Below are 46,122 nucleotides of genomic sequence, written 5' to 3' on the forward strand. Positions count from 1 at the left end.
TCCACCGACTGTGACGCGCTGGTGAGCCTGCGGCCCGGCACGATGCCCACTCCCCGGAAGATGCCTGCCCGCAGCACGATGGCCGATATCTTCGCGCGGGGCCGGCTCATCGTGGGCCTCGACATCGGCAGCAACCTGTTCAGCTTCCGCGACACCATCACCGGCGACATCAAGGGATTCGACGTCGACGTCGCCCAAGCCATCGCCCGCGCGATCTTCAACGATCCCGACCAGATCGAATTCCGGGTCCTCACCTCCGGTGAGCGGATCGCGGCCCTGCAGGCCGGATATGTCGACGTCGTCGTCAAGACCATGTCCATCACCTGCGACCGCCGCCAGGATGTCGCCTTCTCCGCGCCGTATTACGTTGCCAACCAACGCATTCTGGCGCAGCGCAACGCGGGGATCAGCGATACCGACGACCTCGCGGGCAAACGGGTCTGCGCGGCGCGCGGAGTGACGTCGATCGGCAGGCTCCAGTCGATCGTGCCCACCGCGAAGATCACCACCACCAGCACCTGGGCCGATTGTCTGGTGATGTTGCAGCAGGGGCAGGTCGACGCGGTCAGTACCGACGACGCGATCCTCGCCGGGCTGGCGGAACAGGATCCGTGGGTCAGCGTCATCGGGCCGAGCCTCGGTGAGGAGAACTATGCGGTGGGCATCGCGAAAGGACACGATGATCTGGTCCGGTTCGTCAACGGTGTACTCGAGAACCTGCGCGACTCGGGGCAATGGCAACAGATGTACAACCGCTGGCTGTCGATTCTCGGCCCCGGCTACCCGCCCGTCCCCCGGTACGAGGACTGAGCGACCATGACCGGTTCACCCACCCCAGCGCACCCCGGCGGCACCTCCCCGCCCGACGGGGACCACACGACAGAACCCAACAGCACCGAACCGAACAGCAGCGAATCCAACAGCAGCGACCCCACTTCGGCGACCACCGACAGGGTGCGGTCCGCCGACGTCGACGATGGTACCCAATCGGTCTCCCGGGACGAGCTCGGGCTCGGGACCGATGCCGACACCGACGAGGACGACGGAGACAGCACGCAGGCGGCGGCGTTCGACCCATTCGCCGACGACGAGGACGACGAGGACGACGACGAAGAGGACGGGGACAAAGACGACGGGGAGCGGGATGACGGGGAGGACGACGACCACACCCAGGCCGCGGCGTTCGACCCCTTCGCCGACGACGAGGACGAAGACGACGGGACCCAGGCCGCCCCGTTCGACCCGTTCGCCGACGACGACGAGGGAGACGGCACCCAGGCCGCGGTCTTCGACCCGTTCGCCGGCGACACCGGCACCGGCACACAGGGGTCGGTGTACAACCCGTTCGCCGGTGACACCGACAAGGTGCCCCGGCGCCCACCGCCTCCCGAACCGGTCACCGGATATTCCACCGGCAGCACCGGACCCGTGTCGTCAGAGGCCATCACCACCGGCTCCACGCTGCGCCTGATCCCGCAGAATCACCTCGGCGTCCACGACCGGCGGCTGGGCAGCGGACTGGTGGACCTGCCCAAGATCCACGACATCGACCCCGCCGACGCCGTTCTCACCGGCGCGGTCATTCCCGAGGGCAAACGCCGCTGCTGGCGGTGCGGCCGGCCGGTCGGGCGCACCCAGGGCAAACACGCCGGACCACTGACCGGCGACTGCCCGAAATGCGGGGCACACTACTCGTTCGTGCCCGGTCTCGACCCCGGGACGCTGGTGGCCGACCAGTACGAGATCGCCGGCGCCATCGCCCACGGCGGCATGGGCTGGCTGTACCTGGCCACCGACCGCAACGTGTCCGACCGGCCCGTCGTCCTCAAAGGCCTGCTCAATTCGTCGGATTCGGAGGCGCAGCAGGTGGCGCTCGCCGAACGGCAGTTCCTCGCGTCGGTGAATCATCCCGGCATCGTCAAGATCTACAACTTCGTCGAGCACCCCGACCAATTCGGCCAGCACATCGGCTACATCGTGATGGAGTACATCGGCGGTCAGACGCTGAAACAGCTGATGGCGGCGCAGAAGTCGGCCGCCGACAGCGATCGGGGGCTTCTGTCCATCGAGCAAGCGATGGCGTACGTGCTGGAAGTGCTTCCCGCCGTGGGTTATCTGCATTCGGTGGGCCTGGTGTACAACGATGTCAAACCCGAGAACATCATGGTCGCCAGCGACGATGTGAAGCTGATCGACCTCGGCGCGGTGTCGGCGATCAACGGCTACGGACACCTGTACGGCACACCGGGATTCCAGGCGCCGGAGATCGTGCGCACCGGACCGCAGGTGGCCACCGACATCTACAGCATCGGCCGCACCCTCGCGGTGCTCACGCTGCCGATGCCGCGCAAGAACGGCCGTTACCTCGACGGCCTGCCCAGCCCGGAAGACTCAGCTGTCCTCACCGACAATCCGTCGTATCATCTTCTGCTGCAACGCGCCACGGCACCCGATCCGGCCGACAGGTTTGTCTCCGCGGAGGAGATGACCACACAGGTGCTCAACGTGCTGCGCGAGGTGGTGGCCGTGCACACCGGTGTGCCGCGGCCATCGTTGTCGACGGTGTTCAGCCCGCCGCGCACCACCTTCGGCACCGAACTGCTGCTCGGACCGGTCGACGGCTTCTTCGACCCGGACAAGGCGGCATTCTACGACCCGCTGGACATCGCGCACGCGCTGCCTGTGCCGCTGGTCAGTCCCGCCGACCCGGCGGCGGGCATGCTCACCTCCGCCGCCCTGTCCTCGCCCCGGCAGACCCTCGACTCGATCAAAGTGGCACGCGCCGATGGGTTCTCGTCGATCTTCGGTACCCCGTCCACCGATCCGCATCCGTCGCTGGAGATCGATCTGGTGGAGGCGCGCGCGCACCTGGAACTCGACCAGGTGGACACCGCGATGGAGCTGCTGCGCAAGATCACTGTGCACCACGGTGATTCGTGGCGGGTACGTTGGTATATGGGTGTGTGCGCGTTGCGCAACGGTGAGCCGGAGATCGCGTACGAACGTTTCGACGATGTACTGCAGGCGATGCCGGGCGAGATCGCCCCGAAGATCGCCGTTGCCGGCACCGCCGAGCTCATCGGCCGCTGGCTGGCCGACGAACGCCTGGCCAGTCCCCGGCGGATCACCGAGTGGACCACCATCGCCGCCCACCACTATCACGACCTGTGGTGGACCAACCACACCATCATCACCGCGGCGTTCGGGCTGGCCCGGCTGAACACGGCCGCCGGCCGGATCGCCGAAGCGCTCGAACCTCTCGACGAAGTACCCTCCACCAGTAGGCATTACAACACCGCCCGGGCCACCGCCGTGCTCATCCTGGTCCATGGGCGCAAGTCCGAGGACATCACCCGCGAGGAAATCACCGCGGCCGCGGCCCGGCTCGAGCAGATCCCCGACAGCGAGCCACGTAAGGCCCGCCTGACCCTCATCGTCCTCGGCACCGCGCTGGGCTGGATTGCGGTACAAGATGATCCGCCCACCGACTCGAAGGTGAAGATCCTCGGCTATCCGTTCACCGAGCTCGGTCTGCGGCGCGGCACCGAGAGTTCCCTGCGGTCACTGGCCCGGCAGACCCGCTCCAACCGCGACCACCGGTTCATGCTCGTCGACCTCGCCAACTACGTCCGCCCCGAAACCCTCTTCTGAGTTCGCTGGGCCAGGACCCGAAACCCGGTGAGACGACGCCGGATCAGGCCTCGGCGACGACCGCGGCGGACTGCCGGGCGATGGCGAGTTCCTCGTTGGTAGGAACGACCAGCACGTCCACCGTGCCACCGTCCGCCGAGATGCGTCGGGGGTCCTTGGAACGCACCGCATTCCGGTCGGGGTCGATGACAATGCCGAAGTTCTCCAGGCCGGCGAGGGCGTCGGCGCGCAGACCGGCGGCGTTCTCCCCGACACCGGCGGTGAACACGATCGCATCGAGGCGGCCGAGGTCGAGCATGTAGGCGCCGATGTACTGGCGCAGGCGGTGCACGTACACGTCGTAGGCAAGCTTCGCCGATGCGTCGCCCTGCTCGATCAACTGGGTGACGGACCGGAAATCGCTTTCGCCACAGAGACCTTTGAGACCCGACTGCTTGTTGAGGAGGGTGTCGATCTGCTCCGCCGACAGTTTGGCCACCCGGTGCAGATGGATGACGACGGCGGGGTCGATGTCGCCGCTGCGGGTACCCATCACCAGGCCTTGCAGCGGAGTCATACCCATCGAGGTGTCGATCGGCTGCCCACCGCGGATCGCCGACGCCGACGCGCCGTTACCGAGGTGCAGCACGATCTGATTCAGCTCGGTCGGCGGCCTGCCGAGGAACTCCGCCGCCTTGGCCGAGACGTACTCGTGGCTGGTGCCGTGAAAACCGTAGCGCCGGATGGCATGCAGGGTGGCCACACCGCGGTCGATGGCGTAGGTCGACGCCGCGTCGGGCAGGCCGTGGAAGAATGCCGTGTCGAACACGACCACGGCGGGAACGTCGGGCAGCAGTTCGCCCGCGGCGCGCATCCCGATCAGGTTGGCCGGATTGTGCAGAGGTGCGAGGGTGGAGATGCGGTCGATCTCGCTCATCACGTGCTCGGTGACCAGCGTGGGCATGAAGAAGGTGCGCCCACCGTGCACCACCCGGTGCCCCACCGCCCGCAAACCCGCTGTGGCCAGGTCGATCCCGCCCTCGGCGAACAGCGCGACGACCCGTTCGAAGGCGGTCTTGTGGTCGGGCAGCTCGATCTGTTCGGTGACCTCTGTGCCGTTCTGCTCGTGGGTGATCGACGACCCCAGGTCACCGATCCGCTCGCACAGTCCCTCGGCACTGACCACCTCGGTATCGGGGTGTACCAGTTGGTATTTCAGCGACGACGAACCCGCGTTGAGAACCAGCACCGCACCCCTGATTCCCGTGTGACCGACACTCATGTCGCTCCCTTCCCGGCAGACTGGGCCTGAATGGCGGTGATCGCCACCGTGTTCACGATGTCGGACACGAGCGCACCGCGGGACAGGTCGTTGATGGGCTTGTTGAGGCCCTGCAGCACCGGCCCGATGGCCACCGCGCCCGCGCTGCGCTGCACCGCCTTGTAGGTGTTGTTGCCGGTGTTGAGGTCGGGGAAGATCAGCACCGTCGCCTTACCGGCGACCGGCGAGTCGGGCATCTTGGTGGCCGCGACCGACGGCTCGACAGCAGCGTCGTACTGAATCGGCCCTTCCACCAACAGATCCGGGCGACGCTCACGCACCAGCCCGGTGGCCACCCGCACCTTGTCGACGTCGGCGCCCGAGCCGGACTGTCCCGTCGAGTACGACAGCATCGCCACGCGTGGTTCGATCCCGAACGCCGCCGCCGTCTCCGACGACGAGATGGCGATGTCGGCGAGCTGCTCGTCGGTGGGATCGGGTACCACCGCGCAGTCGCCGAAGGCCAGCACCTGATCGGCCAGGCACATGAAGAACACGCTCGACACCGTCGACACACCGGGCTTGGTCTTGATGATCTCGAACGACGGCCGGATGGTGTGCGCCGTGGTGTGCGCGGCCCCGGACACCATGCCGTCGGCCTTACCGGTATGCACCATCATTGTGCCGAAATACGAGACGTCGCGCACGATGTCACGGGCGGCTTCCTCGCCGATCCCCTTGTGCTTGCGGAGCTGGTAGTAGACCTCGGTGAACTCGTCGACCAGCTCCGAGTCGAGCGGATTGATGACGTCGACACCGTCGAAGTCGATGCCGAGCTCGTCGGCGCGGCCCCGCACCACCACCGGGTCGCCGAGGATCGTCAGTCGGGCCACCTTGCGGCGCACCAGGATTCCCGCGGCGCGCAGGATGCGGTCGTCGTTGCCCTCGGGCAGGACGATGTGGCGCAGGTCCGCCCGCGCCCGGGCGAGCAGCTCGTACTCGAACATCTGCGGCGTGACCACCTGCGCGAGCGGCACGTCGAGCGGTTTCATCAGTTCGGCGACGTCGACGTGCTTTTCCATCATCGCGATGGCCGCCTCGATCTTGCGGGCGGAGAACCTGCTCACCTGACCGCGGGTGTGGGCGGCGGTGCGCGCCGTTTCGTAGGTGCCCTGCTCGCAGGCGATGATCGGCAGCGTGGCGCGCAGCCCCTTGACGAGGCTGTCGATCATCAGATGCGGCCGCAGGCCACCGTTGAGGATGATTCCGGTGAGTCTCGGGAATCCCTGCGCCACATTGGCATTGACCAGTGACAGCAGTACGTCGGAACGGTCGGCCGGGGTGATGACGACGGTGCCGTCAGTGATGCGTTCGAGGATGTGCTCGACGGTCATGCCGCCGACCATCACCCGCAGCGCCTCCCGGTCGAGCAGTTCCGGGTCGCCGCTGTACAGTTCGGCGCCGAGCGCCTCCTTCAGCTCACCCATGGTGGGCGCCACCAGGATCGGGTCCTCGGGCAGCGCCCACGACTGCACCCCGGTCCCGGCCAGCGCGGCGGTGATCTGCTTGAGTTGCGCCGGATCGCACCGGTTGGCGATCAGCACCGCGGTGGTGGCGTGCGCGGCCGCGATCTCGCCGATCAGCAGGTCGGCGTGGGCGCGCAGGGTCTGCGGGGTCTGGTCGACGGCCCGCAACGCCAGCACCACCGGCGCCGATAAGTTGGCCGCGACCCGCGCGTTGAACGACAGCTCCGACGGGTTGCCGATGTCGGTGTAGTCCGAGCCGAGGATCAGCACCGCGTCGCAGCGTTCCTCGACGGCGTGGAACCGGGCCACGATCTCGGCGACGGCGGCGTCAGGGTCGACGTGCACGTCGTCGTAGGTCACGCCGAGGCAGTCGTCGTAGTCGAGGTCGGCCGACGCGTACTCCATCAGCAGTTCGAGGATACGGTCGCGATCGCCGTTGGCCTCGGCGCGGAAGATGGGCCGGAACACCCCGACCCGGCCGCTGGTGGCGATCAGCAGTGCGAGCAGGCCGAGCGCGATCGCCGATTTTCCGGTGTCGCCTTCGGCGGATGCCACGTAGATGCTTTTGCAGGAAGGCGCTGATTCAGGCGTCGCCGACTGTCCCATGGGGTAAACCCTAACGCCCCGGGCCACATCGCGTGATCCGAGTCGGCAAGGCAGCCCCACCGGTTCCCCACCACCTCCGGTTCCCCACCGCCACGGGTTACCCACTGCCGGTTGAGGTGCGACGAGCCGCCAGGCGAGAAGCCTCGAAACCCGGTGAGCCGACATTGTCATCGTGCGAGGTTTCGAGGCTCGGTCGCTGGGCGACCTCACACCTCAACCGGCAACGGGCCTTCCCCGGTTGAGATGCGACCACGAGGTTTCGAGGCTCGGTCGCAGGGCGACCTCACACCTCAACCGGCGACGGGCCTTCGCCGGTTGAGGTGTGACGAGCCGCCAGGCGAGGAGCCTCGAAACCCGGTGAGACGACGATGTCCGTTCCCACCGGGTGTCGAACTCAGCCGGCGGAAGGGGTGAGGTTGCGCAGTCGCGGTTCGAGGTCACGGGCGAAGTTGTCGAGGAAGCGGCGCTGGTCGTGGCCGGGTGCGTGGAACACCAGGTGGTTGAGTCCGGCGTCGGTGTAGAACTTGACCTTCTCGACGGCCTCGTCGGGGTCGGAGGCGACGATCCAGCGCTTGGCGACCTGCTCGATGGGCAGTTCGTCGGCGAGGCGTTCCATCTCGGTGGAGCTGTTGACGCTGTGCTTCTGTTCGGGGGTAAGCGACAGCGGCGCCCAGAAGCGCGTGTTCTCCAGTGCCAGTTCGGGATCGGGGTCGTAGGAGATCTTGATCTCGATCATCCGGTCGATCTCGGCGGTATCGCGGCCCACCTTCTCCGCGCCCTCCTTGACGGCCGGGATGAGCTTCTCGGTGTAGAGCTCGGCGCCCTTGCCGGAGGTGCAGATGAAGCCGTCGCCGGCACGGCCCGCGTAGCGCGCCACCACCGGTCCGCCGGCGGCGATGTAGACGGGGACGGGCTTGTCGGGAATGTCGTACATGTAGGCGCCCTGCGTCTTGTAGTACTCGCCGTCGAAGTTGACCTCCTCGCCGGTCCACAGCTCACGCATCAGCGCGATCGACTCGCGCAGCCGGGCGAAGCGTTCCTTGAACTCTGGCCACTCCCCCTGGAAACCGGTGGCGTACTCGTTGAGCGCCTCACCGCTGCCCACTCCGAGCATGATGCGGCCGGGGTACAGGCAGGCCATCGTCGCGAAGGCCTGCGCGATGACGGCCGGGTTGTAGCGGAAGGTGGGGGTCATCACCGAGGTGCCGATCTGCACGCGCTCGGTGCGCTCGCCCACCGCCGCCATCCAGGCCAGCGAGAACGGGGCGTGGCCGCCGTTGTGCCGCCACGGCTGGAAGTGGTCGCTGACGGCCACCGAGTCCATGCCCGCCTGCTCGGCCGCGACCGCGATCTCCACCAGTTCACGCGGGTCGAATTGCTCGGCCGACGCCTTGAATCCGAGTTTGAGTTGTTGCGCCACCTGCTTCTCCTTCACTGCGGTCCCGACCTCGGCAGTACCTGCCGTCTTGTCAGATTTCGCCCGAAACGAGCTCCCGAGCGAGCACTCGCTCACCAACGTACCCGGCGGACTTTTCACGGTGTCACCCGGATCACACCGGCCGTCACACCGGGCCGCCACACCACGCGACCGCCGGCCTGTGGGCAAGGTCGTTGCGCGAATCCGGCACACCCCCTACCGTCGAACGGGCATTCGATCATGTGTCTTTCCATCGAGCCAGGGAGTGCCGCCGTGACCACCTTGCCTTCCGACGACGGCGTGTTGCGCTGTTCGTGGGCGAGCCGCGAACCCGAGACCGCCTACCACGACACCGAGTGGGGTTTCCCCGTCGGCGACGACACCCGGCTGTTCGAGAAGATCTGTCTCGAAGGGTTCCAGTCCGGGTTGTCGTGGCGCACCATCTTGCTCAAACGCGACAACTTCCGGGAGGCGTTCGCCGGTTTCGACATTCCGACCGTCGCCGGATTCGGCGAGCGTGAGGTGGAGCGGCTCCTCGGCAACGCGGGGATCATCCGGCACCGCGGCAAGATCAACGCCACCATCAACAACGCCGCCCGCGCTCTCGAACTCATCGACGAAGCCGGCTCGCTGGCCGCCTTTGTGTGGCAGTTCGAGCCGGACGTACCGGCCGCATCACCCGAACCCGTTACCACGACACCGGAATCGGGGGCGCTGTCCAGGGCACTCAAGAAGCGCGGCTGGAAGTTCGTCGGCCCCACGACGATGTACGCGTTCATGCAGTCGATGGGTGTGGTCAACGATCACGCGCCCGGCTGCGTGACGTACGAGCCGGTGGTCCGCGCCCGCGAGCGGTTCACCCGGCCCACGCCGGCCGGCGCGGTACCGTTGAGCTCACCATGACTTCCCGATCGACCGAGTGGCTGACCGAATTCACGGCAGCGCAACATGATCCGAAGACAATTGCGCTTTTCGTGCGGCGTACGGCGGATGTGATCGCCGAGCGGACCGGGCCGCTGCCCGATGACGTGCAGGCCACGATCGGCAAGGCGATCGAGGAGCATTGGCGGGCGTTCCTGGGCGAGGTGACCGCCAACGACCGGGGTATCACCGAATTGGTGCCCGCCGCACACAAACTCGCTGTGCAACTGGCCGCGCACCATCTTGATCTGCCGGTGCTGCTGATGATCTACCAGGCCGCGCAGGCAGCCTCGTGGGAGTTCGCGGTGGGCGTGGTGGCCGACGCCCCCGACGACCTGGACCACACCACGCTGCTGATCTGGTTCTGGACCAAGGCATCTCGCTGGTTCACCGCGTCAATTGAGTTGTCGGTGGCGGTGTACCAGGAGGAGTTCAACCGGATCCGGCAGCGCGGCGACACCCGGCGGCACGAACTGGTTGCCGACGTCCTGGCGGGCACGGAGATCGGGGCAGCCGAACTGTCGGCGGAACTCAGCGGCTACCGGGTCAGCGGGGTGCCGCATGTCGCGGTCATCGCGCACGCCCTGACCGCCGACGCCATCGAAGGGCTCGAACCCGCGGTGACCGCGCTGTCGGCGGTCCTGCGGGGCGCCGCGCTGACCCTGGTGCGGCCCGGTGGCCGTGAACTGTGGGGCTGGATCGCGGCCCCGACGCTGCGCGGCGCCGACCTGAGCCCGCAAACGCTCGGCATCGACGCGTCGGCGGTCCGGCTCACCGTCGGCGGACCGGCCACGGGACTGGCCGGGTTCATCGCCGCACACCAGGACGCGCGCACCGCGCAGCGGGTGGCGCTGGCCCCGGCCCGGGAGGTCGCCGTCACCCGGTACGACGAGGTGACGGCCCTGACCCTGCTTGCCCTCGACCACGCCTCGGCCGCCCGCTTCGCCCGCCACACCCTGGGCCCGCTCGCCGACCCGGACCAACAGCAGCTACGGGACACCGTGCGTGTCGTGCTGACCTCACCGGATCCCGCCGACGTCGTCGCCGCCCGGCTCGGGGTGCACAAGAATACGGTGCGCTACCGGGTTCAGCAGGTCGAGCGAATGCTCGATCGCCCGCTCCAAACCGGAGCGGGCGATCTGCTGCTTGCCATCGACTATCTGGAGGCGTTTCCCAACGATTAGCGGCGGGCCGGCGGCGGGTTCGGTTGACCCGTCCCCGTCTGGACGACCGAGTGAGCCGGGCGACGAAGGAGCCCGCGTGAACGAGGGAGGAAGACGGGGACTTCCGGGTCAGCCGAGGCCCGCCGCCGAAGGCAGAGGTATGAAGTCGACCTTGTCGCGCACACCGCAGTCGGGGCAGACCCAGTCGTCGGGGATGTCCTTCCAGGCGGTGCCGGCCGCGAAGCCCTCGGCCTCGTTACCGGAGGCGACCTCGTAGGTGTACTCGCAGCCGGGGCAGCGGGCGGCCAGCACCTCGGTGGCGTACACCTGCCGGGTCACGTCGTCCTTCTCCAGCTCGAGGTCGGTTCCGGGCGGCGGGAACTTGGCGACCAGCTTGTCGAGCTTGCCGGGCTGCACGTTGGCCAGCCGGACATCGCCGTCGAAGTGGGCGACGACGCGCGGGTCCATCACCTTGCGCCACAGCGGCGGGATCACGGCCAGGACGATCATGCCCGCGTAGCCGGTGGGCAGCGTCGGAGATTCCTTGTAGTCGCGCAGCGTCTGGTAGCGGCGGGTGGGGTTGGCGTGGTGGTCGCTGTGCCGCTGCAGGTGGTACAGCAGGATGTTGGTGCCGATGTTGTTGGAGTTCCACGAGTGCGACGGCAGGACCCGCTCGTAGCGGCCGGTCCGCGTCTTCTGCCGCAGCATGCCGTAGTGCTCCATGTAGTTGACCACTTCGAGCAGCGAGAAACCGACGACGGCCTGCAGGATCAGGTACGGGATGACGTCGAAGCCGGCGATCGCGATGATCACACCGAACAGCACAATGGTCATCGCCCAGGCGTTGAGGACGTCGTTGCTCCAGTGGAACGGGTGGGTTTCCTTGCGTTCGAAGCGCTTCTTCTCACTGCCCCAGGCGCTGCGCAGCGAACCGGAGACGGTGCGCGGCCAGAAGCGGTAGAAGCTCTCGCCGATGCGCGACGATGCCGGATCCTCGGGGGTGGAGACGCGGGTGTGGTGGCCGCGGTTGTGCTCGATGAAGAAGTGGCCGTACGCGGTCTGGGCGAGCGCGATCTTGCCGAGCCAACGCTCTTCCTTCTCCCGCTTGTGGCCCAGTTCGTGGGCCGTGTTGATAGCGATACCACCGACGCAGCCGATGGAGATCGCCAGGCCGATCTTGTCGATGACCGGCCAGTCGGTGGTGCCGACCAGGTACATCGCCAGGATGAACCCGGCGTACTGCAGCGGCAGGAACGCGAAAGTGACGTACCGGTAGTACTTGTCGTTCTCCAACTCCTCGATCATCTCGTCGGGCGGGTTGGAGGTGTCGATGCCGATGATCAGGTCGGCCAGCGGCACGATCACGAAGATCACCACCGGCCCGGTCCACAGGAACACTCCCCAGCCCGTGAGCAGGTACAGGCCGAGCGCGACGAACGCCAAGGACGGCACCACCAACCCCATCAACCAGAGGTAGCGCTTGCGGTCGCGCCATTGTTCGGTGGTGCCGTCCGGGACGACTCCCGAGGCCTTCAAACTCATAGCTGTGTTCTCCCTGAGATCTTTACAACGACTGATGTCATAAGATTGGCAGGGAGATAGATCACAATCAAGAAGGAAAATGCACAGACTTCGGACCCGAGACTGTGTTTTTTCACAATCATTACAACGCTCGTGTGAAGATGCGACCCGCACGTGGCCTCGGAGACGACTGCGCCCCGTGCAGCGAACGCCTATGGCGCTCACCACACGGGGCAGCATGCTCCGCGGTGTCAGGGACGGGTCAGTCGTCCTCGTCGTCGTCACCCCGGCCACGGACGGGTGTGCGGGCCGGCGGCGCGGGCGCCAGCCTGCGCTTGCGGAACTGCAGGTACACCATCGCGAGGTTGACCAGGATCATCGCGACACCGACGATCCCCCAGCCCCACCGGCCGTCGGCGAACCAGCCGATCGACAGGTAGCCCACGCAGCCGATGAGGATGATCGAACCGACCACCGTCATCGCCATCGACACGCCCGCAGCGGTGCGCTGCATCTCAGAGAGGGTCACCGGAACGCGTCCCATCCGGTCAGCGCCTTGCCGATCATCAGCTGGTGCATTTCACTCGTCCCCTCGTAGGTGAGCACGGACTCGAGGTTGTTGGCGTGCCGGATCACCGGGTACTCCAGGGTGATGCCATTGGCGCCCAACAGGGTTCGGCATTCACGGGCGATGGCGATGGCCTCGCGCACGTTGTTGAGTTTACCCAGGCTGACCTGCTCGGGTGCGATCTTGCCCGCGTCCTTCTGCCGGCCCAGATGCATGGCGAGCAGGAAGCCCTTGCCCACCTCCAGCGCCATGTCGGCGACCTTGGTCTGGGTGATCTGGTAGCCGGCCAGCGGCTTGTCGAACACCTCGCGGGTGCCGGCGTAGTCGATCGCGGTCTGCAGGCAGTCGCGGGCGGCGCCGATCGCGCCGAACACGATCCCGAACCTGGCCTCGTTCAGGCAGCTCAGCGGGCCACGCAGCCCCTCGACGCCGGGCAGCATCGCCGACGCCGGCAGCCGCACGTCCTCGAGCACGATCTCGCCGGTGATCGACGCCCGCAGCGACATCTTGTGCTTGATTTCCGGGGCGCTGAATCCGGGGGTGTCGGTGGGGACGACGAACCCGCGCACCCCGCGCGCACCTTCGGCGAGATCGGTCTTGGCCCACACGACGGCGACGTCGGCGACGGGCGCGTTGGTGATCCACATCTTGGCGCCGTTGAGGATCCAGTCGTCGCCGTCACGCTTGGCAGCCGTGCGCATACCGGCCGGGTTGGACCCGAAATCGGGTTCGGTGAGACCGAAGCAGCCGATGGCCTCGCCCTTGGCCATCCGCGGCAGCCATTCCTCGCGCTGCTCGTCGGAACCGAAGGCGCGGATCGCGAACATCGCCAGCGACCCCTGCACCGACACGAAGCTGCGCAGACCGGAGTCGACGGCCTCGAGTTCGAGGCAGGCCAGGCCGTAGCTGACCGCGGACGTGCCGGCGCAGCCGTACCCCTGCAGGTGCATGCCGAACACGCCGAGCTCGCCGAGCTCGAGCGCCAGGTCGCGGGCGGGCAGGGTGCCGTCCTCGAACCACTGCGATACGTGCGGACGCAGGCGTTTGGCGCCGAAGTCGGCGACGGTCGAGGCGATCGCACGCTCCTCGTCGTCGATCAGTGCGTCGAATGCGAACAGGTCGGCGATGCTACGTGTGGATGCGCTCATCGGATCCTCCTCAATTGGCCATGGCTACGGCTTGAACTCTGCGTCAAGTCTGAGTGACCAGGATCGCCGTCGCAACGAAAACAGACACAACAACTATCGCAGCGACCACCAACAACACCGCCGACGGCCCCGGCATGTCACCCCCGTCACGCAGCACCGTCATGGTGCGCCGCCACCGGTAGCCGCCGGTCACGGCAATCGCCGCACCCACCACCACCATCAGCACCCCGATGGTCGCGTCGAGCCATTCGGAGCTCTCGCTGGGCGCGACGTAGACGATCGCGACACCACCGGCGATGAAACCGAGCGCGGTGCGCACCCAGGCGAGGACCGTACGTTCGGCGGCGAGGGTGAAGCGCGCGTCGACGCTGCCCGGCGGGTTCGCGGGCGCGGCGCCGGGCCGGTCAGCCGACCTGTTCGTCTCGGGCATCGGCGCCGCGCGTGTCGGTGTTCCGGGCGGCCCGGACGGCCGCGGTGGCGAAGTCCGCGGTCAGCCGCAGCGCCTCGCGGGACTCGGGCAGGTCCTCGATGAGCATCGGGAAGGCATGCACCTGCCAGGCGTAGCTGTGCAGCTGCACCTCGACGGCTGCTGCCATGAGCCGTTCGGCGAGGACGATCGCATCGGGTTCGAGCATCTCGTTCTCGGCGGTGATCAGGATGGTCGGCGGGAACCGCCGCGGGTCGACGTCGACGAGGTTGCGGATGCCGGCCAGCGCCACCGGACCCCGGTCGAGCAGCGGCACCAGCGTACGCATCTTGCCTATCGACAGATACGAATCCGACCGGCTCGACCGATCCGGGTTGGCGTCGGCGTCGAGGTCCAGCCACGGTGAATACCCGATCCACGCCGTGGGGGCGGGCAGCCCGGCGCCCTCGGCCAGCTCGATGACCTTGCCGCACAGGTAGCCGCCCGCCGAATCACCGGCGACGACGATGCGCCGGTAGCCGCGTTCGGTGAGCAGCTCGCGGTAGGCGTCGAGGGCGTCGGCCACCGAGGTCCCCACCCCCGCCTCGGGAAGCTGCCGGTATTCGAGGGCGAACACCGGCAGTCCGGTGGCCCGCGACAGCCTGCCGGTGATGCCCCGGTGCGTGCCGATGCCGGCGACGACGAACGCGCCACCGTGCAGGTACAGGATCGCGGTGTCGCAGTCGCCGCGGCTCGGCCCGGCGGGCATCGTCAGTTCGGTGCGGCGCCCGCCGAGGGTCACCCATTCGGTGACCACCCCGCGGGGCGACGGCGCCTTGTCGGTGATCTTGGCGTCGAGCTTCGGCAGGATCGACATGCCGGCCTCGGTCAAGGGCCACAGCGACAGCAGCGGCCGCAACGTGAGGCGCAGGAACAGGAACACGAAGTAGGAGCCCACACTCGGATGTCCGTGACGGGTGATCGACATCGTTGTCCTCTCGTCCGGCGCACCGGGCCGTCGCAATCGTGCGGCCGGCATGACCGGGCGCGCTCCCCGTCGCTGAACCTACACGCAGGCGCGGCGCAGGTGTCCCAAGCGGCCGGGAAATCGGTGGGTGAACACTCGTCGTCTCGGGCCACACCGGGGCCTACCGGGCGATATTCTTTCCCGGTGACGATCGGTGGCGATGCATGAACCAGATTCCGGATCACTACCTGCTGTCCGGACAGGCGAGCCCGCCCCGCACGCTGTGCGACATCCTGGACGCCACCGCCGCGAATCACCCTGACGCCCCGGCCATCGACGACGGCGACATCACGCTGAGCTACCGCGAGCTGCTGGCCGTGGTGCGGCGCACCGCGTCCCGCCTGCAGGCCGCCGGGGTGCGGCGCGGGGGTCGGGTCGGCGTCCGGATGCCGTCGGGGTCCCGGGACCTCTATATCGCGATCCTCGGCACCGTGTACGCGGGCGCCGCCTACGTGCCCGTCGACGCCGACGACCCCGAGGAACGCGCCACGCTGGTCTTCGGCGAGGCCGGGGTCGACGCGATCATCACCGCCGACGGCATCGACAACCGGACGACCGAGACACCGGACGAGACCGACGACGGCCGCCCCACCACCGACGACGACGCGTGGATCATTTTCACCTCCGGCTCCACCGGCACCCCGAAGGGCGTGGCGGTCACACACCGCAAGGCGGCGGCCTTCGTCGACGCCGAGGCGCGGCTGTTCCTGACCGGTGATCCGCTCGGACCCGGCGATCGGGTGCTGGCCGGGCTGTCGGTGGCGTTCGACGCCTCCTGCGAGGAGATGTGGCTGGCCTGGCGCAGCGGCGCGTGCCTGGTGCCCGCACCGCGTGCCCTGGTGCGCAGCGGCATGGATCTGGGGCCGTGGCTGGTGCAGCGGCAGATCAACGTCGTCTCCACGGTGCCGACGCTGGCGTCGCTGTGGCCGCCGGAGGCGCTGGAGGCGGTGCGGCTGCTGATCTTCGGCGGTGAGGCCTGCCCTCCCGAACTGGGTGAGCGCCTGGCCGTCGACGGCCGCGAGGTGTGGAACACCTACGGCCCCACCGAGGCCACCGTCGTCGCGTGCGGGGCAATGCTCGACGGCACGGGCCCGGTACGCATCGGACTGCCGCTGTACGGCTGGGATCTGGCCGTCGTCGACGCCGACGGGCAGCCGGTGTCCGAGGGCGAGGTCGGCGAACTGGTCATCGGCGGGGTGGGACTGGCGCGGTATCTCGATCCGGCCAAGGATGCCGAGAAGTACGCGCCGATGCCGACGCTCGGCTGGGACCGCGCCTACCGGTCCGGTGACCTGGTGAAGCTCGAATCGGAAGGCCTGCTGTTCCAGGGCCGCGCCGACGACCAGGTGAAGGTGGGCGGGCGGCGCATCGAACTGGGCGAGATCGACAATGCGCTGCAACAGCTTCCGGGTGTCGGCGGGGCCGCGGTGGCGGTACGCAAGTCGGCCGCCGGAAACTCGCTGCTCGTCGGTTATCTGGTGTCGACGGACCCGGATTTCGATGTGGCACAAGCTCATCGGCTACTGACCGAACGACTGCCCGCACCGATGGTGCCCCGCCTGGCGCTCGTCGACGAACTGCCCACCCGCACCTCCGGCAAGGTCGACCGCAACGCGTTGCCGTGGCCGCTGCCCGGGATCGCCGCCGACGCCGCCGGCCTGAGCGAGACCGAACAGTGGCTGGCAGGTCTGTGGACCGACGTGCTCGGCATGCCCGTGGGCGACGCGAACGCCGACTTCTTCACCGAGGGCGGCGGCTCGCTGTCGGCGGCGCAGTTGGTCACGGCGATCCGCTCGCGGCATCCCGAGGTGACCGTCGCCGACCTGTACGACCATCCGCGCCTGGGCTCCCTCGCCCAGCACCTTGACGACAAGCACGCGCCGCAGGTCATCGAAGAACGGTACGTCCGTCCCACACCACGAACGTCGGGACTGGTGCAGTTACTGCTGTCGGTGCCGCTGACCACCCTCACCGGTCTGCAATGGGCCACCTGGCTGGGCGTGGTCAACAACGTGGCGGCCGCGGTGGTGAAGGCCGCCGACCGGAACGTCGACTGGCTGGTCACCGCGAACTGGTGGGTCGTGATCATCGCCTTCCTGGTGTTCATCACCCCGCCCGGCCGGATGGTCATCGCGGCCGTCGGGTCGCGGATCCTGCTGCGCGGCGTCGGGCCAGGCAGCTATCCACGTGGCGGCAACGTGCACATCCGGCTGTGGGTGGCCGAGCGGCTGCTCGAGGCCAGCGGTGCGGCCAACCTGTCCGGTGCGCCGTGGATGATTCACCTGGCCCGGGCGCTCGGCGCGCAGGTCGGGCACGGCGTCGACCTGCACACCATCCCCCCGGTCACCGGCCTGCTCACCGTCGGCGACGGCGCGTCCATCGAACCGGAGGTCGACCTGGCCGGCTGGTGGATCGACGGCGACGTCGTGCACATCGGCGAGATCGTGATCAAGCCGGGCGCGTCGATCGGGGCGCGGTCGACGCTGATGCCGGGCACGGTGATCGGCCGCGACGCCGAGGTGGCAGCCGGGTCGGCGGTGTTCGGCAAGGTCAAGGCCCGCCAGCACTGGGCCGGATCACCGGCCAAGAAGGAGGGCAAGGCGTCACATCCGTGGCCCGACCACCGGCCCGCCCGGCGCAGTTGGTGGGTGCCGCTGTACATCGTGTCGTCGCTGTTCCTGGCGGCGGTGCCGCTGGTCTCGCTCGGCGCGGGGCTGGCGGTGATCGGGACGTGGGCGCTGTACGCCGACCGGCTGCGCGACGTGCTGGTGCGCTCACTCATCCTGATCCCGGCCGCGGCCGTCGTCTCGCTCGGGGTGTTCGCGCTGATCACACTGGTCTCGGTGCGGCTGCTGTCGGTCGGGATGACCAAGGGTTATCACCCGGTGCGTTCCCGCGTCGGCTGGCAGGTGTGGCTGACCGAACGTCTCCTCGACTCGGCCCGCACCTACCTGTTCCCGCTGTACGCGAGCCTGCTCACGCCGATCTGGTTCCGGGCGCTCGGGGTGAAGGTGGGCAAGGGCACCGAGATCTCGACCGCGCTGGTGCTGCCCAAGTTCACCACCATCGACGACGGTGCGTTCCTCGCCGACGACACCATGGTCGCCTCCTACGAACTCGGCGGCGGCTGGCTGCACATCGACGACGCCAAGGTGGGCAAACGCTCCTTCCTCGGCAACTCCGGTATCACCGGGCCGGGCCGCAAAGTCCCCAAGAACTCGCTGGTCGCCGTCCTGTCGGCGACGCCGGAGAAGGCGAAGTCGGGGTCGAGCTGGCTCGGCAGCCCGCCCGTCCGGCTGCGCCGCACCTCCGCCTCGGCCGACACCTCCCGCACCTTCGACCCGCCCACCAAGCTCAAGGTGGCGCGGTCGATCATCGAGACGCTGCGCCTCATCCCGGTGATGGTGTCGTTCGGGCTCGGCATCTTCATGCTGCTGGGCCTGCAGTACATCGCCTTCCACAGCAATATCGTCGTCGCGGGCGTGGTCTCCGGACTGCTGCTGCTGGTGGCCGGCGCCGCCGCCTGCTGCATCGCCGCCGCCGCGAAATGGCTGGTCGTCGGGAAGATCCCGGTTTCCGAGCAGCCGCTGTGGAGTTCGTTCGTGTGGCGCAACGAGTTGTCGGACGCGTTTGTGGAGACTGTCGCCGCACCGTGGTTCGCCAACGCGGCCACCGGCACCCCGATCCTGAACGTGTGGCTGCGCATGCTGGGGGCGAAGATCGGCAAGGGCGTGTGGTGCGAAACCTACTGGCTGCCCGAGGCCGACCTGGTGACCCTCGGCGACGGCGCCACCGTGCAGCGCGGCTGCGTCGTGCAGACTCACCTGTTCCACGACCGCGTCATGGCGATGGACCACGTCACCCTGGAAGCCGGTTCGACCCTCGGCCCGCACTGCGTCGCCCTGCCCGCTGCCGGGCTCGGCGAGTCCGCCACCGTCGGCCCGGCGTCGCTGGTGATGCGCGGCGACGTCGTCCCCGCCCACACCCGCTGGCAGGGCAACCCCATCGCCCCCTGGAACGGGTAGCCGGAGCCTCGTCCCGCGTCATGAACGTCGTCCCGCTTATCGGATGTCGCGCTATCCGATAAGCGGGACGAAATTTGGAGCGCGGGAAGGCTGCGTCGTCAGCGGAGCGTCGGGGAGGAGGTCGGGCAGGCGCGACCCCGAACCGCTACGAGCGGCCGGCCGTTCGCTGGCGGCCCTCGCGCAAACGATGGGTGATCAGAACCGCCCCGACCGTCCCACATTGTGAGCGTCGTCGCGCGTCGCTGACGTCCCGTAATTGATACGAGCGCCAATCCAGATCAAATAGCTTCCCGAAGCCCGGATGTATGTGATCCAGATCCGCGGTTGTAGCAGATCGGGCTCACCTGAGACGAGGCTGAACGCACGGCGTGTGGAGTTTCGTGTCCTGCATCAGTGACTTACATTGGCCACAATCGCCACAGACCAGGAAGGGGTTGGTACGCACATGCGTGATCAGGGCCGGGCACGAACGGCATGGTTGTCCGGTGCGCACGCGTACCGATCGGGGCGCACCGCGACGGCGACGATGCAGTTCGAGCATGCTGTCGCCATCGACGAGGGCATGGCCGACGCCTGGCTCGGGCTGCACGCGCTCTCGCACCGGCCCGACCAGGCGCTGGAGGCGATGGCGCGGTACGAGCACCGCTTCGGTGAGGAGCGCCGGCGTTCACGCACCACCCTCGATTCGCGGTTCGCGATCGGCCCGTACGTCACCTACCGGCTGCGCAGCCACGACGACCTGTGGTCGGCGGTGGCCGCCTCACACCTGAACAACAAGGAACACAATCTCGCCCGCACGGCCATCACGCGGATCACCCCGGACACCGAGCAGGGCACCTACCTGCGCGGATACCACGCCTACGTGACCGGCGACCGCGACGAGGCGATCACCTCGCTGCGCGGGGTGATGGGCCGCGACAAATACCTCGACGCCTCGTCCCGACTGCTGAGCGCGATCCTGCTGGCCGAGGCGGGGGCGATGGCACCGGCCAAGGGCTACCTGACGTCGCTGCTCGAGCAGGAGTTCCTGCCGCAGATCCACGCCGAAGCGCTGCTGGTGCGGGGGCTGATCACCCGTGCCGAGGGCACCGAGGACGCGGCGATGAACGACTTCCACCACGCGTACGCGCTGCGGCCCGACCTGCCCGGACTCAAGGAGGCGATGGCAGGCCGCGAGGCCGCCCCCCGGATCACCGTCACCCGGGCCGCGGCGGCCGTCTCGGATGCCCCCGCGCCCCGGACGAGCGGCGCACCCGTCGAGGAGGACGTCCCACCGCCCGACAGCGCACCCGCCGCCGACACCGGCGACACCCTCGAAGCGGTGCTCGCCGACCTCCACAGCCAGGTGGGTCAGCAGTCCATCAAACGGCAGGTGATGATCATCCTGGCGCAGACCCGCGCCCAGATCGCCCGCCGCGACGCCGGCCTGCCGCAGCCCCGGATGACCGAGCACTTCGTGTTCACCGGCCCGCCCGGCACCGGCAAGACCACCATCGCCCGCATCATCGCCCGCCTCTACAAGGCTCTCGGCATCCTCGACGGCGGGCACGTCGTCGAGGTGGACCGGTCGGGCCTGATCGGCCAGTACCACGGGCATACGGTCGCCCAGACCAAGGCCAAGCTCGACGAGGCGATGGGCGGGGTGCTGTTCATCGACGAGGCGTACGCCCTGCACACCGAGGGTTTCACCGACGGCGACCCGTACGGCACCGAGGCCATCGACACCATCCTCAAGCGGATGGAAGACGACCGCGACCGGTTCGTGGTGATCGCGGCCGGCTACCCCGAGCCGATGCAGCGCTTCCTCGACTCCAACCCGGGCCTGCGCTCACGGTTCACCACCACCATCGACTTCGCGTCGTACTCGTCGACCGACCTGATCAAGATCGCCGACTCGATGGCCGCGGCGTCGGGCGACAGGCTCACCCGCAACGCCTACGGTGTGCTGGAGAACGTGCTGGCGGTGCTCGACGCCCAGGGCAGGCTCAAGGATCCGTCGTTCGGCAACGCCCGGTTCGTGCGTAACCTCATCGAGAACGCGGCCCGGCAGCGCGATCTGCGGCTGTTCGCCGAGATCGGCGGCGACACCCCCGACACCGATGAGCTGACCACGATCACCTCCGACGACATCCGGGCGGCTGCCGGCGCGCTGCGCTGACGGGTGCTTGTCAGCTCTTGATCTTGCTGTAGACGAAGTGGTCGACGGCCAGCGTGCCGGCCTGCGCGAAGCAGACCGCGGCCAGTGCGGCGATGAGCGCGAGCTGGAACTCGTAGCCGCCCGCGTAGTCCCAGAACCCGGCGTCGAAGCGGATGAAGTAGATTTCGATGCCCAGGTCGACGATCAGCAGGACACACGCCACCGGCAGGGCCAGCCCGATGGCCACCGCGACGCCACCGATCAACTCGACCCACGCCGAGTACTGCCCCACGAGGTCGGGCCACGGCACCCCCGCGGCGTCGAAATCCCGGGCCACCTGCTCGACTCCCACGTCGAATACCTTCTGCCAGCCGTGCATCACGAAAATGACGCCCAGGATCAGACGTGCGACGAGATGCGCGTACCCGTTGATACCCTTGACCATCGTCCCCTCCACTCCACCAATGCTGGTGTCGAGAATATGCGTACATCCGGACACGCACCCGCAACACGCGCACCACCCGGCACACGTGCTGCTGTCATGCCGACGGCGACGAACACCCCGACCCCCCGACCACCCCGGCGCATAAACACCTGCCGGGTGACAATCCCGCGCTGAGGGTAACGTGAGTGAGCGCGTGGTGCCGGGGCGAGCGAAGCGACGGGAGATGTCACGGCGAGCGAAGCGACGGGAAATGTCGCGGCGAGCGCAGCGACGGGAAATGTCACGGCGAGCGAAGCGACGGGAAATGTCGCGGCGAGCGAAGCGACGGGAGATGTCGCGGCGACCATGAAACACTCGCAGTGGACGAGATCGAGCAGTGAAGGAGCGATGCGTGCCGGGTAAGTCGGGCCGCCGAACGCCAGGAACGCCCCTACTCGGCGCACCGTCGGACGCACTCGACCCGTATCTGCCGAACAACGGCAACCTGGGCTTCCGGGTGCTGCGCTACGACCTCGAACTCGAGTACAAGGTCGCCAGCAACCGGCTCGACGGCACCGCCACGCTGACCGCCACCTCGTACCGGGAACTGCGGCGCTTCACCCTCGACCTGGCCGCCGCGATGCGGGTGAGCCGGGTCAGCGTCAACGGCAAACGCGCCCGCTACACCCACCGCGACAGCAAACTCGCCGTCACCCCCGACGCCGCGATCCCACCGGGCGGCGCGCTGACCGTCGCGGTGCGCTACACCGGGTCGCCACGGCCGATCAGCGGCGCGTGGGGCGAGGTCGGCTGGGAGGAACTGACCGACGGGTCGCTGTGCGCCAACCAGCCCAACGGCGCGGCGTCGTGGTTCCCGTGCGACGACCACCCCAGCTGTAAGGCGCCGTACCGGATCTCGATCACCACCGACAGCCCGTACTACGCGCTCGCCAACGGGACGCTCGTGGACAAGCGGGTGCGCGGCTCACGCACCACCTGGGTGTATCAGCAGGTCGAACCGATGTCGACCTATCTGGCGTCGGTGCAGATCGGCCAGTACAAGCGGGTCAGCCTGCGGCAGAAGCCGTTTCCGGTGCACGCGATCTTCCCACCGCGACTGAGCCGTGACTTCGACGTCGACTTCGGCAGGCAGCTCGAGATGATCGACGCGTTCACCGAGATGTTCGGGCCGTACCCGTTCCCCGGGTACACCGTCGTCGTCACCGACGATGAGCTGGACATTCCCATTGAGGCACAGAGCTTTTCGACGTTTGGCGCCAATCATTGCGACGGCAGCCGGCATTCGGAGCGGCTGGTGGCGCACGAGCTGGCGCATCAGTGGTTCGGCAACTCGGTGACCCTGGAACGCTGGCGCGACATCTGGCTGCACGAGGGTTTTGCCTGCTACGCCGAATGGCTGTGGAGCCAGCGTTCGGGCGGGCCGTCGGCCGACGAATGCGCCCGCAAGTACTACCAGAAACTGCGGTCGACGGCGGTGCGGGTGCCGCTGGCCGACCCCACCCCGGCGAAGATGTTCGACGACTGGGTGTACAAGCGCGGCGCGATCACCCTGCACGCGCTGCGGCTGCGAATCGGTGATGGCAACTTCTTCGCCCTCATCCGCCGCTGGACCGAGAAGTACCGGTACGGCACCGCCACCACCGAGGACTTCATCTCGCTGGCCGCCAACTATTCGACCGAACCGCTCGGCGAATTGTGGCAGCAGTGGCTGTTCACCCCCGCCCTGCCGCCATACCCGGGTCCGGGCAAGTGAAGCCTCCCCCTCGTCGGTTGAGGTGCCACACTCGTCGGTTGAGGTGCCCCACTCGTCGGTTGAGGTGCGAGGTCGCCCTGCGACCGAGCCTCGAAACCCGGTGAGATGACATTGTCGGCTCGCGGGGTTTCGAGGCTCGTCGCTAGCGCTCCTCACACCTCAACCGGCGAGGAGGCCCTGCGATGACCAAGGTGACTATTGCGACGATCGTCGCCGCCGCGTCGGGTTATCTGGTGCTGCTGCTGGCGGCGCGCGATCTCGGGGCCACCGGGTACGGCGTGTTCGCGGTGTTCTGGGCCGCGTACGGCATGGTCACCGGCACCCAGAACGGGCAGTTGCAGGAGACGGCGCGGGCGGTGTCGGCGGGCGCCGAGCACGGCGCCGGCGCGGGCAGGCCGCTGCGGGTGAACGCGCTCGTCGGACTCGGGCTGGCCGCCGCGGTGGCCGTCACCTCACCGCTGTGGGCGCCGCATCTGTTCCCCGAGCACACCTGGCTGTCGGTGGGGCTGCTGGTGGCCGGGGTCGCCGGTTTCGCGATCTACGCGCATCTGGCGGGGGTGCTGTCCGGGTCGGGACGCTGGCCGGTGTTCGCGGCGCTGCTGTGCGTCGACGCGCTGATCCGGCTCGGCGCGGCGGTGGTCGCGACCCTCACGCGGTGGGGGCTGCCCGCGTTCCTGGTGATCACCGTGCTGGGTACGTTGTCGTGGATCCTCGTCTGCTGCTGTTCAGTGGCGGCCCGGGAGGCGCTGGGACTCGCCGGTGATGTGGCGAACCGGACGCTGACCGTCAACACGCTCACCGCGATGGCCGCCGCTGCGGCTGCGGCCGTACTGGTGATGGGTTTTCCGGTGCTCATCAACCTGACCCGGCACGACGGCGACGCCGCGGACGTGCGGGGCGCGATCATCCTCGCCGTCACCTTGACCCGGGCGCCGCTGCTGGTGCCGCTGAACAGCTTTCAGGGGGTGCTGATCACCCGGTTCGTCGCCGCGCACGGACAGCTGGGGCGGGCGCTGGCCGTTCCGGTGGCGGCGCTCACGGGTGTCGCCGTGGCCGGGGCGGGCCTGGCGTGGGTGATCGGGCCGTGGCTGCTGACCTCGGTGTTCGGCGCCGGCTTCGAGCTGAGCGGGACCGCCCTGGCCGGCTTCACCCTCGGCGCCGGATCGCTCGCGGTGCTCACGGTGACGGGGGCCGCCGCGCTGTCGGCGCACCTGCACCGCTGGTACGCGGGTGGCTGGTGGGCGGCCACCGCGGCGTCGATCCTGTTGCTGACCATCCCGGCCGGGCAGGTCACCCGGGTGACGCTCGCGCTGGTCGTCGGCCCCCTCATCGGGGTGGCCGTGCATGTGGCCGGGCTGCTGCAGCTGCGCGGGGTCAGCGGTGGCGCACCGCCCGCAGCCGGGCCAGAGCGTGATGCAGACGTGAGGTGAGGTGCAGTTTCGCGGCCCGCTCGGCCCGCGGCCAGCCGAGCGCCGCATAGCGTCGCGCCTCGGCGGCGAAGAAGTCCGATTCCTCGGTGAACCGGTCACCGTCGACGGCCAGCACCGAACTCACCGACGCCGCGTGCCGCCGGTAGGAGAACACCACCCGCGGGTCGTAGACGAGCGCTCCCCCTGCGACCGTCAGGTCGAGCAGTAACGCGAGATCGAGCACCACGTCGAGTCCCTCGCGGAAGCCCGACTCGCCCACCTCGCGGACCGACTCCGTGCGCCACAGCAGCGACGGGAAGTACGTCCAGTTGCCGTGCAGCAGGCTCACCGCCAGGTCCTGCCCCGACAGCACCACCGCCTCGCGCGGGGCCAGCCGGCGCTTGATGCGGTCGCCGAGTGGTCGCACCACCGCACCGGTGTCGTCGATGATCTGCACGCCCGGCGCGATCACCGCCGCCCGTGGATAGGTGGCGGCCAGTTCCACCACCCGGGCCAGGTAGCCGGGTCCCATCGCGTCGTCGCAACCCATCACGACGAAGTAGTCGGCGGTGACGAGTTCGACGCAGCGCCGGAAGTTGGCGTTGACACCCAGGTTGGTCTCATTGCGCAGGTAGACGACCCGCTCGTCCGCGAGGGACTCGGCCCAGCGGCGCGGTGCGTCGTCGGGGTGGCAGTCGTCGACGATGGTGATCCGGAAGTTGCGGTGCGTCTGGTACAGAACGCTGAGCACGGCCTGCCGGAACTGCGTGAAGTCGCCGTAGAACGGCATCATGACGTCGACCAGCACCCGACCAACACTAGTGGGTCGGTGACCGTGGCGCGGCTCCGGGCGCGCGAGTACGGGCGTGGTGCCGCCGGGTACCGCGCGGTAGGGGCTAAGGTCGAGGACATGGTCGACGGCGCCTCACAGACCCCGAGGCCCGCGACAGAGGACGGCAATTGCGGCAAGCCCGGCGGAGTCCCCGGCAGCCCCCGTGTCCCCGGGATTCCCAACCCGGAGGTATGGCTGATCGTGCCCGTGTACAACGAGGCGCCCGTGATCCGTGACGTCGTCGTCAACGCCTCACACACCTTCGGCCACATCGTGTGCGTCGACGACGGCAGCAGCGACGGCTCGGTCGCTCAGATCAAGGCGGCGCAGCAGGTGGCGCCCGGGGTGCGGATCGTGCGCCACCCCATCAACCTCGGACAGGGGGCGGCCATCCAGACCGGTGTCGAGTACGCGCGGGAGCAACCCGGCGCACGCTACTTCGTCACCTTCGACGCCGACGGCCAGCATCAGGTGCCCGACGTCGAGGCGATGATCGGCAGGCTGCGCACCGAACCCGTCGACATCGTCATCGGTACCCGGTTCGGCGGCGAGCAGAGCCGGTCGGTTCCGTTGCTACGCCGGATCGTGTTGCGCAGCATCGTATTTCTCAGCCTCCGGAACCGCAGGCTGGGACTGACCGACGCGCACAACGGGTTACGTGCCTTCAACCGGACCGTCGCCGACAAGCTCGACCTGCTGATGAACGGGATGAGTCACGCCTCCGAGTTCGTCGGGCTGATCGACCGGCACAAGTGGCGGGTCGCCGAACAACCCGTCACCATCCTGTACACCGAATACTCACGCGCCAAAGGACAATCGCTGTTCAACGGCGTCAACATCCTGGCCGACGGCCTGCTGCACGCACGGCTGAGGAGGTAACCCGATGCTCGTCATCCAGATCGTGCTGATCGCCGCCGCGGCGGGCCTCGTCTGGTTCTTCGTCACCAACCGCGGCAACGCGCGGGCGTCGGCGGGGTTCAAACTGCTGTTCGTGGCGTTCGTGGCGTTCGGGGTGTACGCGATGATCCGCCCCGACGACCTGACCGTCATCGCCGGCTGGGTCGACGTGGGCCGCGGCACCGACCTCATGCTGTACTGCCTGGTCATCGTGTTCGCGTTCACCACCGTCGCCAGCTACCTGCGATTCCGGGAGCTGGAGATCCGGTTCGCGCGGCTCGCCCGGGCGGTCGCGCTGCAGAACGCCGAGGCCGACGAACGGAACGATCACCCGGCCGCGTGACCCACACACCCAACCCCTCGCTGGTTGAGGTGTGAGGAGCGCAAGCGACGAGCCTCGAAACCCGGTCACCGGACACTGTCACCTCACGAGGCTTCGAGGCTCGGTCGCTGGGCGACCTCACACCTCAACCAGCGAGGGGCGGTGGATCAGGGAGTGCCGGCGAGTGACCGGAGATACGCGGCGACGTCGTCGTGGTCCGGCAGCAGGCCGGAGGCGGCGGCATCGGCCAATGACGGTGCGGCCGTGTCCTTGTCGGACAGAGAGTACGTCAGCGGGGTGCCGTCACGGGCGGTGGTGGGCCAGTCGATACCCAGGGCCGGATCGAGGGGGTTGATGCCGTGTTCGGCCGACGGGTCATACCCGGTAGAACACAGGTAGGTGACGGTGGAACCGTCTGCCAGCGCACAGAATCCATGCCCGAGACCCTCCGACAGGTACACCGCCCGGCGATCGACGTCATCGAGCAGCACCGTGTCGTACTGACCGAAAGTCGGTGAGCCGACCCGGATGTCGACGATGACGTCGAGGATCGCCCCCGACGGACAGGTGACGTACTTGGCCTGGCCGGGCGGGACGTCGGCGAAGTGGATGCCGCGCAGCACCCCGGCCGCCGACACCGACAGGTTGACCTGGGCGAGGTCGAAGCGGTGCCCGATCATCTCCGACAACAGGTCGGCCTTGAACGCCTCGGTGAACAGTCCCCGCGAATCACCGTGCAGCACAGGGGTGATCTCCCACGCCCCGGCGATGGCCAGCGGCCGTACCCGCATCAGAATCCCTTTCCGCGCTCGAGGATCTCGAGCAGATAGTCACCGTAACCGGACTTGCGCAGCGGCCGTGCCCGGGCGCGCAGCTCGTCGTCGTCGATGAAGCCGCTGCGCCAGGCGATCTCCTCGGGCACAGCGATTTTCAGTCCCTGTCGCTGTTCGACGGTGCGCACGAAGTTGCCGGCGTCGAGCATCGAGTCGAAGGTTCCGGTGTCGAGCCAGGCGGTGCCACGGGGCAGCACCTTGACGGCCAGTTTGCCCCGTTCCAGATAGTGCGAGTTGACGTCGGTGATCTCGTATTCGCCTCGCGCACTGGGTTTCAGGCCACGCGCGATCTCGACCACCTCGTTGTCGTAGAAGTACAGGCCCGGCACCGCGTAGTCCGACTTGGGTTGTGCCGGTTTCTCCTCCAGCGAGCGCGCCACCCCGTGCTCGTCGAAATCGACCACCCCGTAGGCGCCCGGATCGGCCACCCGGTACGCGAAGATCGCACCGCCGTCGATGTTCTCGAAACCCCGCAACCGGCTGCCCAGGCCCGGCCCGTAGAAGATGTTGTCGCCCAGGATCAGTGCCACCGAGTCGTCGCCGATGTGGTCGGCACCCAGGAGGAACGCCTGCGCCAGACCGTCGGGCGAGGGCTGCGCCACGTACGACAGGGAGATGCCGAACTGTTCGCCGGTGCCGAGCAGGTGCCGGAAGGCCGGGGCGTCGTGCGGGGTGGTGATGATCAGGATGTCGCGGATCCCGGCCAGCATCAGTGTCGACAGCGGGTAGTAGATCATCGGCTTGTCGTAGACGGGGATGAGTTGCTTGCTCACCCCCTGCGTGATCGGGTGCAGCCTCGATCCTGTTCCGCCTGCCAGAATGATTCCGCGCACGAGGGCCAGCGTAGGGCATGCGGCGCCGCGTCATCGGTAGCCTGGGTGCTCGGACGGACGAACGAGAGGGTCAGGATGCGGGTTTTGGTGACGGGCGGGGCTGGTTTCATCGGCGGCAACTTCGTGCTGCGCACGCTCGCGACCCGCCCCGACGCCGAGATCACCGTGATCGACAAGTTCACCTATGCCGCCAATCCGGCCGCCCTCGACTCCGTCGGCGACCGGGTCGAACTGGTCAAGGCCGACGTCGCCGACGCCGGTGTGGTGGACGAGCTGGTGGGCAAGACCGACCTGGTGGTGCATTTCGCCGCCGACACCCACAACGACAACTCCCTCAGCGACCCGGCGCCGTTCGTGCACAGCAACCTGATCGGCACGTACACGCTGCTCGAAGCGGTGCGCAGGCACGGGGTGCGCTTTCACCACATCTCCACCGACGAGGTGTACGGCGATCTCGAACTCGACGACCCGGCCCGGTTCACCGAGACCACCCCCTACAACCCGTCGAGCCCGTACTCGGCCACCAAGGCCGGCAGCGACATGCTGGTGCGGGCATGGGTGCGGTCGTTCGGGGTCGCGGCCACCATCTCCAACTGCTCCAACAACTACGGGCCGTACCAACACGTCGAGAAGTTCATCCCGCGACAGATCACCAACGTGCTGTCGGGGGTGCGGCCCCGGCTGTACGGGGACGGCCGCAACGTGCGCGACTGGATCCACGTCGACGACCACAACGACGCCGTGTGGACGATCATCGACCGCGGGCAGATCGGCGAGACCTACCTGATCGGCGCCGACGGCGAGGTGGACAACCGGACCGTCGTCGAAACGGTGCTGGACCTGCTCGGACAGCCGGCAAACGCGTTCGATTTCGTCACCGAGCGGCCCGGCCACGACCGGCGCTACGCGATCGACTCCACCCGGCTGCGCACCGAACTCGGCTGGTCGCCGCAGTACGTCGACTTCCGGTCCGGGCTGGCCGCCACCATCGACTGGTACCGCGCCAACCCCGGCTGGTGGGAGGCGAGCAAGGTGGCGGCGGAGGCCAGGTACGCGGCCACCGAACAGGTCCTGTGACGGTGACGTCATGCGCTGATCTCGGCGGACCCTTCGTGCCCCTCCCTCCTTCGTCGCATCGGCCTCAGGGATCAAGCAGGTTCACCAGCCGGGCCGCTTCGGCCTCCCGGTCGCGACCGCGGAATCAGTCGAGGGGAACGATCTGGTCGAGGAAGTCGACCTGGTCGGCGATCACGGCCTCGAAGGCGTCGCCGACGTAGATGTCGAAGTGGCCCTCGTCGTAGCGTTTGAGCGTGACCTTCGGGGCGGCCTCGGCGGCCTTGATCGTCGGTCCGGCCGGGGCCACCGTGTCGCGGTCGCAGGCGCAGACCAGCGTCGGCGCGTGGGCCTTGCGCATGGCGCGGGCCGGGGACAGCAGCGGGATGACCAGGCCGATGCGGGCGGCGACGGCGTCGGTGAAGTCGAGGCCGTCGGGCACCAGCGCCAGGTAGCCGTCCATCACGTCGGGGGCGGTCATCAGCGCGGTTGATCCGGGGTGCGCGGCCAGCGGCACCCGCACCGGGCCACGGCGCACGACGGCCGCGGCCAGGTCGGCGAGTGCCAACGCGGTCACCTTCGCCGCGACCAGCGGCTCCATCGCCAGCGCCGACGCCACGCCGCTGGTGAACGGGCACTGCGCGATCACCGCCGCCACCCGCTCGCGGGCACCGACAGCCAGCACGTGACCGCCGCCGAAGGAGGTGCCCCACAGCACCACCCGGGAGCCGTCGACCTGCGGCAGCGACCGGGCGAAGGCGATCGCCGACGACCAGTCCTCACGCTGGCGGCGCACCGACAGCAGGCCGCGCGGCAGTCCGGCGCTGCTGCCGAAATGGCGGTAGTCGAAGACGAGGCAGGCGTATCCGGCGTCGGCGAACCGTTCGGCGAAGGCGTCAAGACGCATCTCGCGGACCCCGCCGAGGCCGTGGGCCATCACGATGATCGGCGGGCGGTTTCCGGTGTCCGGCTCGTACAGCCAGGCGCGGCACGGGACACCGCCGGAGGCGAACTCGACATCCGAACGCCTCATCAATGTCCCTCCCACCGACCGTCACAACCGAAATCACAGTCTATGCCCTGCCCGTTTTCAGACATGCGCCCTAGTGTGGGGACCATGCGAGTACTAGTGAGTGGCGGAGCCGGCTACATCGGCTCCCACACCGTCGTCCAGCTCGTCGAGGCCGGACACGACGTGGTGGTGGTCGACGATTTCAGCAACTCCAAGCCGACTGTTGTCGGCCGGTTGGAGGCGCTGACCGGCACGACGATCCCGGTGCACGGCTTCAACCTCACCGACCTGGACAAGACCGAACAGTTCTTCGCCGCCGAACCGATCGACGCGGTGATCCACTTCGCCGGGTTCAAGGCTGTCGGTGAGTCGGTGGCCAAACCGCTCGACTACTACCAGAACAACCTCGACTCGACGTTCGCGCTGCTGCGGGCGATGGGCGCGCACGGGGTGCGGCGGCTGGTGTTCTCGTCGTCGGCAACGGTGTACGGGGCCGACCCCGTGCTGCCGATGACCGAGGAACTGCCCACGTCGGCGACCAATCCGTACGGCTGGACCAAGGTGATGATCGAGCAGGTGCTGCGCGATGTGGCCGCCTCCGACGACAGCTGGCGTATCGCCGCTCTGCGCTACTTCAACCCGGTGGGTGCCCACCCGAGCGGCACCATCGGCGAGGATCCCAGCGGCATCCCCAACAACCTGATGCCATTCGTCGCGCAGGTGGCGGTGGGCCGCCGCGACAAGTTGTCGGTGTTCGGCGACGACTACGACACCCCCGACGGCACCGGGGTGCGCGACTACATCCACGTCGACGACCTCGCGGCCGGGCACATCGCCGCCCTCGACCGCATCTCTGCGGGTGATAACCCGTTCTCGGTGTGGAATCTCGGTACCGGACAAGGTGTTTCAGTGCTGGAGGTGATCGCGGCGTTCGAAAAGGCCAGTGGGCGGCCGATTCCGTACAAGATCGCCCCGCGCCGGGCCGGTGACATCGCCGCCTCCTACGCCGACCCGACCCAGGCCAACGGGGAGTTGGGCTGGGCGGCAACCAAAACCATCGACGACATGTGCGCCGACACCTGGCGCTGGCAGTCGGCCAACCCCGACGGCTACCCCGACGCCTGACGCCACCCTTTCCGAGCCCCCACCTCAACCGGCGAAGGGAGAGGCGAGCCTTCAGACACGTCCCCGGAGGACGTCGGCGTCGACCTTGTAGACGGTGGCGTCGCCCCGGCGGAAGACCTCGGTCAGGCCGGGTGGGGTCTGGCGGCGCAACGCCAGGAACGGGTCGCCCTTACGGCCCGGCCGGGGGACGCCGTTCTGGAAATTCCAGTAGCTCGGCGGGCTGTCGATGACGTAGCGGATGTGCATGTCGCGGACGAGTTGGTCGACGTGCGGGTCGCGGCCGATGTTCGGGGTGCCCCAGTACACCTGACGCTGCCGGGGTGACCACTCGTTGGCCCGGTAGAACGGGAACAGCGGTGTGAGCCCGGTGACCGGGTAGATCCAGCCGGTGCCCTGATCGAGGTTGTTCAGGATCAGCGACCCACGGGCGCCCGGCTGCCGGGCCAGCCAGTGGTAGGCGGCGAGGTCGTCGGGGCCGATACGTTTGGCGGTGCGCTGGCGGGCGGCGGTGCGCGAGTTGTCGTGATAGCCACCCACCGCGGCCCCGGCGACCACGGCCAGGACGAGCGCCATCGCCGCGGGTACGGCCAGGCGCAGCCGCACCGACACCGTCCCCCGGCGCCGCCACCACCCCGCCACCCACAGCGCCGCCGCCCCCACGCAGACGCCGGCCGCGACGGCCGAGAACATCGCTGCGACGAACGTGAGCCGGTGCCCGGAGTTGTAGAAGTAGCCACCGAAGGCGCTGAGCACACCGTCGAGCGGGCCGAGCGCGACCACCGAGTTGGCGGTGACCAGCACGAACAGCACCCACGCGGCCAGCGGTGCCCAGCATCGCCACCATGCGAGCAGCACCAGCCCGAGCAGTGCGGGGATCACCAGGTACCACAGCGGATACCGGTGCCCGAGCGGTGCGGTGCCGTTGAACAGCGCCTCCCCCAGCGCCTTCCACACAGTCGCATCGTCGACGCGGGAGTCGAATCCGGACAGTTCGTTGTTCTCGGCGATCTTGGTGGTGCCGTAGATGACGGGGGCGATCAGCACGAGCGCGCCGACGCCGGTGACCGCGAGCGCGCCGAGTGCCCGGAGCCTGCTGCCGGCTTCGAGGAGCCACCACAGCCCGACGATCACGGCGAACAGCACCAGCCCCGACGGGTGGGTCGCGGTGACCCCGGAGACGGCCAGGGCGGCAGCGGCGATGCGCCGCCGGTCGCGGGTGGCGCTGATCGCCGACGATGCCGCGTTCGGGAAGTTGCGCCTGTTGCCGGCCGCGGATATCGCCAGGACCGCCGCGATCGGGGCCATCGACACACCCACCGCGTTGGGCACCGAGGTGGTGGCGACCTCGACATACGGCAACGACGGGAACAGCGAGGACACCGCCGCGGCGATGCCGGCGACCTGTGCCGACGGCGTCGGGGCGAGGCGGTGCCGGGCACACCAGTAGGCCAGCGAGGCCACCCCGAACGGCACCGTGATCGCGAGAGCGGCCGGTGAATACGTGTTGTATAGCTCGACGGGATCGGCGCCGGTGACCGGCATCAGGATCGCGCCGAGCGCGTGCCAGGTGTCGGGGTAGTAGTTGAAGCCGTGGCTGTCGACGTTCATCAGCTCACCCATACGCAACGACGACGCCACCCCCGTCTCGTGGATGAAGCGCAGTGAACTCGCATGCCACAACGCGTCCCACACCTGGGTGATGTTGCCGAGTCCGGCGAAGCGGGCGTTGACGATCGGCCGGACGCAGGTGATGACCACGGTCACCGCGGCCAGGCCGATACCCGCGGCGAGCGCGAGCAGACCGGACCGGTCGGGGCCGGTCTCAGGGTCGTCCGATGGTGCGGGCGGCCGCGTACGACGGGCGATCAACCGCGTGCCCAGCAGGCACACGGCCGGGGTGAGCGCCAGCGCCACGAGTGCGGTGGGCAGATTCCACGGGATGTCGACGAACCCGTACAGGACCGACCAGAGCCCGACGACGGCGAGGGTGATCGGTGGTCCCGCGGCGATGGCCACCGGCCACGGCAGGTACAGAACCCTGCCGGTGAGGGCCCCCGGCACCACCAGCGCCACAGCTGTGACCACAGTGACCCACGCCGCCAACAACATCCGCGCCTCCTCGGTAGCCTCTCCGGCTACCGCAGGCTACTCCGCGGGCGTGGCGATATCGGTGACCCGCGGCCCGGCCGGGTGGAGGCGATGGGCCGCGATCACGACGACGAGGCAGGTCAGCGCGGCCGCCACCCCGACACCGAACATCATCGGATAGGTCACCGCCGGCCACGTCTCGGAGATGAACGCCAGCAGCATCGGCATCGCGAAGCCGAGATAGGTGGCCGAGTAGAACACCGCGGTCAGACCGGCCAGGTTGTCGGCGCTCGCCAGCCGCTGCACCTCCAGCAACCCGGACAGAACGGCCATGCCGTAGCCGCAGCCCAGCACGGCCGCGGCGACCAGCGAGACCCAGATCGTCAGCGTCTGCGCGGTGAGCACCGACAGCCCCATCCCGGCGGCCACCAGGATCAGCGCGATTCCCGCACCCCGGACGGTGCCGGGCCGGTCGATGCGGCGCCCGATGATCTGGATACCGAAGCCGACGCCCAGCCCGAGCAGGCAGCACAGACCGGCGAACGCGATCGGGGCGCTGGAGGTCTTGTCGGTCATCAGCGACGGGATGATCGCGTACGCGGTGGCGCAGGCGCCGAACACCCACGGCGCGACGGGCAGCACGATGAACAGGAACCGGGGATGGGCCAGGCCGGCGATCTTGAGGTCGTCGACGAGGCTGCCCGCACCGGCGGTGCGTTCGCGGGTCTCGGGTGCGCGCGGCAGCAGCACCAGCGCGATCAGCGACAGCGCGATGTTGACCGCGTACGCCAGCACGTGCGGCCAGGGCGCCCACTGCGCGAGCACCGCGGCCAGACCCGCACCGAGACCGAATCCGGCGGTCAGGCTCATCGCGGCGCGGGTGGCGGCCCGGTTGGCGGCGCCCGCACGCCGGCTGATCTCGGCGATCCAACTGCCGCCGACCGCCATCGACAGGCCGAGCGCGACACCGCTGAACACCCGGCCCAGCGACATCAGCAGCAGCGATTCGGAACCAAGCGCCAGCAGCAGCGAGCCGAGCGCGGCGAAGATCGGCGCCGGGAACATCAGCGGACGGCGGCCGAGCCGGTCCGACAGCGGGCCGCCGATCAGCAGCGCCGGGACGATGCCGAGCACATAGGTGAACAGCAGACCGTCGACGGCGACGTCGGACAGCGCGCCGTTCTCGCGGTACATGACCAGCAGCGGGGTGAACTCGTTGCCGCCCCACGCCGACGCGAACACGGCCAGCGACACCGGGATCCAGCGGCCCGTCGCCGACGCCGTGCCGCCCGGGATCGTCCGGGCCTCCGTGGACGCACTCACCGCTGTTCTCCTTCTGATGGCCGGGTGCCGATGCCTGTGCCGACGCCGTGGACCGCGAGCAGGTGCCGGTCGAGCGCGGCGACGAACTCGGCGGCGTCGGCGTCGGCGATCGCGGCGATCAGTTCGTGGTGGTCGTCGAGGATGCGCTGGTGGGTGCCCGCGCGGCGGTGGACGCTGGCGGTGGTCATCCGACGGTGCCGCTCCCCGAGGCTCGTGTAGAAGCCCGACAGCAGCCGGTTGCGGCCGGCGGCGGCGATGAGCTGATGGAACTCGGCGTCGACCTTGGCGAAGGCCGCGACGTCGGCGGGGTCGATGCCGCGCTGGTCGTCGAGGTTGGCGCGCAGCGCGGTGACCAGGGCGTCGACGGCCGCCCGGTCACCGGCGATGGACCGCACCGCGTGACCTTCGAGCAGGATGCGGGCCTCGACCACCTCGGCGGCCTCGTCGTCGGCGATGGGCAGTACCAGGGCGCCCCGCTTGGGGTAGAGCTTCATCCAGCCCTCGGATTCGAGGCGCAGGAACGCCTCACGGACCGGGGTGCGGCTGACGTGATACTGCCCCGCGATCTCGCCCTCGCTGATCAGCTCACCACCGGAGATCCGGTTGGACAGGATCGATTCCTTGACCTCGTGGTAGACCCGTCCGGCGGCCGACAGGGCCTCAACTGACTTAGACACAACTTGTATCTTAGATGACGGCACGGCGGGTTTGCCACCGTGAATGCCGGGAGGCCTTCACACCGGACCTGCGGGAAGTGCGATAATCACACCCGCCACGCGATGCGCATCACATGCGCGAGCGCCGACCACGCGAGCTCACCCCGCTCGAACGCACACGCGAGGCGCGGCAATGCGAGAAGTCCGCAGCACAGCCGTCATCGCGCACTGACAGACTCGCCCCCGGGCCCAACCAGGGGCGAGAACAGAAAGTCCGGCCGCCTGCCGGACCTTGAGGGAGGACCACCGTGACCAGCACGGCCAGCAACAACTCTGCATCCGGCACCACCGGCACCCCCGGACAGCCGACGATCGCCGAACTGCCCATCACCGACGACGAGATCTTCCTCGCACACGTCGGGGGCAAACTGTCCGTCGAACTGCGGTCGCCGATCGACACCCAGCGCGACCTGTCCATCGCCTACACGCCCGGCGTCGCACAGGTCTCGCGCGCCATCGCCGCCGAGACCGAACTCGTCAACAAATACACCTGGACCGAACGCCTCGTGGCCGTCGTCAGCGACGGCTCGGCGGTGCTGGGCCTCGGCGACATCGGCCCGCGCGCCTCGCTGCCGGTGATGGAGGGCAAATCGGCCCTGTTCCGCTCGTTCGCCGGCCTCAACTCGATCCCGATCGTCCTCGACACCAAGGATCCCGACGAGATCGTCGAGACCCTGATCCGGCTGCGCCCGAGCTTCGGCGCCGTCAACCTCGAGGACATCTCCGCGCCGCGCTGCTTCGAGATCGAACGCCGCGTCATCGAGGCCCTCGACTGCCCCGTCATGCACGACGACCAGCACGGCACCGCCATCGTGACGCTGGCCGCGCTGCGCGGCGCCGTCCAGGTGCTCGGCCGCGACATCCGCGAGCAGAAGGTCGTCATCTCCGGCGCGGGCGCCGCGGGTGTGGCCTGCGCCAACATCCTGCTCGCCGCCGGTGTCACCGACATCGTCGTCCTCGACTCCAAGGGCATCGTCAGCCTGCACCGCAAGGACCTCAACGAGTTCAAGGAAGAACTCGCCGAGCGCACCAACCCGCGCGCCCTGCAGGGCGGTGCCGCCGAGGCCCTCGCCGGCGCCGACGTGTTCATCGGCGTGTCCGCGGGCACCATCGCCGAGGAACTCATCGCCTCGATGGCCAAGGACCCGATCATCTTCGCCATGTCCAACCCGGACCCGGAGATCCGTCCCGAGGTGGCCGCCAAGTACGCCTCGATCGTCGCGACCGGTCGCAGCGACTTCCCCAACCAGATCAACAACGTGCTGGCCTTCCCGGGAGTGTTCGCCGGGGCGCTCGACGCCGGCGCCAAGCGGATCACCGAGCGGATGAAGATCGCCGCCGCCGACGCCATCCTGTCGGTGGTCGCCGACGACCTGCGGCCCGACCAGATCGTGCCCAGCGCCCTCGACCGCCGGGTGGCGCCCGCGGTGGCCGCGGCCGTCGCCGAGGCGGCCCGCGCCGAAGGCATCGTCTGAGTTTCTTCACGGAAGAAGAATCCGCCCCGGAGCAGGGCGCCGATGCGTATCCGCAGCGGCGCGCCCGCCCGGGGCGGTCCTTGTTCGGTGGGTCAGCCGAGTCCGAGTTCCGTGGCGATCTCGCTGATCGCCTGCGCCAGCTCGACGTCGAGTTCGGTGAGCGCGCCCACGCTGTGCGTGAGCAACGCCAGATGCACCGTCGAATACCGCAGGTCGATGTCGGGATGGTGGTTGAGTTCCTCGGCGGCGTCGATGATGCGCGCCACGAACTCCCCTCCCTTCACCATGTTCGACGTCGTGTAGTCGGCGACGAGCACACCGTCGGCGACCTGCCACGGCCCGGGAACGGACCGCGCGGCCTCGGATTCGGAAATCGGTAAAGCAGACATGGCCCCAGGGTGCCTGAACACCCCCGACCGGCGAAAGAGCGCCACGCGGTCCCGTTTTTGATTCGGCGCCACCAGTCGCTACACTCGTACCCGCTGCCCAACGCAGCACGCCGCCTTAGCTCAGTCGGTAGAGCGATTCACTCGTAATGAATAGGTCAGGGGTTCGATTCCCCTAGGCGGCTCCAAAAAGAGCAGGTCAGAGCTGGTTTTGGCTCTACACTGCCTCCCTGTGGTCACCGCCACCGGTTTGGTGGTGGTGTGATGTCGGTACTTCACTCGCTGTCGTCGTCGGTGTCCGGTGTCAGTACGCGTTTGATGGCGATATCCATACGTCCGGCGATGTCGTCGAAGGTGTCCGGGAACAGGCCGGCGTAATGCCGCAGCGTGGTCGATGCGTCCTGGTGGCCGAGCATGCGTGAGACCGCGACAACGGATGCAGAGGATTCGATCGCCAAGCTTGCTGTTGCGACGAACCCCGAGTTCGATCAAGCGGATTGTCGCTGCACGCTGCCGATCTACGTCAGCGCCTCGCTTTGCGGCGGGTCAGTCGCGGGTAGACACGCAACACGAAGGTCATCGCCAACGCGATGACCGGATTGCTCGGGTTGATGTATTCACGGACGGAGTCGATACGCCCATCCTGGATATGCGCAATCCAGCAATATCCGTCGATGACGATCGTCCGACCGGCGATGGTCGCCTCACGCTCGTATTCGAGCAGCACCTGGTCGGCGTTTGCGAACGAATTCGTGATCCGAACCTTGCGCCCGCCGCCGGTGCCCTCACCATCCCCTGAGACGGTGAGGGCACCGATGACTTGCTCTCGACCACGCCAGGTGTAGCCGATGGGAACGAGGGTGAATTCGCAATCTTCGGTGATCAGCTCACCGAATTGTTGAAAATTCTGATCCGCTACCGCATTCAGATATTTCTTGACAACACCATCGAAAGCGTCAACATCCGACATTTCTCATCTCCTCTACTCGACCAATGGACAAAACACATACAGATCGTGGGCAGATCTCTCGCGCCCACACGCAATAACCTACGCTCACCGGAAACGAAAATTCTACCGTATTACTCGAACCGGCACATTACTCCACCCTGCCAGATTCTGCATATTCACTCGCCGACATGCGTCCCAATCAACTTCGTACCGCGGCATGTAATCGAGGAGTCGCTCCAATGCGATGACACTTTCCATCCGCGCCAGGGCCGCACCAAGGCACGTGTGAATCCCGACTCCGAACCCCAGATTCTGCGCCCGCACGCGTTCACGGTCTATGTCGAAGACGTCGGGGTCGCACCACACATCGGGATCACGGTTGGCTGCGCCTATCAGGACGAACACCGGTTTACCGGCCGGAATCGTCACGCCGTGCAGAGTCACGTCTTTGGTACTGCGCCGTACGTTGTACTGCGTCGGTGGCTCGAAGCGGAGAACCTCTTCCACTGCTGCGGGTATCTTGCTGCGGTCGGCCTGCAGCTTCTCCCACTGCTCAGGGTGCTGCGCGAACAGCACCGCCATACTCGCCACGAGGCGGGTGACAGTTACCGCGCCCGCACCACCCAAGACCAGGGCGAACTGAGCAATCTCCGTATTGTCCAGACCGGTCAATTCACCGTTCTCACGCCGCACCCGGGCGGACACGAGGTCACTGATCATGTCGTTGCGCGGACACGCTCGTCGCTCCTTCACGACCTGGTAGTAGACGACCACCATCTGCAGCGCGGCCTGTAGCCCCGCCTCCGAGATCTTCACCTCACCGGGATCACGATGAAGGAACTCATCGAGCCAGAGCCTGATCTGACCTCGGCGCTCTTCCGGAACACCCAGCATCGTGGTGATTACCTCGATCGGAAACAGCGCCGAGAAGTCCTGAACGACATCGAAATTCGCGGGGTCGGCGGCACCGAGATGACGATCGATCAAGTCGGTGACCAACGGCTTCAGTTCACCGATCGCCCGCGGCGTGAATACCTTGTTGACCAAGCCTCGCATGTTTCGATGCTCGGGCGGATCCATGACGATGATCGATTTATGCATCGGCGGCTGCCCGGACTGTATCGAACCGAGATCCACACCGTCCGCAGATGAATACGTCTCGAAGTTCTTATGCCCATCGGCGACGTCGGCGTGTCGACTCAGCGCATAGAAGTCATATTTTTCGCTGTAGTAGACCGGCGCCTCCTCGCGCATCCTTCGATACGTTTCATAAGCACCATTGAAGTAGTCATCCGAGAACGGGTCGAACTCCAGTTTATCCTTCAGCATGAAAGATCCCTTTCCTCCGCGAGTCGCAAGAATTCCGGCTCGGCTTCAGGACGTCTCGGCAAAGTACTTCTGAGTCGCGTGATCGATCGCCTGCTGGTGCTTCTGCGCGAGATCATCGCGCACCGCTGCCGCACGTGCGGCAGCATCCAGGGTGGGCTGTGCCTGACCCTGGAAGTGCGGAACCACTTCGGCTGCAAATAGTTCGGCCGAACGCTTCGTGGCCGCCGGATTTGCCCATTCATGAGCCATCTGCAGCATGCAGCCGAAGCCCCCGGATTGATCCCACAACCGCTGAACTTGTTCGCGCGCACGTTCCGGAGTACCTATCACACCGGCACCAAGGTCATTGATGATCGTGATCATCTCATCGATCTCCTGCCCCGGCATGGTCAGATGGGGGAACGCTGCCACCTTCTGGAAGTACCGGAACCAGGATTCGATGCCGTACCTGACCTCCTCACGAGCCTGCTTCTCGGTCTCCGCAATGTGGAACGGGCCCGCCAACGCCCAGTTCTTACGGTCGATCTGAGTGTTGAACGCCGCCGCCTGCTCTTCCGCAATGCCCCAGTGGTAGGAGAGTGCGCTGAAGCTGTCGATCGTCAACGTCGAGCCGATCGAGATGAGTCCGATACCGTGCTTGCCGGCCAACCGGGCGCCGGTGGGCGAGGAGACCGCCGCGACCGCGAGAGGCATACCGCCGTCGGTGTACGGGGCAAGCTGCAGCCGCGCGTCGACCAGCTCGTGAGTGCGGGTCTTGGCGCTCACGGTCTCCCCGTTGAGAAGTCGGACCACGATGTCCAGGTTTGTCTCCAGCAGTTCACGCGTATCCTGCTGCGTCAGACCGATCATTCCGGCGTCAGTCGGCAACGAGCCCGGCCCGAATCCGCCGATGACCCGTCCGCGGGTCAGGTGATCGAGCAACACCAGTCGGTCGGCCACCCACAGAGGATTGTGGTACGAGAGTGAGATCACTCCCGTGGCAAACCGGATGTTCTTCGTCCGCTCGGCCGCTGCGGCGATGAACACCTCTGGTGAGCTGAGGATCTCGCTACCCGCCGAATGATGCTCGCCGAGCCAGACCTCGTCGTAGCCCAATGCATCGATGTGTTCGATGAAGTCCAGATCACTGTGCAACGCAAGGGTCGGGTTTGTACCTGCCCGGTGGAACGGTGCGACAAAGTATCCAAAACGGAGACGCGACATAGTTTTTCCTCTTGTTGTAGGTTGTGTTCTTTTGACACATCGGATGATGTTCAGCCACTGACCGACGGTTGGCTCAGCTCTCGACCGACCTGGCCAGGCGGATTCAGTGAATCCAGATAACCTGCACTCATTCACTTCTCAGGTCGACGGGACGTTGATCGTCTGCGCATGATCGCCGTTCATCGGTGCCATCACCTCGTCCCGGTAGCGACGCATTCCCGCCTCAAGGTCGGTGAAGAACATTCCGGCGGGCACCAGGATCCGGTCAACCCCAAGTTCTCGGTAGCCTTCCAGCTCTGCGGCCGCGTTCTTTCCGATGAGCGTGGAGGTCACCGTCACCTCGATGTCATCCATGTCGCGGTCCGAGACCGCCGCAGCGTTCCGGGTTTCCGCCAGAAGCCGCCGTAGCGTACCGGCATCTCGCGTCATCGGCAGGTAACCGTCACCCAGCCTCCCGGCTCGACGCGCGGCCGCGACCGAATCACCGCCGATGTGAATCGGAACGGAGTTCTGATGGGGTGCAGGTCGCATAATGCAGTCGTCGAAATCGATGTGGCGACCGTGATAGGTCGCCGCGTTCCCCGACCATAGAGCACGCATCACGCCGATGTACTCGTCGGTGCGGGGCCCCCGCCCGTCGAACGGCACACCGAGAGCCTCGAACTCCTCACGCATCCAACCCAACCCGATCCCCAAATCCACACGGCCACCGCTCAAGTGGTCGAGTGTAGCGACCTGTTTCGCCAGCACAACAGGATTCATCAACGGCGCGATGACGGCGCCCGTGGCGAGGCGAATCCGGTCGGTCACCGCAGCCACATAGCCAAGCCAGATAAGCGGGTCTGGAATCGGCATCTCGTCCCCGCCCGGCATGCGTCCGTTCGCCGTATACGGACATGGTGACGAGTAGCCCGAAGGGATCACGACATGCTGACTGGCCCAAAGAGACTCGAACCCCAGATCCTCGGCAGCCTTCGCGAGTCCCAGAGCGGACTCCGGGTCGCCCATCTGTCCGGTGTTCGCGAACAGAATTCCAAACTTCATGATTCCCCTGCCGTCATATACCTTGGTCGCCATCGACTGAGTTCGCCTGAAACTCGCTGTCGCAACTGCTCATCGGTCGCTCCCGGCGCGCTCCGCCATGCCGGATCCGACCGGTGGGAGATCTGACAAGATCACGTGCGCGTTTGTCCCGCTCAATCCGAATGACGACACTCCGGCTCGGCGTGGACCTGTCGCGTCGGACCATACCTGTGCCTGGGTCAGCAGACTCACCGCACCGGTCTCCCAGTCCACGTGTCTGCTAGGGCGGTCGACATGCAGGGTCGCCGGCAGCACGCCGTGGCGCATAGCCTCGAGCATTTTGATGACGCCGGCCACACCCGACGCCGCCTGGGTGTGTCCGATGTTCGACTTCACCGATCCCAACCGCAATGGGCGGTCCGCCGGGCGGCCCTGACCGTAAGTGGCTAGCAACGCCTGCGCCTCAACCGGATCTCCCAATGTCGTGCCGGTGCCATGGGCCTCGACGACATCGACGTCTTTCGGTTCGAGTCCCGCATCAGCCAGCGCGGCACGGATGACATTCTGCTGCGCCGGACCGTTCGGTGCCGTGATGCCGTTGCTCGCGCCATCTTGATTGACCGCCGAACCGGCGACCATTGCGAGGACCGGATGGCCGAGTCGGACCGCGTCCGAAAGCCTCTCCAGCACAATAACACCGACTCCTTCAGAGAATCCGGTACCGTCCGCGGCATCAGCGAAGGCCTTGCATCGACCGTCAACGGAGAGCCCTCGTTTTCGTGCGAAACCGATGAACAATCCGGGCGTGGCCATGATCGTCGCTCCACATGCCAAAGCCATCGAACATTCCCCCGAACGCAACGACTGCACCGCCAGATGCATTGCCACCAGCGATGACGAGCACGCGGTATCAATCGTCAACGCCGGACCCGACAAGCCTAGCGAATAGGCTATCCGCCCGGAGCCAAGGCTCAAGGTCGTGCTCTCACCCAGGTATGCCTCGGCTTCCGGTGGCGCATCATTGATCATCCGGGCTGCGTAATCCGCATAGGTGATGCCCGCGTATACGCCGGTATCACTCCCCTGCAGCGACGACGGATCGATACCCGCACGTTCCAACGCCTCCCACGTCACCTCGAGCAACATCCGTTGCTGAGGATCCATCGCCAACGCCTCGCGGGGACTGATTCGGAAGAAGTCGGCGTCGAAATCGGCTACTCCGGTGAGGAATCCGCCCGCACGGGCATACGTGGTCCCGGCATGGTCGGGATCCGGATGAAATAGATCCGACAGATTCCACCCACGATCCTCCGGAAAGTCGCCAAGGACATCGAGCCCACCGTCGACGACGTCCCATAGCGCGTCCGGGGAATCAATACCACCTGGGTACCGACAACTCGCACCGACGATGACCACCGGATCATCGTCGCTGCGGACGGCCGTGGCCGCCCCATTCGTAGCGGCCGCGGCCGACGAGGGCATGGCTGCTGCCGCCATGTGACGAGCGAGCTGCCGAGGTGTCGGATGATCGAAGACCGCCGTCACGGACACACGCAGATCCATCGCACGCTGTAGTCGATTACGAAACTCCACCGCGCTCAGGGAATCGAATCCGAGGTCGGTGAAGGCGAGATCCACTCCGATCCTGTCCGATCCCACCCCCAGCACGGCACAGGCATGCTCGACGATGACATCGAGCATGTGCTGTTCCCACTCGGCTGCGGTGCGTTCGACGTCCCGCGTTGCCGGTGCCGCGACCTCTCGGCGCCGCTCCGTCCGCAGTGATATCCCCAGGTCTCGCGCGATCGCGGGCACCATGCCGGTGGTAGCGAGCCCGGCCACATCGATCTGAGCCGGCACCACGAGCGAGCTCGCGGTCGGCAGCACCAGGTCGAACAGGCGCATGCCGTCGTCACCCGCCAACGGCACCATGCCATTTCGACTCAGGCGAATGATGTCACGGTCAGCAAGGTGCCCGGTCATCCCACTGGGCTGTGCCCATTGACCCCACGCCATCGACACCGCAGGCAATCCTTCGAATCGCCGACGCTGCGCAAGCGCATCCAGGAACACATTTGCCGCCGCATAGTTCGCCTGGCCGTACGAGCCGACTACACCCGCGATCGACGAGAACAGCACAAATGCCGCGAGATCGCTTGAGCGCGTCAGCTCGTGCAGATTCCATGCAGCGTCGACCTTCGCCCGCATGACATTGTCCAGCGATTCCTCGGTCACCTCACCGAATACCGCGTCGTCGAGGACTCCGGCCGCGTGAACCACGGCGGTCAACGGGTGTGCCGGAGAGATCCGGGCGAGTTCGTGTGTCAGCGCGTCACGATCCGCTGCATCGCACGCGGCGACGGTGACGGTGGCGCCCAGCGCATCCAGCTCTGCGGCGACTTCTGGAGCCGGCGCTTGCCCCCGGCGCCCGATGAGGAGGAGGTTCCGGACACCGACGTCGACCACCAGGTGCCGGGCCAACAGTGTCCCGATCATGCCGGTTCCACCGGTGATCAGCACGGTTCCCGCCAGGTCGATGGCACGCGGAACGGTGAGCACGAGCTTACCGACATGCCTCGCCTGTGCCATGAACCGATATGCCTCGGGTGCCGCGCGCATGTCCCAGGCGTGAACTGGAAGCGGACGCACCGCACCCGAGTCGAACAGTTCGACGATCGCATGGAGCATCTGTCGCAATCGGTCCTGGCCAACCGTCGTCAGGTCGAACGATCGGTAGCGGACGCCCGGATGGTCAACTGCTACCTGTGCCTCATCACGCAGGTCCGCCTTGCCCATCTCGATGAATATGCCGCCAGGCGCGGTCACCCGGAGGGATGCATCCACCAGGTCCCCGGTGAGGGAGTTGACCACCACGTCGGCTCCGGTGGCACCGAACTGTTTTCGGCATCGGTGTTCGAAGTCGGCCGTTCGTGACGACCCGATATGCGTGTCATCGAAGCCCAGTTCCCGTAGGTTCTCCCATTTGGCGGGACTTGCGGTGGCAAAGACCTCCAGACCCCAATGACGGGCCAGCGCGACCGCCGCCATACCGACGCCACCGGTCGCCGCATGCACGAGAACTCGCATGCCTGTCCGCACCTGCGCAACGTCGACCAATGCGTAGTACGCCGTGAGGAATGCCGCAGGAATGGCTGCGGCCTGCGCGAAGGTCAACCCGTCTGGAATCGGTGCGAGCGTACGGTGATCGGTCACGATGACCGGTCCGGCACCGGCGAACAGACCCATCACCCGGTCACCCGGTACGAGGTCGTCGACATCCGCGCCCACCTCGAGCACGACACCCGCGCCTTCGGCACCCACCGCCGCCTGTCCGTCGGGGTAGGTACCCAGCGCTATCAGCACATCCCGGAAGTTCACGCCGGTGGCGCGCACACCCAACCGGACCTCACGCGGACCGAGTTCCTCGCTTCCGTTCGAGGTCGCCCGCAAGGACAGCCCTGTCGCATCCAGCGTCCCTGTGCCAAGACTCGTGAGACTCCAGTTGGTTCCGGCGGCGGGAAGGTCAAGACATGATGCACCTTGTCCGCGCACGAGCCGTGGCACGACGACAAAGTCGTCACGCAGGGCCAACTGCGGCTCGCCGGCCATCTGTGCCGCAGAGACAGCCACGTCGACCTGTCCCCAATCAGCGACGTCCACCAGCACTATCCGATCGGGGTTCTCCATCTGCGCAGTCCGCAACAAACCCCAGACCGGTGCGTCATACAGATCGACGACATCCTCGTCACGGGTCGCCACC

General features: G+C 67.4%; 35 protein-coding genes, 1 tRNA gene and 2 pseudogenes. 14 read left to right on the top strand and 24 right to left on the bottom strand.

Annotated features, from left to right (window positions below; translation table 11 throughout):
* On the top strand, positions 1-810 hold an 810-nt coding region (locus GOAMR_RS00085), incomplete at its 5' end, for a glutamate ABC transporter substrate-binding protein (protein ID WP_005180949.1).
* A 6-nt stretch (positions 811-816) separates the two neighbouring features.
* A complete protein-coding gene (locus GOAMR_RS00090; RefSeq protein ID WP_005180952.1) occupies positions 817-3,651 on the top strand; it encodes a serine/threonine-protein kinase in 2,835 nt (944 codons plus the stop codon).
* Between the two features lie 43 nt (positions 3,652-3,694).
* On the opposite strand, the gene GOAMR_RS00095 is transcribed toward GOAMR_RS00090, so the two are convergent.
* The 3 genes from GOAMR_RS00095 to fgd form a co-directional block, all read right to left on the bottom strand.
* On the bottom strand, positions 3,695-4,912 hold the full coding sequence (locus tag GOAMR_RS00095; protein WP_005180953.1) for an acetate kinase: 1,218 nt from the start codon (positions 4,910-4,912) through the stop codon (positions 3,695-3,697).
* Positions 4,909-7,023: a phosphate acetyltransferase gene (gene pta / locus GOAMR_RS00100; RefSeq protein WP_083836785.1), complete on the bottom strand. Its 2,115-nt coding sequence runs from the start codon at positions 7,021-7,023 to the stop codon at positions 4,909-4,911. The genes GOAMR_RS00095 and pta overlap by 4 nt, the downstream gene beginning before the upstream one ends.
* Before the next feature lie 394 nt (positions 7,024-7,417).
* A complete protein-coding gene (fgd, locus tag GOAMR_RS00105) occupies positions 7,418-8,443 on the bottom strand; it encodes a glucose-6-phosphate dehydrogenase (coenzyme-F420) (protein ID WP_005180957.1) in 1,026 nt (341 codons plus the stop codon).
* Positions 8,444-8,680: 237 nt separating this feature from the next.
* Here fgd and GOAMR_RS00110 point away from each other — a divergent pair, with 237 nt between their 5' ends.
* On the top strand, positions 8,681-9,343 hold the full coding sequence (locus GOAMR_RS00110; RefSeq protein ID WP_050942533.1) for a DNA-3-methyladenine glycosylase I: 663 nt from the start codon (positions 8,681-8,683) through the stop codon (positions 9,341-9,343).
* Positions 9,340-10,545 carry a PucR family transcriptional regulator gene (locus tag GOAMR_RS00115; RefSeq protein ID WP_005180962.1) on the top strand — a complete coding sequence of 402 codons (1,206 nt, stop codon included), beginning with the start codon at positions 9,340-9,342 and terminating at the stop codon, positions 10,543-10,545. The genes GOAMR_RS00110 and GOAMR_RS00115 overlap by 4 nt, the downstream gene beginning before the upstream one ends.
* Positions 10,546-10,653: 108 nt before the next feature.
* On the opposite strand, the gene GOAMR_RS25700 is transcribed toward GOAMR_RS00115, so the two are convergent.
* From GOAMR_RS25700 to GOAMR_RS00140, 5 genes are all read right to left on the bottom strand, one after another.
* Positions 10,654-12,066 (bottom strand): fatty acid desaturase, encoded by a 1,413-nt coding sequence (locus GOAMR_RS25700; protein WP_005180965.1) that lies wholly within the window; start codon positions 12,064-12,066, stop codon positions 10,654-10,656.
* Positions 12,067-12,307: 241 nt separating this feature from the next.
* Positions 12,308-12,559 carry a hypothetical protein gene (locus GOAMR_RS00125; RefSeq protein WP_040513921.1) on the bottom strand — a complete coding sequence of 84 codons (252 nt, stop codon included), beginning with the start codon at positions 12,557-12,559 and terminating at the stop codon, positions 12,308-12,310.
* A gap of 11 nt (positions 12,560-12,570) precedes the next feature.
* A complete protein-coding gene (locus GOAMR_RS00130; RefSeq protein WP_005180971.1) occupies positions 12,571-13,761 on the bottom strand; it encodes an acyl-CoA dehydrogenase family protein in 1,191 nt (396 codons plus the stop codon).
* Positions 13,762-13,804: 43 nt separating this feature from the next.
* Complete coding sequence (locus GOAMR_RS00135; protein ID WP_005180974.1) at positions 13,805-14,191, bottom strand: YidH family protein; 387 nt, start codon at positions 14,189-14,191, stop codon at positions 13,805-13,807.
* A complete protein-coding gene (locus GOAMR_RS00140; protein WP_005180976.1) occupies positions 14,166-15,155 on the bottom strand; it encodes an alpha/beta hydrolase in 990 nt (329 codons plus the stop codon). Before GOAMR_RS00140 ends, GOAMR_RS00135 begins: the two co-directional genes overlap by 26 nt.
* A 203-nt stretch (positions 15,156-15,358) precedes the next feature.
* Between GOAMR_RS00140 and GOAMR_RS00145 the strand changes: the two genes are divergently transcribed.
* Together GOAMR_RS00145 and GOAMR_RS00150 are read left to right on the top strand one after the other, a co-directional pair.
* Positions 15,359-19,219, top strand: coding sequence for a Pls/PosA family non-ribosomal peptide synthetase (locus GOAMR_RS00145; RefSeq protein ID WP_005180978.1), 3,861 nt, complete (start codon positions 15,359-15,361; stop codon positions 19,217-19,219).
* A gap of 445 nt (positions 19,220-19,664) precedes the next feature.
* On the top strand, positions 19,665-21,377 hold the full coding sequence (locus GOAMR_RS00150) for an AAA family ATPase (protein ID WP_005180981.1): 1,713 nt from the start codon (positions 19,665-19,667) through the stop codon (positions 21,375-21,377).
* A 10-nt stretch (positions 21,378-21,387) separates the two neighbouring features.
* On the opposite strand, the gene GOAMR_RS00155 is transcribed toward GOAMR_RS00150, so the two are convergent.
* Positions 21,388-21,801 carry a DoxX family protein gene (locus GOAMR_RS00155; protein WP_005180982.1) on the bottom strand — a complete coding sequence of 138 codons (414 nt, stop codon included), beginning with the start codon at positions 21,799-21,801 and terminating at the stop codon, positions 21,388-21,390.
* 391 nt (positions 21,802-22,192) lie between these two features.
* Between GOAMR_RS00155 and GOAMR_RS00160 the strand changes: the two genes are divergently transcribed.
* Together GOAMR_RS00160 and GOAMR_RS00165 are read left to right on the top strand one after the other, a co-directional pair.
* Complete coding sequence (locus GOAMR_RS00160) at positions 22,193-23,554, top strand: M1 family metallopeptidase (RefSeq protein ID WP_005180984.1); 1,362 nt, start codon at positions 22,193-22,195, stop codon at positions 23,552-23,554.
* A gap of 182 nt (positions 23,555-23,736) precedes the next feature.
* A complete protein-coding gene (locus GOAMR_RS00165; protein WP_005180987.1) occupies positions 23,737-24,984 on the top strand; it encodes a polysaccharide biosynthesis protein in 1,248 nt (415 codons plus the stop codon).
* On the opposite strand, the gene GOAMR_RS00170 is transcribed toward GOAMR_RS00165, so the two are convergent.
* Positions 24,929-25,771 (bottom strand): glycosyltransferase family 2 protein, encoded by an 843-nt coding sequence (locus GOAMR_RS00170; RefSeq protein WP_005180989.1) that lies wholly within the window; start codon positions 25,769-25,771, stop codon positions 24,929-24,931. The two genes, GOAMR_RS00165 and GOAMR_RS00170, sit on opposite strands and share 56 nt — an antisense overlap.
* A gap of 102 nt (positions 25,772-25,873) precedes the next feature.
* On the opposite strand from GOAMR_RS00170, the gene ppgS reads away from it, so the two are divergent.
* Positions 25,874-26,674, top strand: a complete 801-nt coding sequence (ppgS, locus tag GOAMR_RS00175; protein WP_005180992.1) for a polyprenyl-phospho-N-acetylgalactosaminyl synthase PpgS — start codon at positions 25,874-25,876, stop codon at positions 26,672-26,674.
* A 4-nt stretch (positions 26,675-26,678) separates the two neighbouring features.
* The gene (locus tag GOAMR_RS00180) at positions 26,679-27,035 is read left to right on the top strand and encodes a DUF2304 domain-containing protein (protein ID WP_005180993.1); all 357 of its coding nucleotides are present in this window, start codon (positions 26,679-26,681) and stop codon (positions 27,033-27,035) included.
* 146 nt (positions 27,036-27,181) lie between these two features.
* On the opposite strand, the gene GOAMR_RS00185 is transcribed toward GOAMR_RS00180, so the two are convergent.
* Positions 27,182-27,805, bottom strand: coding sequence for a dTDP-4-dehydrorhamnose 3,5-epimerase family protein (locus tag GOAMR_RS00185; RefSeq protein WP_005180996.1), 624 nt, complete (start codon positions 27,803-27,805; stop codon positions 27,182-27,184).
* The gene (rfbA, locus tag GOAMR_RS00190) at positions 27,805-28,680 is read right to left on the bottom strand and encodes a glucose-1-phosphate thymidylyltransferase RfbA (protein WP_005180998.1); all 876 of its coding nucleotides are present in this window, start codon (positions 28,678-28,680) and stop codon (positions 27,805-27,807) included. Before rfbA ends, GOAMR_RS00185 begins: the two co-directional genes overlap by 1 nt.
* A 75-nt stretch (positions 28,681-28,755) precedes the next feature.
* Here rfbA and rfbB point away from each other — a divergent pair, with 75 nt between their 5' ends.
* Positions 28,756-29,757: a dTDP-glucose 4,6-dehydratase gene (rfbB, locus tag GOAMR_RS00195; RefSeq protein WP_040513923.1), complete on the top strand. Its 1,002-nt coding sequence runs from the start codon at positions 28,756-28,758 to the stop codon at positions 29,755-29,757.
* Positions 29,758-29,881: 124 nt separating this feature from the next.
* Here the strand turns inward: rfbB and GOAMR_RS00200 are convergent, their stop codons facing one another.
* Positions 29,882-30,766 carry an alpha/beta hydrolase gene (locus tag GOAMR_RS00200; RefSeq protein WP_005181001.1) on the bottom strand — a complete coding sequence of 295 codons (885 nt, stop codon included), beginning with the start codon at positions 30,764-30,766 and terminating at the stop codon, positions 29,882-29,884.
* An 84-nt stretch (positions 30,767-30,850) separates the two neighbouring features.
* On the opposite strand from GOAMR_RS00200, the gene galE reads away from it, so the two are divergent.
* A complete protein-coding gene (galE, locus tag GOAMR_RS00205; protein ID WP_040513924.1) occupies positions 30,851-31,870 on the top strand; it encodes a UDP-glucose 4-epimerase GalE in 1,020 nt (339 codons plus the stop codon).
* 51 nt (positions 31,871-31,921) lie between these two features.
* Here the strand turns inward: galE and GOAMR_RS00210 are convergent, their stop codons facing one another.
* Genes GOAMR_RS00210 through GOAMR_RS00220 form a run of 3 tightly spaced genes read right to left on the bottom strand, consistent with a single transcriptional unit; the run spans position 31,922 to position 35,958 of the window.
* Positions 31,922-33,979 (bottom strand): DUF6541 family protein, encoded by a 2,058-nt coding sequence (locus GOAMR_RS00210; RefSeq protein WP_005181004.1) that lies wholly within the window; start codon positions 33,977-33,979, stop codon positions 31,922-31,924.
* Positions 33,980-34,015: 36 nt separating this feature from the next.
* Complete coding sequence (locus GOAMR_RS00215; protein WP_005181006.1) at positions 34,016-35,281, bottom strand: MFS transporter; 1,266 nt, start codon at positions 35,279-35,281, stop codon at positions 34,016-34,018.
* Positions 35,278-35,958, bottom strand: coding sequence for a GntR family transcriptional regulator (locus tag GOAMR_RS00220; RefSeq protein WP_005181015.1), 681 nt, complete (start codon positions 35,956-35,958; stop codon positions 35,278-35,280). The genes GOAMR_RS00215 and GOAMR_RS00220 overlap by 4 nt, the downstream gene beginning before the upstream one ends.
* A 287-nt stretch (positions 35,959-36,245) precedes the next feature.
* On the opposite strand from GOAMR_RS00220, the gene GOAMR_RS00225 reads away from it, so the two are divergent.
* Complete coding sequence (locus GOAMR_RS00225; RefSeq protein ID WP_005181017.1) at positions 36,246-37,472, top strand: NAD(P)-dependent malic enzyme; 1,227 nt, start codon at positions 36,246-36,248, stop codon at positions 37,470-37,472.
* Positions 37,473-37,564: 92 nt separating this feature from the next.
* On the opposite strand, the gene GOAMR_RS00230 is transcribed toward GOAMR_RS00225, so the two are convergent.
* On the bottom strand, positions 37,565-37,861 hold the full coding sequence (locus GOAMR_RS00230; RefSeq protein WP_005181020.1) for a 4a-hydroxytetrahydrobiopterin dehydratase: 297 nt from the start codon (positions 37,859-37,861) through the stop codon (positions 37,565-37,567).
* 109 nt (positions 37,862-37,970) lie between these two features.
* Here GOAMR_RS00230 and GOAMR_RS00235 point away from each other — a divergent pair.
* Positions 37,971-38,046: transfer RNA gene (locus tag GOAMR_RS00235), tRNA-Thr, on the top strand.
* Between the two features lie 87 nt (positions 38,047-38,133).
* Here the strand turns inward: GOAMR_RS00235 and GOAMR_RS24590 are convergent.
* From GOAMR_RS24590 to GOAMR_RS25955, 7 genes and pseudogenes are all read right to left on the bottom strand, one after another.
* The gene (locus tag GOAMR_RS24590; protein WP_211599596.1) at positions 38,134-38,274 is read right to left on the bottom strand and encodes a hypothetical protein; all 141 of its coding nucleotides are present in this window, start codon (positions 38,272-38,274) and stop codon (positions 38,134-38,136) included.
* Positions 38,275-38,381: 107 nt separating this feature from the next.
* A complete protein-coding gene (locus GOAMR_RS00240; protein ID WP_005181023.1) occupies positions 38,382-38,828 on the bottom strand; it encodes a nuclear transport factor 2 family protein in 447 nt (148 codons plus the stop codon).
* A 102-nt stretch (positions 38,829-38,930) separates the two neighbouring features.
* On the bottom strand, positions 38,931-40,136 hold the full coding sequence (locus GOAMR_RS00245) for a cytochrome P450 (RefSeq protein WP_005181025.1): 1,206 nt from the start codon (positions 40,134-40,136) through the stop codon (positions 38,931-38,933).
* A 45-nt stretch (positions 40,137-40,181) separates the two neighbouring features.
* Positions 40,182-41,339 carry an LLM class flavin-dependent oxidoreductase gene (locus GOAMR_RS00250; RefSeq protein WP_005181027.1) on the bottom strand — a complete coding sequence of 386 codons (1,158 nt, stop codon included), beginning with the start codon at positions 41,337-41,339 and terminating at the stop codon, positions 40,182-40,184.
* 138 nt (positions 41,340-41,477) lie between these two features.
* Complete coding sequence (locus GOAMR_RS00255; RefSeq protein ID WP_005181029.1) at positions 41,478-42,416, bottom strand: LLM class F420-dependent oxidoreductase; 939 nt, start codon at positions 42,414-42,416, stop codon at positions 41,478-41,480.
* Between the two features lie 54 nt (positions 42,417-42,470).
* Positions 42,471-44,951 (bottom strand): annotated as a pseudogene (locus GOAMR_RS00260) (type I polyketide synthase); the annotation flags it as partial.
* A pseudogene (locus GOAMR_RS25955) lies at positions 44,928-46,121 on the bottom strand (SpnB-like Rossmann fold domain-containing protein); the annotation flags it as partial. The pseudogenes GOAMR_RS25955 and GOAMR_RS00260, both read right to left, overlap by 24 nt.
* Between the last annotated feature and the right edge of the window lies 1 nt (position 46,122).

The organism is Gordonia amarae NBRC 15530 (assembly GCF_000241345.1).
In the GTDB taxonomy this organism is placed as follows: Bacteria; Actinomycetota; Actinomycetes; order Mycobacteriales; family Mycobacteriaceae; genus Gordonia; species Gordonia amarae.

Bases quoted from the DNA above. Each gene is read 5' to 3' on its own strand.
- GOAMR_RS00140 (WP_005180976.1), bottom strand. From the start codon at position 15,155: ATGTCGATCACCCGTCACGGACATCCGAGTGTGGGCTCCTACTTCGTG.
- GOAMR_RS00150 (WP_005180981.1), top strand. From the start codon at position 19,665: ATGCGTGATCAGGGCCGGGCACGAACGGCATGGTTGTCCGGTGCGCAC.
- GOAMR_RS00255 (WP_005181029.1), bottom strand. From the start codon at position 42,416: ATGGCGACCAAGGTATATGACGGCAGGGGAATCATGAAGTTTGGAATT.
- galE (WP_040513924.1), top strand. From the start codon at position 30,851: ATGCGAGTACTAGTGAGTGGCGGAGCCGGCTACATCGGCTCCCACACC.
- GOAMR_RS00165 (WP_005180987.1), top strand. From the start codon at position 23,737: ATGACCAAGGTGACTATTGCGACGATCGTCGCCGCCGCGTCGGGTTAT.
- GOAMR_RS25700 (WP_005180965.1), bottom strand. From the start codon at position 12,066: ATGAGTTTGAAGGCCTCGGGAGTCGTCCCGGACGGCACCACCGAACAA.
- GOAMR_RS00200 (WP_005181001.1), bottom strand. From the start codon at position 30,766: ATGAGGCGTTCGGATGTCGAGTTCGCCTCCGGCGGTGTCCCGTGCCGC.
- GOAMR_RS00250 (WP_005181027.1), bottom strand. From the start codon at position 41,339: ATGTCGCGTCTCCGTTTTGGATACTTTGTCGCACCGTTCCACCGGGCA.
- ppgS (WP_005180992.1), top strand. From the start codon at position 25,874: ATGGTCGACGGCGCCTCACAGACCCCGAGGCCCGCGACAGAGGACGGC.
- GOAMR_RS24590 (WP_211599596.1), bottom strand. From the start codon at position 38,274: ATGCTCGGCCACCAGGACGCATCGACCACGCTGCGGCATTACGCCGGC.
- GOAMR_RS00230 (WP_005181020.1), bottom strand. From the start codon at position 37,861: ATGTCTGCTTTACCGATTTCCGAATCCGAGGCCGCGCGGTCCGTTCCC.
- GOAMR_RS00110 (WP_050942533.1), top strand. From the start codon at position 8,681: ATGTGTCTTTCCATCGAGCCAGGGAGTGCCGCCGTGACCACCTTGCCT.
- GOAMR_RS00210 (WP_005181004.1), bottom strand. From the start codon at position 33,979: ATGTTGTTGGCGGCGTGGGTCACTGTGGTCACAGCTGTGGCGCTGGTG.
- GOAMR_RS00180 (WP_005180993.1), top strand. From the start codon at position 26,679: ATGCTCGTCATCCAGATCGTGCTGATCGCCGCCGCGGCGGGCCTCGTC.
- pta (WP_083836785.1), bottom strand. From the start codon at position 7,023: ATGGGACAGTCGGCGACGCCTGAATCAGCGCCTTCCTGCAAAAGCATC.
- GOAMR_RS00130 (WP_005180971.1), bottom strand. From the start codon at position 13,761: ATGAGCGCATCCACACGTAGCATCGCCGACCTGTTCGCATTCGACGCA.
- GOAMR_RS00090 (WP_005180952.1), top strand. From the start codon at position 817: ATGACCGGTTCACCCACCCCAGCGCACCCCGGCGGCACCTCCCCGCCC.
- GOAMR_RS00095 (WP_005180953.1), bottom strand. From the start codon at position 4,912: ATGAGTGTCGGTCACACGGGAATCAGGGGTGCGGTGCTGGTTCTCAAC.
- GOAMR_RS00135 (WP_005180974.1), bottom strand. From the start codon at position 14,191: ATGCCCGAGACGAACAGGTCGGCTGACCGGCCCGGCGCCGCGCCCGCG.
- rfbB (WP_040513923.1), top strand. From the start codon at position 28,756: ATGCGGGTTTTGGTGACGGGCGGGGCTGGTTTCATCGGCGGCAACTTC.
- GOAMR_RS00155 (WP_005180982.1), bottom strand. From the start codon at position 21,801: ATGGTCAAGGGTATCAACGGGTACGCGCATCTCGTCGCACGTCTGATC.
- GOAMR_RS00185 (WP_005180996.1), bottom strand. From the start codon at position 27,805: ATGCGGGTACGGCCGCTGGCCATCGCCGGGGCGTGGGAGATCACCCCT.
- GOAMR_RS00115 (WP_005180962.1), top strand. From the start codon at position 9,340: ATGACTTCCCGATCGACCGAGTGGCTGACCGAATTCACGGCAGCGCAA.
- GOAMR_RS00240 (WP_005181023.1), bottom strand. From the start codon at position 38,828: ATGTCGGATGTTGACGCTTTCGATGGTGTTGTCAAGAAATATCTGAAT.
- GOAMR_RS00245 (WP_005181025.1), bottom strand. From the start codon at position 40,136: ATGCTGAAGGATAAACTGGAGTTCGACCCGTTCTCGGATGACTACTTC.
- GOAMR_RS00125 (WP_040513921.1), bottom strand. From the start codon at position 12,559: ATGCAGCGCACCGCTGCGGGCGTGTCGATGGCGATGACGGTGGTCGGT.
- GOAMR_RS00145 (WP_005180978.1), top strand. From the start codon at position 15,359: ATGAACCAGATTCCGGATCACTACCTGCTGTCCGGACAGGCGAGCCCG.